Annotated in this window: 56 protein-coding genes and 1 tRNA gene (2 of these 57 cut by a window edge); 22 read left to right on the top strand and 35 right to left on the bottom strand. The window is 68.7% G+C overall.

The features are described from left to right. Positions 1–245 carry the beginning of an acetolactate synthase large subunit gene (locus tag G578_RS0106735; protein ID WP_245565572.1) on the bottom strand. 1,318 nt of this gene lie to the left of the window's left edge, so only the first 245 of its 1,563 coding nucleotides appear in the window; the start codon lies at positions 243–245; the stop codon falls past the left edge of the window. A gap of 406 nt (positions 246–651) precedes the next feature. Here G578_RS0106735 and G578_RS0106730 point away from each other — a divergent pair, with 406 nt between their 5' ends. Continuing rightward, positions 652–846 carry a hypothetical protein gene (locus tag G578_RS0106730; protein ID WP_028793582.1) on the top strand — a complete coding sequence of 65 codons (195 nt, stop codon included), beginning with the start codon at positions 652–654 and terminating at the stop codon, positions 844–846. A gap of 36 nt (positions 847–882) precedes the next feature. On the opposite strand, the gene G578_RS0106725 is transcribed toward G578_RS0106730, so the two are convergent. Next, entirely contained in the window at positions 883–1,950 is a 1,068-nt protein-coding gene (locus G578_RS0106725) for a zinc-binding metallopeptidase family protein (protein WP_028793581.1), read from the bottom strand. Between the two features lie 121 nt (positions 1,951–2,071). Between G578_RS0106725 and G578_RS0106720 the strand changes: the two genes are divergently transcribed. Further along, positions 2,072–3,136, top strand: coding sequence for a DmpA family aminopeptidase (locus tag G578_RS0106720; RefSeq protein WP_028793580.1), 1,065 nt, complete (start codon positions 2,072–2,074; stop codon positions 3,134–3,136). A gap of 67 nt (positions 3,137–3,203) precedes the next feature. Here G578_RS0106720 and G578_RS0106715 read toward each other — a convergent pair whose 3' ends face one another. The 6 genes from G578_RS0106715 to G578_RS0106690 all read right to left on the bottom strand — a co-directional run bounded on the left by G578_RS0106715 (position 3,204) and on the right by G578_RS0106690 (position 10,243). After that, on the bottom strand, positions 3,204–4,427 hold the full coding sequence (locus G578_RS0106715) for a CoA transferase (RefSeq protein WP_028793579.1): 1,224 nt from the start codon (positions 4,425–4,427) through the stop codon (positions 3,204–3,206). Positions 4,428–4,512: 85 nt separating this feature from the next. Beyond that, entirely contained in the window at positions 4,513–6,189 is a 1,677-nt protein-coding gene (locus tag G578_RS0106710; protein ID WP_169400829.1) for an ArnT family glycosyltransferase, read from the bottom strand. Further along, complete coding sequence (locus G578_RS0106705) at positions 6,189–6,956, bottom strand: glycosyltransferase family 2 protein (RefSeq protein ID WP_028793577.1); 768 nt, start codon at positions 6,954–6,956, stop codon at positions 6,189–6,191. The genes G578_RS0106710 and G578_RS0106705 overlap by 1 nt, the downstream gene beginning before the upstream one ends. Positions 6,957–7,034: 78 nt before the next feature. Then, a complete protein-coding gene (locus G578_RS0106700) occupies positions 7,035–8,066 on the bottom strand; it encodes a glycosyltransferase (RefSeq protein ID WP_028793576.1) in 1,032 nt (343 codons plus the stop codon). A gap of 36 nt (positions 8,067–8,102) precedes the next feature. Next, the gene (locus tag G578_RS0106695; protein WP_051244185.1) at positions 8,103–9,284 is read right to left on the bottom strand and encodes a YbfB/YjiJ family MFS transporter; all 1,182 of its coding nucleotides are present in this window, start codon (positions 9,282–9,284) and stop codon (positions 8,103–8,105) included. A 74-nt stretch (positions 9,285–9,358) separates the two neighbouring features. Next, the gene (locus G578_RS0106690; RefSeq protein WP_028793574.1) at positions 9,359–10,243 is read right to left on the bottom strand and encodes a LysR family transcriptional regulator; all 885 of its coding nucleotides are present in this window, start codon (positions 10,241–10,243) and stop codon (positions 9,359–9,361) included. 127 nt (positions 10,244–10,370) lie between these two features. Here G578_RS0106690 and G578_RS0106685 point away from each other — a divergent pair, with 127 nt between their 5' ends. Beyond that, a complete protein-coding gene (locus tag G578_RS0106685) occupies positions 10,371–10,562 on the top strand; it encodes a hypothetical protein (protein ID WP_028793573.1) in 192 nt (63 codons plus the stop codon). Positions 10,563–10,610: 48 nt separating this feature from the next. Here G578_RS0106685 and G578_RS0106680 read toward each other — a convergent pair whose 3' ends face one another. The 8 genes from G578_RS0106680 to rfbC all read right to left on the bottom strand — a co-directional run bounded on the left by G578_RS0106680 (position 10,611) and on the right by rfbC (position 18,835). Next, positions 10,611–11,531, bottom strand: coding sequence for a transglutaminase family protein (locus G578_RS0106680; protein ID WP_028793572.1), 921 nt, complete (start codon positions 11,529–11,531; stop codon positions 10,611–10,613). A 64-nt stretch (positions 11,532–11,595) separates the two neighbouring features. Continuing rightward, positions 11,596–12,549, bottom strand: a complete 954-nt coding sequence (locus tag G578_RS0106675) for an alpha-E domain-containing protein (RefSeq protein ID WP_028793571.1) — start codon at positions 12,547–12,549, stop codon at positions 11,596–11,598. 4 nt (positions 12,550–12,553) lie between these two features. Continuing rightward, complete coding sequence (locus G578_RS0106670) at positions 12,554–13,747, bottom strand: circularly permuted type 2 ATP-grasp protein (RefSeq protein WP_342664893.1); 1,194 nt, start codon at positions 13,745–13,747, stop codon at positions 12,554–12,556. Positions 13,748–14,079: 332 nt separating this feature from the next. Continuing rightward, positions 14,080–15,357, bottom strand: coding sequence for a M23 family metallopeptidase (locus tag G578_RS25110; protein WP_051244182.1), 1,278 nt, complete (start codon positions 15,355–15,357; stop codon positions 14,080–14,082). Between the two features lie 30 nt (positions 15,358–15,387). After that, positions 15,388–16,269: a glucose-1-phosphate thymidylyltransferase RfbA gene (rfbA, locus tag G578_RS0106660; protein WP_028793569.1), complete on the bottom strand. Its 882-nt coding sequence runs from the start codon at positions 16,267–16,269 to the stop codon at positions 15,388–15,390. Further along, a complete protein-coding gene (gene rfbD / locus G578_RS25105) occupies positions 16,266–17,171 on the bottom strand; it encodes a dTDP-4-dehydrorhamnose reductase (protein ID WP_038013768.1) in 906 nt (301 codons plus the stop codon). The genes rfbA and rfbD overlap by 4 nt, the downstream gene beginning before the upstream one ends. A 2-nt stretch (positions 17,172–17,173) precedes the next feature. Next, positions 17,174–18,256, bottom strand: coding sequence for a dTDP-glucose 4,6-dehydratase (rfbB, locus tag G578_RS0106650; RefSeq protein WP_028793568.1), 1,083 nt, complete (start codon positions 18,254–18,256; stop codon positions 17,174–17,176). 21 nt (positions 18,257–18,277) lie between these two features. Then, positions 18,278–18,835, bottom strand: a complete 558-nt coding sequence (rfbC, locus tag G578_RS0106645) for a dTDP-4-dehydrorhamnose 3,5-epimerase (protein ID WP_028793567.1) — start codon at positions 18,833–18,835, stop codon at positions 18,278–18,280. A gap of 342 nt (positions 18,836–19,177) precedes the next feature. On the opposite strand from rfbC, the gene G578_RS0106640 reads away from it, so the two are divergent. After that, on the top strand, positions 19,178–20,101 hold the full coding sequence (locus G578_RS0106640) for a glycosyltransferase family 2 protein (RefSeq protein WP_245565571.1): 924 nt from the start codon (positions 19,178–19,180) through the stop codon (positions 20,099–20,101). 7 nt (positions 20,102–20,108) lie between these two features. Here the strand turns inward: G578_RS0106640 and G578_RS0106635 are convergent, their stop codons facing one another. Then, positions 20,109–20,501 (bottom strand): VOC family protein, encoded by a 393-nt coding sequence (locus G578_RS0106635; protein WP_211228875.1) that lies wholly within the window; start codon positions 20,499–20,501, stop codon positions 20,109–20,111. 32 nt (positions 20,502–20,533) lie between these two features. Next, entirely contained in the window at positions 20,534–22,435 is a 1,902-nt protein-coding gene (locus tag G578_RS28235; RefSeq protein WP_051244178.1) for a glycosyltransferase, read from the bottom strand. A gap of 174 nt (positions 22,436–22,609) precedes the next feature. Between G578_RS28235 and G578_RS25095 the strand changes: the two genes are divergently transcribed. Next, a complete protein-coding gene (locus tag G578_RS25095; RefSeq protein ID WP_051244176.1) occupies positions 22,610–23,716 on the top strand; it encodes a succinylglutamate desuccinylase/aspartoacylase family protein in 1,107 nt (368 codons plus the stop codon). A 75-nt stretch (positions 23,717–23,791) separates the two neighbouring features. Here the strand turns inward: G578_RS25095 and speE are convergent, their stop codons facing one another. Together speE and speD are read right to left on the bottom strand one after the other, a co-directional pair. After that, positions 23,792–24,640, bottom strand: a complete 849-nt coding sequence (speE, locus tag G578_RS0106620) for a polyamine aminopropyltransferase (RefSeq protein WP_028793564.1) — start codon at positions 24,638–24,640, stop codon at positions 23,792–23,794. Further along, positions 24,637–25,143, bottom strand: coding sequence for an adenosylmethionine decarboxylase (gene speD, locus G578_RS0106615; protein ID WP_028793563.1), 507 nt, complete (start codon positions 25,141–25,143; stop codon positions 24,637–24,639). Before speD ends, speE begins: the two co-directional genes overlap by 4 nt. Before the next feature lie 456 nt (positions 25,144–25,599). Between speD and G578_RS0106610 the strand changes: the two genes are divergently transcribed. The 4 genes from G578_RS0106610 (at position 25,600) to G578_RS0106595 (ending at position 28,260) form a co-directional block, all read left to right on the top strand. Beyond that, entirely contained in the window at positions 25,600–26,241 is a 642-nt protein-coding gene (locus G578_RS0106610) for a LysE family translocator (protein ID WP_028793562.1), read from the top strand. Then, a complete protein-coding gene (locus G578_RS0106605; protein ID WP_028793561.1) occupies positions 26,238–26,915 on the top strand; it encodes a DUF2927 domain-containing protein in 678 nt (225 codons plus the stop codon). The genes G578_RS0106610 and G578_RS0106605 overlap by 4 nt, the downstream gene beginning before the upstream one ends. Positions 26,916–26,956: 41 nt before the next feature. After that, positions 26,957–27,532, top strand: coding sequence for a hypothetical protein (locus G578_RS0106600; RefSeq protein WP_028793560.1), 576 nt, complete (start codon positions 26,957–26,959; stop codon positions 27,530–27,532). Between the two features lie 143 nt (positions 27,533–27,675). Next, positions 27,676–28,260, top strand: coding sequence for a hypothetical protein (locus G578_RS0106595; RefSeq protein ID WP_028793559.1), 585 nt, complete (start codon positions 27,676–27,678; stop codon positions 28,258–28,260). Positions 28,261–28,264: 4 nt separating this feature from the next. On the opposite strand, the gene G578_RS0106590 is transcribed toward G578_RS0106595, so the two are convergent. The 7 genes from G578_RS0106590 to G578_RS0106560 form a co-directional block, all read right to left on the bottom strand. Further along, positions 28,265–28,663, bottom strand: a complete 399-nt coding sequence (locus G578_RS0106590; protein WP_028793558.1) for a RidA family protein — start codon at positions 28,661–28,663, stop codon at positions 28,265–28,267. 25 nt (positions 28,664–28,688) lie between these two features. Beyond that, entirely contained in the window at positions 28,689–29,735 is a 1,047-nt protein-coding gene (bmt, locus tag G578_RS0106585) for a betaine--homocysteine S-methyltransferase (protein WP_028793557.1), read from the bottom strand. 11 nt (positions 29,736–29,746) lie between these two features. Further along, positions 29,747–30,010 carry a DUF1289 domain-containing protein gene (locus G578_RS0106580; protein ID WP_051244173.1) on the bottom strand — a complete coding sequence of 88 codons (264 nt, stop codon included), beginning with the start codon at positions 30,008–30,010 and terminating at the stop codon, positions 29,747–29,749. A 127-nt stretch (positions 30,011–30,137) separates the two neighbouring features. Then, positions 30,138–30,707, bottom strand: a complete 570-nt coding sequence (locus G578_RS0106575) for a DJ-1/PfpI family protein (protein WP_028793555.1) — start codon at positions 30,705–30,707, stop codon at positions 30,138–30,140. A 213-nt stretch (positions 30,708–30,920) separates the two neighbouring features. Beyond that, on the bottom strand, positions 30,921–32,642 hold the full coding sequence (locus G578_RS0106570; protein ID WP_245565570.1) for an ABC transporter permease: 1,722 nt from the start codon (positions 32,640–32,642) through the stop codon (positions 30,921–30,923). Between the two features lie 144 nt (positions 32,643–32,786). Further along, the gene (locus G578_RS0106565; RefSeq protein ID WP_051244170.1) at positions 32,787–34,004 is read right to left on the bottom strand and encodes an ABC transporter substrate-binding protein; all 1,218 of its coding nucleotides are present in this window, start codon (positions 34,002–34,004) and stop codon (positions 32,787–32,789) included. A 168-nt stretch (positions 34,005–34,172) separates the two neighbouring features. Then, positions 34,173–34,247: transfer RNA gene (locus G578_RS0106560), tRNA-Gly, on the bottom strand. A gap of 148 nt (positions 34,248–34,395) precedes the next feature. On the opposite strand from G578_RS0106560, the gene G578_RS28230 reads away from it, so the two are divergent. The 5 genes from G578_RS28230 to G578_RS0106530 all read left to right on the top strand — a co-directional run bounded on the left by G578_RS28230 (position 34,396) and on the right by G578_RS0106530 (position 39,253). Further along, complete coding sequence (locus G578_RS28230; protein ID WP_051244167.1) at positions 34,396–35,616, top strand: calcium-binding protein; 1,221 nt, start codon at positions 34,396–34,398, stop codon at positions 35,614–35,616. A gap of 37 nt (positions 35,617–35,653) precedes the next feature. Further along, on the top strand, positions 35,654–36,268 hold the full coding sequence (locus G578_RS0106550) for an ATP-binding cassette domain-containing protein (RefSeq protein ID WP_245565569.1): 615 nt from the start codon (positions 35,654–35,656) through the stop codon (positions 36,266–36,268). A gap of 85 nt (positions 36,269–36,353) precedes the next feature. Continuing rightward, positions 36,354–36,746, top strand: a complete 393-nt coding sequence (gene apaG, locus G578_RS0106545; protein WP_028793551.1) for a Co2+/Mg2+ efflux protein ApaG — start codon at positions 36,354–36,356, stop codon at positions 36,744–36,746. Between the two features lie 199 nt (positions 36,747–36,945). Next, complete coding sequence (gene folE / locus G578_RS25085; RefSeq protein WP_038013759.1) at positions 36,946–37,578, top strand: GTP cyclohydrolase I FolE; 633 nt, start codon at positions 36,946–36,948, stop codon at positions 37,576–37,578. Positions 37,579–37,801: 223 nt separating this feature from the next. Continuing rightward, positions 37,802–39,253, top strand: a complete 1,452-nt coding sequence (locus tag G578_RS0106530; protein ID WP_245565568.1) for a TrkH family potassium uptake protein — start codon at positions 37,802–37,804, stop codon at positions 39,251–39,253. A gap of 83 nt (positions 39,254–39,336) precedes the next feature. Here G578_RS0106530 and G578_RS0106525 read toward each other — a convergent pair whose 3' ends face one another. Next, positions 39,337–41,145: an ABC transporter transmembrane domain-containing protein gene (locus G578_RS0106525; RefSeq protein ID WP_051244164.1), complete on the bottom strand. Its 1,809-nt coding sequence runs from the start codon at positions 41,143–41,145 to the stop codon at positions 39,337–39,339. Positions 41,146–41,214: 69 nt separating this feature from the next. Continuing rightward, positions 41,215–41,652 carry a manganese-binding transcriptional regulator MntR gene (gene mntR, locus G578_RS0106520; protein ID WP_028793548.1) on the bottom strand — a complete coding sequence of 146 codons (438 nt, stop codon included), beginning with the start codon at positions 41,650–41,652 and terminating at the stop codon, positions 41,215–41,217. Positions 41,653–41,815: 163 nt separating this feature from the next. On the opposite strand from mntR, the gene G578_RS0106515 reads away from it, so the two are divergent. The 7 genes from G578_RS0106515 to G578_RS0106485 all read left to right on the top strand — a co-directional run bounded on the left by G578_RS0106515 (position 41,816) and on the right by G578_RS0106485 (position 49,697). Continuing rightward, positions 41,816–42,778 (top strand): metal ABC transporter solute-binding protein, Zn/Mn family, encoded by a 963-nt coding sequence (locus G578_RS0106515; protein WP_245565567.1) that lies wholly within the window; start codon positions 41,816–41,818, stop codon positions 42,776–42,778. 16 nt (positions 42,779–42,794) lie between these two features. After that, positions 42,795–43,610, top strand: a complete 816-nt coding sequence (locus tag G578_RS0106510) for a metal ABC transporter ATP-binding protein (protein ID WP_028793546.1) — start codon at positions 42,795–42,797, stop codon at positions 43,608–43,610. A 196-nt stretch (positions 43,611–43,806) separates the two neighbouring features. Further along, positions 43,807–45,021 carry a metal ABC transporter permease gene (locus G578_RS0106505; RefSeq protein WP_028793545.1) on the top strand — a complete coding sequence of 405 codons (1,215 nt, stop codon included), beginning with the start codon at positions 43,807–43,809 and terminating at the stop codon, positions 45,019–45,021. Beyond that, the gene (locus tag G578_RS0106500) at positions 45,021–45,962 is read left to right on the top strand and encodes a metal ABC transporter permease (protein WP_038013754.1); all 942 of its coding nucleotides are present in this window, start codon (positions 45,021–45,023) and stop codon (positions 45,960–45,962) included. Before G578_RS0106505 ends, G578_RS0106500 begins: the two co-directional genes overlap by 1 nt. A gap of 77 nt (positions 45,963–46,039) precedes the next feature. Continuing rightward, entirely contained in the window at positions 46,040–47,218 is a 1,179-nt protein-coding gene (argE, locus tag G578_RS0106495) for an acetylornithine deacetylase (protein ID WP_051244161.1), read from the top strand. A 42-nt stretch (positions 47,219–47,260) separates the two neighbouring features. Beyond that, the gene (locus tag G578_RS0106490; RefSeq protein ID WP_028793542.1) at positions 47,261–49,252 is read left to right on the top strand and encodes a CocE/NonD family hydrolase; all 1,992 of its coding nucleotides are present in this window, start codon (positions 47,261–47,263) and stop codon (positions 49,250–49,252) included. 13 nt (positions 49,253–49,265) lie between these two features. Continuing rightward, positions 49,266–49,697 (top strand): GFA family protein, encoded by a 432-nt coding sequence (locus tag G578_RS0106485; protein WP_051244158.1) that lies wholly within the window; start codon positions 49,266–49,268, stop codon positions 49,695–49,697. On the opposite strand, the gene G578_RS0106480 is transcribed toward G578_RS0106485, so the two are convergent. The 4 genes from G578_RS0106480 to G578_RS0106465 form a co-directional block, all read right to left on the bottom strand. After that, the gene (locus G578_RS0106480) at positions 49,684–50,121 is read right to left on the bottom strand and encodes an acyl-CoA thioesterase (protein ID WP_028793540.1); all 438 of its coding nucleotides are present in this window, start codon (positions 50,119–50,121) and stop codon (positions 49,684–49,686) included. The genes G578_RS0106485 and G578_RS0106480 overlap by 14 nt on opposite strands. Further along, positions 50,118–50,921 carry an alpha/beta fold hydrolase gene (locus tag G578_RS0106475; RefSeq protein WP_028793539.1) on the bottom strand — a complete coding sequence of 268 codons (804 nt, stop codon included), beginning with the start codon at positions 50,919–50,921 and terminating at the stop codon, positions 50,118–50,120. Before G578_RS0106475 ends, G578_RS0106480 begins: the two co-directional genes overlap by 4 nt. Further along, entirely contained in the window at positions 50,918–52,261 is a 1,344-nt protein-coding gene (locus G578_RS25080) for an O-acetylhomoserine aminocarboxypropyltransferase (RefSeq protein ID WP_051244155.1), read from the bottom strand. Before G578_RS25080 ends, G578_RS0106475 begins: the two co-directional genes overlap by 4 nt. A gap of 302 nt (positions 52,262–52,563) precedes the next feature. Next, positions 52,564–52,749 carry a DUF1192 domain-containing protein gene (locus G578_RS0106465; protein ID WP_038013746.1) on the bottom strand — a complete coding sequence of 62 codons (186 nt, stop codon included), beginning with the start codon at positions 52,747–52,749 and terminating at the stop codon, positions 52,564–52,566. 141 nt (positions 52,750–52,890) lie between these two features. On the opposite strand from G578_RS0106465, the gene G578_RS0106460 reads away from it, so the two are divergent. Continuing rightward, entirely contained in the window at positions 52,891–53,457 is a 567-nt protein-coding gene (locus G578_RS0106460; protein WP_028793537.1) for a DUF1013 domain-containing protein, read from the top strand. Between the two features lie 192 nt (positions 53,458–53,649). On the opposite strand, the gene G578_RS0106455 is transcribed toward G578_RS0106460, so the two are convergent. Together G578_RS0106455 and G578_RS0106450 are read right to left on the bottom strand one after the other, a co-directional pair. Then, positions 53,650–54,369 (bottom strand): GNAT family N-acetyltransferase, encoded by a 720-nt coding sequence (locus G578_RS0106455; protein ID WP_028793536.1) that lies wholly within the window; start codon positions 54,367–54,369, stop codon positions 53,650–53,652. A 103-nt stretch (positions 54,370–54,472) separates the two neighbouring features. After that, on the bottom strand, positions 54,473–55,916 hold the 3' portion of the coding sequence (locus G578_RS0106450; RefSeq protein WP_028793535.1) for a bifunctional sugar phosphate isomerase/epimerase/4-hydroxyphenylpyruvate dioxygenase family protein. The gene runs 449 nt beyond the window's last position; 1,444 of the gene's 1,893 nt are visible here — the last part of the coding sequence; its start codon lies beyond the right edge, outside the window — the gene reads right to left on this strand; its stop codon occupies positions 54,473–54,475.

The raw sequence follows: 55,916 nt of genomic DNA, 5'->3' as shown, positions 1-55,916 counted from the left end.
CCGAGGCCCGGGCCCAGATGCAGCAGCGTCGAGGCGGGCTTGTCCGCCATGCGGGCATACCCGTCGGCCATGCCGGTCACCACGCCTTCGAACAGGCCGAGGACGCAGCGCATGCCCTCCACATGATCGAGGGCGGCGACGAAATGCATCTCCGAGGTGCCGGGGTTGGTGAAGCAGACTTCCACGCCGGATGCGACCAGCGTGCGGACCAGCGATTCCGCGCCGTTCATCTTGGGGCCGTTCATTGAGTTCCGTCCTCGACGGGTGGCGATAAAGAGGGGCGATCATGGCCGTCGAGACCGACCGGGGCAAGAGGTCGGACGCAGTGCCCGACAACAGTTTCGGGCGACACCGAAACTCGACCCTCCCGGCCCCCCGGCAAGGGCTTTGACGACCCTGTTTCGGGTCCGTCGGGCAATAAACTTTCGATCATCCAAATTGTCGCATAGTAAATTGTTAATCTCTCCCCATATCACGATGGCTGCACATCTGATTTCCGGGTCGCGTGGATCGCCGATCCGGAAGACTGCTTTCTCCTGACGCCAACCGGCGCCGGGTCGGTCTGCGTTCAGTTTCTCGCGTAGACCCGCCGAACCCGTTCGCAGCCGACGGTTCGACTCTTGCAGGACTTCAATACGAGAGGACCCCTCTATGAGTTCCGTTTCTGCCCCCAGCGACCAGCTCGATGCCCCCGTCGCCCCGCCGCCCCAGACCCGCTCGTGTCTGCGGTGTCAGGAGGAATTCCTGAGCGAATGGTCCGGCGAGCGCGTCTGCAAGCGCTGCAAGGGAACCGCCGCCTGGCGCGAAGGCGGCACGATCAGCTCCCATTCCAGCGCGGGTTTCTGAGGCTCCTTCCCACTGAGGCCCCATCCAACTGGAGCCCTATCCGACCGCGGCGTCCTCCCGGACCAGTCGGTGGATGAAGCGCAGCTTCTCGATCACATCGTTGGCCAGCACGAACGGGTACAGGTCCGGCTGGCCCATGCTGGCATTCAGGCTGTTCACCGCAGCCGTCAGCGGCACCCACGCGCCCACCAGAGCGTCGAAATCCGCCGTGCGATACGGGTCGAATTCGACCTCCATCGCCAGGATCGGGTCGGTGCCGGCGCGCGCGCGGATCGTCATGCCGAAGGCCTTCGCCGTCTCCAGCGTGTCGACGATGTGAAGGTAATGCGCCCAGCTTTCGGCGAAATCCTCCCAGGGATGGGCCGTGGCATAGGCGCTGATGAACCGGTTCGGCCAGTCGGCCGGCGGGCCGTTCTCGTAGTGCCGCTGCAGCGACTCGCCGTAATCGGCACGCTCGTCCCCGAACAGGGCGCGGCAGGGCTCCCGCCATTGCGTGCCGGCCACCAGGTCCGCCCAGTAGTAATGCCCGATCTCGTGGCGGAAATGCCCCAGCAGCGTGCGGTACGTCTCGGTCATCTCTGTGCGCATCTGCTCGCGCGCGACCGGATCGGCCTCGGCGAGATCGATGGTGACGACCCCGTTCGCGTGGCCGGTCGTGACCGGCTCGTCTGAATCCTCCGCCGCCAGGAAGTCGAAGGCGAGACCCTTGTCCGGATCATCGTCCTTGCTCTGCACCGGCAGGCCGAGCCGCAACAGGCTGTAGATCAGCCGGCGCTTCGCCGCCTCCAGCGGCCGCCAGAGCTCCAGGCGCTCCGGATGGCCCAGGTTCGGCACGGTCCGGTTCAGCCGGCAGGCGCGGCAGTACGCCTCGCCGTTCCCCGCCGGTACCATCCAGTTGCAGGCGCCATGCTCGGCATTGGCGCAGGCCCGGTACAGGTGGTCGGTGTCGCCGAGCGCCTGCCACAACCCCGCCTCCGGCGCCGGCTGCAGGGCGCTGAGCTGCGCCTGACCGGGCAGATACCCCAGGCTGTGGCCGCACCGCACGCAGGCGGTGTTCTCGAAATACAGAAGATGGCCGCAGTTCTGGCACTCGAAGAGTTTCATGGGTTTCTTTCTTGATCCGGGCCGCCCTCCGCATCGGCGCGGGCGGACATCATGCCTATGGCCGTTATATATGGGGGCGGAGCCGTGCCGGTTCCGCCCTACTCACGAAGAAAGCCGCCGCATGTCTCCGCATTCGACCTCCCTCCGCTCCCTCGGCATCCGCATCGGCGAGCTGGCGAGCGGTCCCGCCAACAGCATCGCCGACGTGCCGGGCGTCGCCGTCGGTCATGTGACGCTGTCCGACGGCGCGGCCCAGACGGGCGTGACCGCCGTCCGGTTCCACGACGGCAATCCCTTCCGCGACAAGCTGCCGGCCGCCGCCCATGTGCTGAACGGCTTCGGCAAGAGCATCGGCCTGGTCCAGGTGGAGGAGCTCGGCACTCTGGAGACGCCGGTGGTGCTGACCAACACCCTGTCGGTCGGAACCGCGGCGACCGCGCTGGTGCGCCACATGCTGGCGACCACCCCCGAGATCGGCGACACGACCGGCACCGTGAACCCCGTCGTCATGGAATGCAACGACGGCGCCTGGCTGAACGACATCCGCGGCCTGCACGTGCAGGAGAGCCATGTCCGCGCCGCCCTCGACGCGGCGGCGCCGGTGTTCGAGCAGGGCAATGTGGGTGCGGGGACGGGCATGAGCTGCTACGGCCTGGCCGGCGGGATCGGCAGCGCGTCGCGGGTCGTGCGGGTCAGCAGGCGCGACTACACGCTGGGCGTGCTCACCCTGTGCAACATGGGACGGCTGGCGGACCTGCGGATCGACGGCCGGGCGGTCGGGCCCGCCATCGCCGAACGGATCGCGGCGGAAACCGCGGACGCGGAGAAGGGCTCGATCATCGTCCTGATCGCCACCGACGCGCCGCTGGATGCCCGTCAGCTCCGCCGCGTCGCCACCCGGGCGGGAGCGGGCATCGTGCGCACCGGCTCCCATCTCGGCTCCGGCAGCGGCGATATCGCGCTCGCCGTCTCCACCGCCGAGCCGATCCCGCACGCGCCGAAAAACACCAAGGTCATGACCCGCAGCGTCCTGCACGAGGATGCGATCGACCGGGTCTTCCGCGCCACCATCGAGGCGAGCGAGGAGGCGATCCTGAGTGCCCTCCTCGCCGCCCGGCCGCGCGTGGGCAAGCAGGGCCGCACCCGGCGGGCGCTGAGCGAGTTCGCGGATCTGCTGGCGCTCTGATCCTCCAGCCCCGCCAGCACCATCCGTCATCCCGAACTTGTTTCGGGATGACGGTCAGGATTGTCCGTTAGGCCCCCTGCACCGGCCCCGCCACGATCCCGTCGTCGTGCAGCTTGCCGATGGCGCCGCTGTCGAGGCCGAGCGCCTCGGCCAGAACCTGGTCGGTGTGCTGGCCCAGCGCCGGCGCGGGGGCGACCGGGAGGCGCTCCAGGCTGCGGAAATCGATCGGCGAGCCGGGGGTGAGCACGTCGCCCACCTCCGGATGGGTGACCGTCTGGAACAGCGGGTTCTTCTCCGAGGCCCGCCAGTCGTCGGCCAGCATCTGCCCGACGGTCTGATACGGCCCCCAGGTCACGCCGGCCTCGGTCAGCGCGGCGCCGACCGCGTCCAGGGTGTGGGCGCCCGACCACTTCTCGATCAGCGCGAACAGCACCTTGCGCCATTCAAAGCGCTGGCCCTCGTCGGTGAAGTCGGCGCCCAGGGCGCTCTCCAGCCCGGCGACCGTCTGCTCGATCCCGGCGACCCGGCACAGGCCCTTCCACTGCTTGACGGTGATGGCGGAGATCATCACCCGGCGGCCGTCCGACGTGCCGAAATCGCGGCCGAAGGCACCGTAGAGGTCGTTGCCGATCGGGCCGCGGTCGACGCCGTTGCGCTGCACCTCGCCGATCTGGCCCATGTTGCCGACCATGGCCATGGCGACGTCGCTGAGCGCCACCTCGGCCCGGCCGCCCCTGCCGGTCCGCTTACGCCGGTCGACCGAGGCGACGATGGCCAGCGCCGCGTGCAGGCCGCAGCCCACATCCCAGGCCGGCAGCACGTTGTTCACCGGCGTTGTATCCGGCCCCGTGAGATGCGGATAACCGACGGCGCAGTTGATCGTGTAGTCGACGGCGGGGGAGCCGTCCGGGCTGCCCTTCACCGCGACGGAGATGGCATCGGCCCGCTTCTCCTCCAGCACCTCCTGGGACAGCCAGGGCAGGCCGGCGAAGTTGGTCAGCAGGATGCCGGCGTCGTCGCCCGGGCGGGTCGCCAGGGTCTGCACCAGCTCGCGGCCGCGCGGGTCGCGCAGGTTCACCGCCACAGACTTCTTGCCCTTGTTCAGACCGGCCCAGTACAGGCTGCGCCCGGTCTCCTTCGACAGCGGCCAGCGGTTGTAGTCGAGCCCGCCGCCGATCATGTCGACCCGGATCACCTCCGCTCCGAGCTGCGCCAGGGTCATGGCGGCGAGCGGGGCGGCGACGAAGGCGGATGCCTCGACGATGCTGAGGCGGTCGAGAAGGTCGTACACGGAAGCTCTCCGGATCGGGGACGGGACTGGACAGCGCCGACCTTACGGAACGACCGGCCGCACTGTCATTACCTCAACGGTCCGCCTACTGGGTGACGACCCGGTAGACCGTGATGTCGATCTCCCTGCCGCGGGAATAGTTCAGCCCGCTCACCTCCCCCATCGCCTCGACCTTGAGGCCGAGGGCATCCACGCCGGCCAGGAAATCGTCCCGCTGCCGGCGCTCGACCACGGCGACGGCGCAGATCGGGTTGGCGGCCAGGATGTCCAGTGCGCCGGTCGCATCACTGAGGCGGATATCGGTGCCGTGGACGAACACCATGCTCGGCTCGGAAAAGCCGGCGGTCACCAGCGGCCCGGTCTCGCAGCTCCCCGCCCGCGCGATCACCGGCTGCAGCGACCGGGCGATCCACAGGCGGTCGAGCGACGGCGCCACCACCGCGAAGGTCAGGCCATAGAAGACGCAGACGCCGACGGCGAGTTGGACCAGCCGCGCGAGCGACAGCTCCGCCAGGAATCGGATCATCAGGACCACGACCACGAGGCCCACGCCGGTGGCGGCGATGGTCGCCGGCGTGACGGTACCCGTCAGATGGATCTTGGCGGCGACCGGAACCGCGGCGACCGCGAGGCTCACCAGCACGGCGATCGCCCCCAGCACCCGCTGGGCGATCCGGCCCTTGCCCCCGGCGATCAGACCGGTCCCGCCGGCCAGGAACAGTCCGGCCAGCACGGCCATCGCCGGATAGGCGGGGAAGGTGTAGTGCGGCAGCTTGGTCGCCACCGCCTCGAACACCACGAAGGTCGGCACGATCCAGCAGATCAGGAACCGGATATCCGGCGAGATCCGGCGGGTCCAGGCCAGCATCGCGCCGCCCGCGGCCAGCGCGGTCCCGGGCCAGAACACCAGCAGGAAGAACAGGCTGTGATAGCCCGGCGGCGCGCCGTGGGAATCGTCGCCCCGGGCGACCTTGCCGAGCAGGGCATGACCGATGGCTTCCTGCAGGAAGCCGGGGCCGACCTTCAGGGTGATCGCGACCACCCAGGGCGCGACCACGGCGAGGGTCAGCGCCACACCCGGCAGCCAGTACAGCCGCCGCAGCAGCTCCCGATCGCGGTTCCACAGGCACCAGGCGGCGATGGTCGTGCCGACGACCAGGGTGATGATCGGTCCCTTGATCAGCAGCCCGATACCGTGGAACAGCCAGAACGCCGCCGGCGACCGCAGCCCGCCGCCGAAGAAGCCGTCGGGTCGGTCCGGGTGGGTGGCGATGCGGTGCAGGGCGATCTGCGCCGCCAGGATGGCCGCAACCAGCAGCGCATCGGTCTTCGCCGTGCGCGCCTCCACGCCGGTGATCAGCGCCAGCGCCATGACGATGCCGGCCGCGACACCCGCCGTCGCCCCGCCGAGCCGGGCAGCCAGCCAGGCCGTCATGGCGACGATGCCGATGGCGGCCAGCAGGGACGGCATGCGGTAGGTCCAGATCCCCGCCTGCGGCCCGCCGCCGAGGATCTGTGCACTGGCCGCCTGCAGCCAGTAGGTGCCGACCGGCTTCACATGGCGCGGCACGTCCTGGAAGCGGATATCGACCAGGTCGCCGCTTTCCAGCATCTGGCGCGAGGCCTGCGCGTAGCGAGCCTCGTCGCGGTCCATCGCCGGAATCTGGAAGATCCCCGGCATCAGCGCCGCCACCGCGATCACCAGGACCAGCAGCCATTGGCGAGGCGACAGGGCATTCGGTGCCTGGGGCACATCGGGCATCATGGCGCGCGATCCGCTTCCGCAACGGGATTGGCGCCGACCGTCGTGCGGCGCAGGAGCCAGACCACGCCCAGCAGGTCGACGATCCCGACCAGGGCGCGGCCGATATTGGTGTATTTCGACCGCCCCGCCATGCGCGGCCGGTCATCGACGGAGACATGCACGGTTTCAAAGCCGTAGCGCCTGGTCAGCGCCGGCATGTAGCGGTGCAGGCTGTCGAAATAGGGGAAGGCCAGGAACAGCGGGCGCGGCAGCACCTTCAGCCCGCAGGCCGTGTCGGGGCAGTCGTCGCGCAGCAGGAAGCGACGCACCCCATTGCCGATGCGCGAGGCGATCAGCCGCCGGATGCCGGCCGTACGCCGCCGCCGGATGCCGGCGACGAGCCCGACCCTGCCGACGCTCGTGGCGTCGATCTGCGCTGCCATGGCGACCACGTCGGCGGGGTCGTTCTCGCCGTCGCCGTCGATCGTCGCCATCCACAGCGAGGTCGCGGCCATCGCGCCGGTACGCAGGGCGGCACTCTTGCCGGAGCGCGCCTTGTGGCGGATCAGGGTGATGCGGGGATCCCTGGCGGCCAGATCGGCGACGATGCCGTCGGTGCCATCGCGGCTGCCGTCATCGACGACGACCACTTCCACCCGATAGGCGGCACCGACCTTGTCGAGGATCTCCTGCAGCAACGCTGCGATAGCGCCCGCCTCGTCGCAGACGGGAACGATGACGCTGAGCGCGGGCAGGGAGGAACTGGCTGGCTGGGTATCGGACATCGGCCGGGCGCAAGGACAGGTTACGGCGCCTCTCCTAGCAGATCCGCCGGGACAAGGCGATGACGAAGCCCCCGCGCCTCAGGCACCCACGCCGCGAAGTCGCTGGAACAGCGCCCTGTAATTGGCGACGCAGGCGGCCTGTGTGAAGTCCGCCGCGTGCCGCGCCGTGCCGGAGGCGACCAGCCGGTCGGCCAGCCCCGGTTCCTCCATCACCCGGCGCAGGGCGTCGCGCAGGGGAGCGGCCTCGCCTTTGGGGACAACCAGCCCGTCCTCGCCGTCGCGCACGAACTCCGCCGGCCCGTCCGCGTCGGTGGTCACCAGCGGTTTGCCATAGGCCCAGGCCTCCAGGGTCACCGTACCGAACGGCTCGTGGCGCGAGGGGAAGGCGACGATGTCGCAGCTCCGGAAGAACGCGCCGGTGTCGCGCCGCCAGCCAAGGAAATTGACCCGGTCGGCGATGCCGAGCTCGCCGGCCAGCGCCTTCAGCGCCGCCTCCTCCGGCCCGCTCCCGGCGATCCAGAGATGGACATTGGGAAGATCCACCGCCGCCTGCATCAGCACGTCGAAGCCCTTCACCTTGTGCAGGCGCGACGGTGTGAAGACCACGGTCGCCCCCTCCGGCACGCCCAGGGCGGCGCGGTCGGCGGCCGGGCTGTCGTCGCGCTCGGCGAAATTGGCGATCACGCTGCAGCGATCCGCCGGCCAGCCGTGGTGGATCACATGGCGGCGGATGCCCTCGGTGATGCAGGCCAGATGGTCGCAGTTGCGGAAATACTTCAGGTCATAGAAACCGCCCAGGCGGGCGACCTTGGCGTGGTCGCCGTCGGGCATGAACGAACTGGCCCGGCTCATGTAGGACAGCACCACCTCGGGCCGGAACTCGGCCACCACGCGGCGCAGGGCGGGTTTCGTTCGGAAGTCGAGCCAGGAACCGAAGGGCGCCTCGGACACCGGCACGGCGCCCGCCTCCAAGTCGGCCCGGCGCGGCGGGTTCGGACGGATCACCGCGCGCGACTCCTCCCCCGCCTCGGCAAGAGCCTTGGCCAGGGTGACGAAGAAGGTCTCGGCCCCGCCATTGGCGGCACCGGCGAGGATCGAGAGAATGCGCACGGGCTCGGTCCGCGTGGATGTTTGCGTCGGGCCGCACTATGGCGTCGGGCGCCGCACCCACACAAGGTCGATCGCCAGGGCCAGCGCCATCAGTCCGGCCGCCAGCGCGAAGATCAGCGGATAGGAGCCGACCCGGTCGTACAGGGCGGAGAAGCCGTAGGCCCCGGCCGCCTGTCCGACCGCGAAGGCCATGGTCGCCCGCCCCCAGGTGCCGAGCCGGGCGGAGGGGTCCTCAACCAGGTCATGCACCCGGCCGAGCACCAGCGGCACCACGCCCGGGATCGACGCACCACCGACCACGGCGGAGACGAACAGGCCGATCTCGCCGGCGCCGACCGCCAGAGCCACGACCGCCAGCCCCACGACCACGAGATAGAGGCGCAGCCCGGCGGCGAATCCGATCCGGTCGGCCAGGCGCCCGGCCAGGGTCGGCCCGCAGACGGCGCCGATGCCGAGCGCGATCCAGACCGCCGCTCCCAAAGCGAAGGAGCGCTCCAGCCCGCGCACCACGAAATCCACCAGCAGCACCATATGCGGCACCAGCCCGGCGGCGATCAGGCCGTAGACCGCCAGGAGCGCGATCACCGCGCCGCCCGTGGCGACCCGCGCGCCGCCGACCCGGCGCGGGGCGCCGCTCTGCGGCCACCAGCGCCAGACCAGGACGGTCAGCACCGCGCAGAGCCCGCCCAGCGCCAGCCAGGTCTGCGCCAATCCGACCTGCAGCAGCATCGGTACCAGGGTCCCGGAGACCGCGATGCCGAGGCCGACGCCGGTGAAGATCAGCCCGCCGGCGAGCCCGCGCCGTCCCTGGGGGACCCGGGCCAGCGCCGTCGGGGCGGCCACAACCATGAGGGCACCGCCGGCGATCCCGGCCACCAGACGCCACACGAAGACCCACAGGAAGCCAAGCGGCTCGGCACAGACCAGCAGGGAGACGGCCGATGCGGCCATCGACCAGCGCAGCACCGGCACCGCGCCGAACCGGCCCGACAGCCGGTTGCCCGCCATCGCTCCCGCCAGATAGCCCAGCAGGTTCGCCGCGCCGAGATACAGGGCCGCCGCCGGGGCGAACCAACCGGCGTCCACCACCGCCGGGATCAGCGGCGTATAGGCGAAGCGCGCCAGGCCGATGCCCACCAGCATGGCGGCGCATCCGGCCGCCACGGCCCGCCAGGGCATGCGTTCGCGCGTCTCGGTCAGGGTGATCGTCTCGCTCATGCCCGCACGCTAGGCGTCCGCCGATGTCACGAGAAGCGAATTGATCCGATAGCGGCGATCTGTTCTGGCGATACCTACTCGGCCGCGACCGACTGCGCAGGTCCGGCCGCGGTGGCGATCAGGGCGGTCAGGGCGCTGGAGGCATGGCCGTCCCGGCGGCGGATGAACAGGGTCTCGACCAGCCCGTCCTCCGGCGGCAGGCGATGCAGCTCGACCCGTCCCTCCGCCTCCGCGGCGGCGACGATGCCGCGCGGCATCAGGGTCACCCCGAGCCCGGCGGCCACGCTGCCGACGATGGCCTCGATGGTGCCGAACTCCAGCGTCCGCAGGCCGACGATGCCGCGTCTTGCCAGGATCTCCTCCAGCCGCTGGCGGTAGGAACAGCCGGCCCGCAGCACCACGATCCGCACCTCGCGCCGGGCCGACAGGGCTTCGATGGCGCCGAGGCCGGGCGGGGCCACCAGCACCAGCTCCTCGTGATAGACCGTCTGCACCTCCAGCTCCGGATGGGCGACGGGCCCGCACACGAAGCTGCCCTCCAGTTCGCCGGTCAGCACCCGCTCGATCAGTTCGGCCGTGGTGCCGGTGCGCAGGACGAGATCGACCTCGCCATGCGCCGCCACATAGGCGGCGAGCGGCCGCGACAGATGCAGGGCGGCGGTGGTCTCCAGCGAGCCGACCACCAGGGAGCCGAAGGGATGCCCATCGTCCTTCGCCGCCCGCCGCGCATCGGTCATCAGCACGGCGGCGCGGTGGGCGTAGGGCAGCAGCCGCTCGCCCGCCGGGGTCAGGGCCACGCCCCGGCTGTGCCGGTCGAACAGCCGCACGTCCAGGTCGCCCTCCAGGGCGCGGATACGGGCGGTCACATTGGACTGCACCGTCGCCAGTTCCTCGGCCGCCCGCTTCATGCCGCCGTGACGGGCCACCGCCTCGAAAACCTTCAGGTCCTGAACATCCATGCCGCGCTCCGACCGCCAGACAAGATCGACGAGCCGCGACTATATCAGAATCGGTGATACCAAAAACGGACGGCGGTCATACGAATCGGCTATCGTGATCGTCTCCTCCGCAGCAGGGAGCGCAGCCATGCGCCTGGACGACACGGTGACGGTCGAGTGCACGGATACCGACCAGAAGATGGAAGCCCGGGTCATCCGGATGCAGGGCGACCGGGTCGATGTGATGGTCTCCGGCCTGACCCTCTCCCTGAGACGAACCCGGCCGGGGATCTATGTCGGCAACCGCGGCGGCATGGAGTTCGTCCTGAAGACGAAGTAGAGCGGACCCGGACCACGATCAGACGCCTGGCTCTGATCGCGGTCGGCATTAGGCCGCGCTGCGTTCAAGCACGTTGCCGCGCAGCACGTCGACGCAGACATCCATTTTCACGAACGCTTCCGGCGGACCGAAATAGCTGCCCTGAAGCGGGATGGCCTGACTCGGATCGCGGGCGACGCCGACGCGGATCAGGTTCTCGCCGCCGATGATGCCGTTGGTCGGGTCGTATTCCACCCAGCCCGCGCCCGGCAGGTAGACCTGGACCCAGGCATGGGTCGCACCCGCACCCTGGATCGGCTGTTTGCCGCGGATCGGGTTCACCACGCCGCCGGCGGCTTCCACCGCCGGATCGAAGACGTAGCCGGTGACGAACCGGGCGGCGAGGCCGAGGGACCGCACCGCCTCCATCATCAGCAGGGCGAAGTCGCGGCAGGTTCCCCGCCTGCGCGCCAGGGTCTCCGACGGCGCCTGCACCCCCTCCGCCTCGCGCGGGCGATAGGCGAAGTCGGCGCGCACGCTCTGCGTCATCCGGCTCAGCAGCCCCAGCGTCTCGGTCCTGTCGCCGGTGAAGAACGACCGGGCCCAGGCCTCGATCGCCCCGTCGTCGGGATGGTGGCGCACGGTGGTCCGGCCGAGATCCTGCAGATCGTCCAGCGCATAGGCGAACGGCAGATACTGCGCGTGCTCGGCGATATCGAAGACGGGCGTGCGGGCGGCATAGTGCTCGACCACGATCACGCTCTCGAACAGCAGCCGCTCGGCCGGATCGTCGAAGCGGGCGACCGCCACGGAATTGGAGAACACGTCGTGCATCCAGCGCACGCTGGAGGCCGGCAGGATCTTCAGCCGGCTGTCGACCAGACGCATGTCATGGCTGTCGCGCGGTCGGAACAGCAGACGATGCTCCCCGAAGCGCACCGGCTCGCGGTACGCATACTCCGTGCGGTGAACGATGCTCAGGACCTGCATGGGGTCTGCCACGACATTGAACGGCCGTCACGTTAACGGGTAATCGTGAATAAACCGTTGTCGGTCATTCGGCCGCTTCGGCCACCCCGAAGAACCTGGATACCAGGGCACCGCTCAGCCCGAGCAGTCCGTCCTGGATGGCGTCGGCGAACTGGTGCAGCCAGGCCGGCTCGATCCGGTCGGTCGGCGTCTGACCGGAGATCTCCATGACCCGACCGAGGGTCTCCCGCACCTCGTCGCCGAGCTCGAGCCCATGCTCGCTCTCCAGACAGGCGAGGTCGTACTTGATGCGGTACAGGCAGAAGCAGATCGAGCGCGGGAACTCACTGTCCGACATCAGAAAGCGGGCCACGTCGCTGGTGCTCATGCTGCCGGGGCGGGTCCGGCGATAGGCCTGATAGCCGGCGGCGGAGCGCAGCAGGGCGTTCCACTGGCTGATGTCGATGGGCGAGCCCGGATCCTCCTCCACGCTCTGAAGCTGCCGGTACTTCACGTCGAGCAGGCGCGAGGTCTGGTCCGCGCGCTCCACATGCCGGCCGAGCTGGTAGAAGCGATAGGCCTGGTCCCGGTACAGGGTGCCTTCGGCGATACCGGTATGGGTCTGGCAGTTGGTCTTGATGAAGGCCGCCACCTTGGCCAGCCGCGCCAGGCCGATATCCCGGCGCCGCAGCTCATGCATCTCGCCGTAGAAGGTATTCAGGTGCGCCCACAGCTCGGTGGAGATCAGATGTCGGACGGTGCGGGCGTTCTCTCGCGCATAGCCGACCGAGTTCAGGGTCGAGGTCGGGCTCTTCGGGTCGATCAGATAGAAGTACAGGACGGCCGCCGCCGTCGCCTCCTTGTTGCGGCTGAAGAACAGCTCCTCATCGGCATTGATTCGGATCACCGCTTCCCAGTCGCCGGTCGCGCGCGGATCGCGGGCGAAGGAGCCGTGGGTGTCCAGCAGGCGGGCGAGGTTCTCGGCGCGCTCGATGTAGCGGCCGAGCCAGTACACGTTCTCTGCATAGCGTGACAGCATCGGCCTACTCCAGAACCCAGGTGTCTTTGGACCCGCCGCCCTGGGACGAGTTCACCACCAGCGAGCCCTTCTTCAGCGCCACGCGGGTCAGGCCGCCCGGCAGCACCCAGGTCGACTTGCCGGTCACGCAGAACGGCCGCAGATCCACATGGCGCGGCTCCACCCGGCCGCCGATCAGGGTCGGCGACACCGACAGCTCGACCATCGGCTGGGAGATGTAGTTCGCCGGATCCTTCTCGATCGCCTTGCGGGTCACCTCCAGCTCGCGCAGCGAGGCGCGCGGACCGATGACCACCCCATAGCCGCCGGCCTCGCCCACCGGCTTGGTCACCAGCTTGTCGAGATTGTCGAGCGTGTACTGCAGCCCGTCCTTCTCGCGGCACAGGTTGGTCGGCACGTTCGGCAGGATGGCGTCCTGGTCCAGGTAGTATTTGATCAGCCGCGGGATGTAGGCGTAGACGCCCTTGTCGTCGGCCACGCCGGTACCGACCGCGTTGGCGATCGTCACGTTGCCCTTGGCGTAGGCCCGCATCAGCCCGGGCACGCCGAGCATGCTGTCCTCGCGGAACACCTCCGGATCGAGGAACTCGTCGTTGATCCGGCGGTAGATCACGTGCACCGGCATCAGACCGCCGGTGGTGCGCATGTAGAGCTTGTCGTTCTCCACCACCATGTCCTGGCCGGTGACCAGCGGGATGCCCATCTCGCGGGCCAGGAAGACATGCTCGAAATAGGCGGAGTTGAACGGTCCGGGGGACAGCAGCACCACCTGCGGGTCGCTGACCCCCGCCGGGGCCGCCTCGCACAGGGCGCGGTGCAGGCGCAGACCGTAGTCCAGCACGGGCCGGACGTTCATGCCCTCGAACAGATGCGGCATGGTCCGCCGCATGAGCTGGCGGTTCTCGACCACATAGGACACGCCGGACGGGCTGCGGGCATTATCCTCCAGCACCACGAACTGCCCGTCGCCGCCGCGCACCACATCGACGCCGCAGACGTTCACGTAGCAGTTTTCCGGAACCTTGAGGCCGACCATCTCCGGCCGGTAGTTCGGGTTCTTGAAGACCAGATCGGCGGGCAGAATCCCGTCCTTGATGGCCTTCTGATCGCCGTAGATGTCGGCCAGCAGCAGATTCAGGGTCTGCACCCGCTGGATCGAGCCGCTCTCGATCGTCTCCCAGTCGGCCGGCGTCAGCACCCGGGGAATGAGGTCGAAGGGCAGGACCCGATCGACGGACGACCCTTCGTGGTAGAGCGTGAAGGTAATGCCGAGGTTGTAGAGTTCTCGATCGACCGCTTTGGAGAGACGAGTCAGTTCCTTCGGCGTCGTACCGTTCAGCCTCTTCAGCAGGCCGGCGAGGTCCTGCTGACGCTTGGCGTCTCCCTGGTACTCGCAGAAGAACCCGTCGGGATCATAGTCTTCAAGCAGTCGATGCCGCGCGCGGATGGCCGCCTCCCGTACATTAACGAAAACTCTCTTATAGCATTAACAAGCGGTCAGGGTCAGCGCAACGGGCTGCCGGTGACGCTTCAGTTGGTGGTCGCGACCGTTACCTTGACCGCGCGCTCGCCGGTCACCCGGCCGTCACGCCTGAGGACGACATCGCCGGTCCATTCGCCAAGCGGCAGGCCGTCGGGGAAACGCTCTGCCGAATTACGTAGCCCGATGGCGCGAAAAATCGACGCCTGGATCTTGTCGAAGGTGACCGTCTGGCTCGCGACGACCGTGCCGTCCGGTGCCGAAAGCGAGATATCCGCGGTATCCCCGGGCTCCACGCCCACCGCACGGAACCACACGACGATGGCTCCGGCCCGGGGCGATAGGCTGTCCAGATCGGCGTCGCCGGCCGCGGCCGTGTCGCTGTCGGGCACCCGGTCGAAGAACCCCGTGTCCAGGAGCGTGGGCGCCCTCAGCGCATGCAGGGAGGCCAGGGCCTGGTCATCCCAGAGCGGCTGCCGGCCGAGCCCGCAGGCCTCGCCCCCCTCGACGACGCCGCGGAACGGATCGACCACCTCGTCGCCACGGACCACAGACAGGTGGATGTGGGGAAACTGGGTCATGCCGGACAGACCGACCGCGCCGAGCGCATCGCCGGCGGCGACCTCCTGCCCCGGCCGCACGATCACGCTGCCCTTGCGCATGTGGCAGTACTGGGTCGCCCAGCCGTTGCCATGGTCGATGCGCACGCCGTTGCCGCATTCCTTGCCGGCCGCCTTGGCCTGCTCGATGCCCGCGCTGCCCAGGTCCTCCTCGCCGTCGCGGGTGCCGATCACCTTGCCGGCCGCGGCGGCGAGCACGGGGATGTCCTCGGCGATCCGGCTGTCGTTGGCGAGACCGATATCGGTCCCCTTGTGGCCGTCATAGGACATTTCCCCGCAGCGATAATCCTCGCGCCCGGGGCCTGGGTCGATGTCCACGTAGTTCACCACCCAGCAGTCCACCCCCGGCTGACAGGCGATCGGCAGGGACAGGGTGATGGGCCGCTCGCCCTCGACGGGCGGCACGGCAGGGGACGGCTGGGCGGCGGTTGACTCGGCGGCGGTTGGCTCGGCGGCGGACGATTCCGGCTGACGCGGTGGTGAAGCAGCGCTCGACGAAGACTCGCTCGACGGCGACGCGGCGGGTTCCGATGTGGCGGGCGCCGGTGCCGGCGCGGCCGACTGGTCCTGGTCCGTCGGCAGACGGCGTTCGACCGGGATGTCGACGCTCCAGTTGTGGCCTTCCGGCGACAGCACCAGCCAGAAGGCATAGGCGAAGGATGCAAGCGCGGCGCAGAAGATCAGGGCGAGTGCGGCACGAAAAATCAAAAGGCGGCCTCCGGATCCCCGCGCGCCGCGTCAGTGCCGCGCGCGAACCATGCGTTCCAGATATTCACCATACCCCGACTTCGCCAGAGGTGCGGCGAGTTTCAGGACCTGTTCGGCGTCGATATAGTCCATGTGGTAGGCGATCTCCTCCACACAGGCGATCTTCAGGCCCTGGCGTTCCTCCACCGTGCGCACGAACTCCGAAGCCTGCAGCAGGCTCGCATGGGTTCCGGTATCGAGCCAGGCATAGCCGCGGCCCATGCGCTCCACCCGCAGGGTTCCGTTGTCCAGATACACCTTGTTGACGTCGGTGATCTCCAGCTCGCCGCGGGGCGACGGCTGGATGGAGGCGGCGACGTCCAGCACGCTGTTGTCGTAGAAATACAGGCCCGTGACCGCCCAGTTGGAGGCGGGATCGGCCGGCTTCTCGACGATCGAGGTGGCGCGGCCGTCATCGTCGAAATCGACGACGCCGTAGCGCTCGGGATCGCTGACGTAATAGCCGAAGACGGTCGCTCCGCCCTGCTCCGACGCCTCCGCGCGGGCGCGCTGCAGGATCTCGGTCAGACCGTGGCCGTAGAAGATGTTGTCGCCCAGAACCAGGGCGACCGGGTCGTTGCCGACGAACTCCCGGCCGATGATGAACGCTTCGGCCAGGCCGTTCGGCTCCGGCTGGACGGCATAGGTGATCTCGATGCCCCACTTGGTGCCGTCGCCCATCAGGTGCTGGAAGGCCGGCTGGTCCTGCGGCGTGGTGATCACCAGGATCTCGCGGATGCCAGCGAGCATCAGCGTGGTCAGCGGGTAGTAGATCATCGGCTTGTCGTAGACCGGCAGCAGCTGCTTGCTGGCCACCATGGTCAACGGGTAGAGCCGGGTGCCGGACCCGCCCGCCAGAATGATCCCTTTCATCGAACCGTCTCCTCTGCCGCCATGCGGGCGGCGAAAACTTCATCCAGGGCCGCCTGCCAGGATCGGTGCGGCAGGGTCGGCAGCGCGCCGATCAGCGCGGAGGTGTCGAGCACCGAATAGGCCGGGCGCCGGGCCGGCGTCGGGTATTCCGAGGTCGGGATGGCATGCACCGTCGGACGGCGTCCCCAGAGCGGCTCCGCCCGATCGAAGATCGCCTCGGCGAAACCATGCCAGGTGGTCGCCCCGTCGGCGGTGTAGTGATAGGTCCCGGCGGCGACCGGCGCCCCGTCCATGCGCGCGCGGACCAGGGCCAGAAGGGCCGAGGCGATGTCGACCGCGCCCGTCGGCGTGCCGTGCTGATCGTCGACCACCCGCAACTCGTCGCGGTCCTTGCCGACCCGCAGCATGGTGTTCATGAAATTGCCGCCCCGGGCCGCATAGACCCAGGCGGTGCGCAGGATGACGTGATCCTCCAGCGCATGGCGGATCGCGGTCTCGCCGGCCTCCTTGGAGACGCCGTAGACGCCCAGCGGCGACACGGGATCCTCCGGGCGGTAGGGCCGCGTGCCTGCGCCGTCGAAGACGTAGTCGGTGGACACGTGGATCAACCCGATGCGCCGCTCCGCACAGGCCGCCGCCAGGGCGGCCGGGCCGTCGCGGTTGATGGTGAAGGCCAGGTCGGGCTCCTGCTCGGCCTTGTCGACGGCGGTATAGGCGGCGGGATTGATCACGAGATCCGGACGCACGGCATCAAGCGCGCCGTCGATCCGCCCCGGCTGGGCCAGATCCAGACGGTCGCGGCCGACGCCGACGATCTCGACCCCCTCGGCGGCCTTGCCGCCGGCCAGCCGGACGAGCGCGCCGCCGACCTGACCGGTCACTCCGGTAACCAGAACCCGCATGCTCAGCCCGTCTTTCCGGTGGTTCCGGTGCCGACCCGGGCCAGCACGTTGCGGTCCAGCAGCGGCTGCCACCAGACTGCGTTCTCCAGATACCAGGTCACCGTCTTCTCGATGCCGCTCTCGAAGGTCTCGCGCGGGGTCCAGCCGAGGTCGCGCTCGATCTTGGCGGCGTCGATGGCGTAGCGGAAGTCGTGGCCCGGCCGGTCGGTGACGAAGGTGATCAGCTCGCGCCGGGACCTGCCGCCGGCAAGCGGCGGGGCATGCCGGTCCAGCAGGTCGCAGATCGTCTGCACCACGGCCAGGTTCGACATCTCGTTATGGCCGCCGATGTTGTAGCTCTCGCCGGCGGCCCCCTTGGACAGCACGGTCCACAGCGCGCGGGCGTGATCTTCCACGAACAGCCAGTCGCGCACGTTCTGACCATCGCCGTAGACCGGCAGCTCTTCGCCGCGCAGGCCCTTGATGATCATCAGCGGGATCAGCTTCTCGGGGAAATGGAACGGGCCGTAGTTGTTCGAGCAGTTCGAGAGGACGACCGGCAGCCCGTAGGTCTCGCCCCAGGCGCGCACCAGATGATCCGACGACGCCTTCGACGCCGAATAGGGCGAGCGCGGGTCGTAGGCCGTCTCCTCGGTGAACATGCCCTCGTCACCCAACGAGCCGAACACCTCGTCGGTGGAGATGTGGTGGAAGCGGAAGGCCGCCTTGCGGTCGTCGTCCAGGCCGCCGAAATGCTGGCGCGCGGCCTGCAGCAGACGGAACGTGCCGATGATGTTGGTCTGGATGAACGCCTCGGGCCCGTCGATCGAGCGGTCCACATGGGATTCCGCCGCCAGATGCATCACCGCGTCGGGATCGTGGGTCTCGAATACCCGCTTCAGCGCGGCCGAGTCGGTGATGTCCACCTGTTCGAAGGCGTAGCGGTTGCTGTCCTCGATCTCCGCCAGGGCGGTGCCGCTGGCCGCGTAGGTCAGCTTGTCGACATTGACCACCCGGACATCTGTCTCGGCGATCAGCAGCCGGATCACCGCCGAACCGATGAAACCGGCGCCGCCGGTGACCAGAACCGTTTTCGGTGTCGCCATGACCGTCTCCAACGCCGATTTTCAGATCGCGAAATAGGCGGGCAGATCGGCCAGCCCGGGATGCTTGGTGTCCTTGTCCGACAGGGTCGGCGTCACATCGCCCAGCGGCCAGTCGATGCCGATATCCGGATCGTCCCAGGCCAGCCCCTTGTCATGGTCCGGCGCATAGGGAGCCGTAACCTTGTAGATCACCTCGGTATCCGGCTCCAGGGTGACGAATCCATGGGCGAAGCCGACCGGCACCAGAATCTGGTTCCAGGCCTCCGCCGAGATCTCGGCCCCCACCCACTTGCCGTAGGTCGGCGACCCCTTTCGGATATCGACGGCCACGTCGAAGATCCGGCCCTTCACCACCCGCACCAGCTTGTCCTGGGCGAAGGGCGGCGTCTGGAAGTGCAGACCGCGCAGCACGCCCACCGGCTGGGACATGGAGTGATTGTCCTGGATGAACTCCAGATCCAGTCCGTGCTCGGCCAGGGTGGCCTTGTTGTACGTCTCGGAGAAGAAACCGCGGGCGTCGCCGAACCGCTTCGGCGTCAGGATCTTTACGTCCGAAATTGCCAGCGATTCTACCTGCACGTTGTATCCTCCGGATGCGCTAGCCGGCCCGGGCCTGAATTGGTTTGGAGGGCGGGCGAGAAACCGCGGCGGGTGATAGCATGGTGCAAGTGACGTCTACAACTCCGCTGGCTGCCGCGTTTCTCCGGAGCGCGGCAATATGCTAGTGTTCACGATAGGAGTCTTTTGACACGATTGTATGCTACCGAACTCCTGATAAGAGGAGGTCGGACGGAATTTATTGGTCGGATAAACGATCGGGACCTGATGAGCCTGACGACAGAACCTTTTGACCGGCGGGTTGTTCCCTTGCACCCCAGGGCGGTCAGCGCCTGTCCTTCGATGGAGGCTCCTCGGGAGCCGGTGCGCGCCCACGCCTGTACGGTGGTCGTCGTCTCGTATCGGACCGGCGCGGTTCTGCTGGACAGCGTCCAGGCCGCGTTACAGCAGGACGGCGTGCAATCGGTCATTCTGGTCGACAACGGCAACTCCGCGGACACCAGGACGGCGGTCGATGCCCTCGCCGCCGAGGACAACCGGCTGATCGTCATCCGGGGCCAGGGCAATGTCGGATTTTCCCGCGGCTGCAATCTCGGGGTGCGCTACGCCAAGACCGCCTATGTACTGCTGCTGAACCCGGACTGCGTCCTGCGCCCGGGCGTGGTGAACCGGGTGTTCGCCGTCTTCGACGACGCGCCCCAGGCGGCCATGGCGACCGTGCGGGTCGAGAATCCCGACGGCACCGAGCAGCGCGGCGGCCGGCGTAACCTGATGACGCCCTGGACCTGCCTTGTGGAGCTGTTCCGGCTCGACCGGCTGATGCCGAATCACCCGCATTTCCAGCGGTTGAACCTCAACGAAGCCGAGCCGCTCGACAAGGTCACCGCCGTCCAGTGCATCTCCGGCGCCTTCATGATGATCCCGACGGAGACCTATAACGCGCTCGGCGGCATGGACGAGGACTACTTCCTGCATGTCGAGGACGTCGACCTGTGCATGCGGGTGGCCAAGTCCGGGCGCGAGATCCTCTACGTCCCCGACGCCGCCGTCACCCATGTGAAGGGCACCAGCCGGGTCTCGCCCTTCACCATCGAATGGCACAAGTCGGTCAGCGCCACGAAGTATTTCCGCAAGCATTTCCGGCCGCAGTATCCGGATCTGATCCTGCGGATCATCAGCGTCGCGATCTTCGCCCGGCTTGCCGTCCGGGCGGTGCCGATCACCCTTGCCTGGATCGGAGAGCGGCTCAGCAGCGGTCTCGGGAGCCGGCCCAAGCCGCGGGATTGAACGGATCTCAGGCGGCGTTGATCTGGAACGACACGCCGAACCGATCCTCCACGAATGCGAAGCGTCTGGAGAATCCGTAGTCATCGGCCGGCATCATCTGTCGCCCGCCGTCGCTGAGGGCCGTCGCCAACCGATCGACCTCCGCCGCCTCATCGCACTCGATCCACAGGGAGAAGGACGGTGTGAAGGTGAAGTCATGCACCGGCGGGCTGTCATTGGCGATGATCTCCTGAGCGCCGATCCGCAAGCGGGCGAACCGCACGGTACCCACAGGGCCCGGCTCACCCTCGCCGAACCGTTCGATCGACGCGATCTCGGTCTCCGGCAGGGTCTGGACATAGAAGCGCAGGGCTTCCTCGCATCGGCCTTGAAACATCAGGAAGGGTGTCGCTCGAATCATCATCCTGTCTCCCTTTTAGATCGCGGAGATGCTCATCCCCGCCAGCCCTCCATGAACCCGCCGAAGATAGCCCGGAGTTTCGCGGCCTTGTCCGTCTCGTAGATGACGGCCTTCCAGACATCGTACAGCGCCGCGGCCACGTCCCAGGCGACCCAGGCGGGCGCCTCGGCGACGAACCGCCGCCAGACCCGCACCCGGTTGCGGTGGATCAGCCGGCGCCGCCAGGCGGAATGGGTGTTCAGCGCCACCTTGCGTCCCAGCACCTCGGTCTCGTGGAACTCCCCCAGGCGGTGGATGAGCACCGCGTCGCCGATGCCGACGATCTCGAACCCGGCCCGGCGCAGGCGCAAGCTGAACTCGATATCCACGTAGTCGATGAAGAACGGCCCGGCCATCGGCCCGACCACATCCAGCACGTCGCGGCGGATCAGGCTGCCCGAGGCGATGGCGAAGACGCCGTCGCGCACCACCGCCCCCGGCACCATCCGGCCCCGCCGCAAGTCCCAGCCGGTGCCGCTGGACAGCAGATAGGGCTTCAGCGTGCCCTCGGCGTCGCTGAGCCGCGGCGACAACAGGCCGACCTGCTTCCGGTCCGCCATCGACCGCCAGCCGGCGAGCAGCCGCGCCACCATGTCCGGGGCCGGCACGCTGTCGTCGTCCAGCAGCAGGATCCAGTCGACCCCGGCCGACCGGGCGATCTCCAGCCCCTGGTTCTGTGCCCCCGCCAGACCCCGGTTTTCGGCATTCTCGATCAGGGTGAGCGTCGAGGCGGCATTCGCCCGGGCGCGCAGATGCCGACGCACCTCCTCGGAACTCGCGTTGTCCACAAGCACGACCCGCGCGCATTGGGCCAGGGCGGCGTCCAGAACATCGTCCAGCCGGGTGTCCGGTTCATGGCTGACGATCACCGCGACGACCGCCGGACTGTCCCAGTCGTCCCGCGGAAGCCGGTCCGGCAGGTCCGCGATCGGCCGGGCATCGACCCCACGCCGCAGAAAGCGCAGCGGCGACCAGGTCATGGCGCCGAGCGCGCGCGCTTGCGCCGTCTGCGAGACCGCCGCGCGCTCCCGCATCGTCTCGGGAAAGGCCCGGACCGCCTCCAGCAGCGCCCTGGCCCGGGCGCCGGCACCGCCGCGCAGAACGCCAGCCAGCACCCCGGCCAGCGCCAGACCGGCCATGACCGGTGCGAAGACCAGCCCCGCCAGCGCCGGCATCCCCCGCAGATAGGTCCAGACCCGGTTCCGGGTGGCGTGGCGCAGCACGAAATCCGACGAGGTCGAACCCGACCCCACATGGCGCACGATGGCCCAGGGCGTGATCACCGACCGCCACCCGGCCCGTCTGAGCCGCAGGGCCAGATCCACATCCTCGTAGTAGCAGAAGAACCGCTCGCAGAAGCCGCCGGCCGTCTCGAACGCGTCGCGCCGGTACAGGGCGGCGGCCGCGCAGGGGCCGAAGACTTCGCTCTCGGCGACCGGAACCGCCAGCCCGCCCTTGCCGCCGCGCCAGGCCGCTCCCCAGGGGGCATAGGGATCGCCCATCCCGTCGAGCCGGTCCGGATCCTCGTGGCTGACCTGGACCGAGGCGACGCTGGCGGCATCGGGATGGCGCTCGGCGGCGGCGATCAGCGCATCGAGCCACCCCGGCTCGGCGAAGGCGTCGGGGTTGAGGGCGACCAGATAGCGGCCCCGTGCCGACCGGGCCGCCAGGTTGTTGCCGGCGGCGAAGCCGACATTCTCGGGCGCGCGGACGAGGGTCAGCCAGTCGTAGTGGGGGATCGCCTCCACCGCGCCGTCCGTCGACGCGTTGTCGACCAGGATCACCTCGAAATCGCGCCGGGTCTGGCGGTCCAGCGCCTCCAGGCACCGCCCGAGATCCGGGCCGGACTGGTAGGCGACGATGAGGATGGAGGCAACGGGAGATGCTGCGGGCACGGGTCTCGATCGATCTCTGCAGAATCGGAGCCCCACCCTAGCACGCCGGAGGGACCTTGCGAGCGTCCTCGGGCTTGACAGCCCGACGGTCGGACGGGCCAATGCGACACCTTTGAACGAGCCGATCCGTAGGACGTAATGACCCGCATCGTTTCGCGTTTTCCTCTTCCTCCCATGAGCCTGGGCACCGAGCGCTATCTCACCGTCCACAGCTACGGCGATCCGGACGCCACGCCGAAGGTCTACATCCAGGCCGCGACCCATGCCGGCGAACTGGCGGGGTCCCTCGCCCTGCACCACCTGATCCGGCGCCTCGACGCGGCCGAGCACGAGCTGCTCGGCCACATCATGCTGGTGCCCATCGCCAATCCGATCGGCCAGTCGCAGGTGATGCGCGGGACCATGTCCGGGCGCTTCGCCGAGGTCGACGGCTCGAACTTCAACCGCGGCTTCCCCGACATCGCCGCCGAGGTCGCCAATGCGGTGCGCGGCCGGTTGACCGAGGATCCGGCGTCGAACGTGGTGCTGGTCCGCGAGGTGATCGCCGACATCCTGGCCGAACAGGCCAGCATGGCGGAGACCGAGATCGACTATCTGCGGATCACCCTGATGCGGCTCGGCTGCGACGCCGACCTGGCGCTCGACCTGCACTGCGAGGAGGAAGGGCTCGTCCATCTCTACCTCGACACCATGCACTGGCCCCAGGCGAGCGACCTGTCGCGCCTGCTGGGCAGCGAGGTCACCCTGCTCACCAATCCGACCGGGGCGATGTCCTATGACGAGGCGCTGACCACGCCGTGGCGCCAGCTCGACGAGGAGTTGGGGGCCGCGGGGATGCGCGCCGGCTGCCTGTGCTCGACGGTGGAGCTGCGCGGCGCGGGCGATGTGGGCGATGCGCTCGCCGAGGAGGATGCCGATCGGCTGTACCGCACCCTGCAGCGCTACGGGATCATCGCCGGCGGGGAGGACCTGGAGATCGACACCAAGACCCCCGTGCGCGCCGTCCCGGTGGAAGGCATGGAGCGGGTCCAGGCGCCGACCCCGGGCATCATCAGCTTCCGGGTCCAGCTCGGCGCCGAAGTCACGGAGGGTCAGCCGATCGCCGACCTGATCGACCCGACCGCCGACGACCCGGCCGAAGGCCGCACCGAGCTGTTCGCCGAGAGCGACGGCATCGTCTATGCCCGCCGCATCCAGCGCTTCGCCCATACCGGCGCCACGGTGGCGAAGATCGCCAGCAACCGGCCGGTCACGGTGACGTCCAGCCACCTGACGGATTGAACGCTCCAAACGAAAAAGCCCGCTCCGGACGGACCGGAGCGGGCTTTGAAATTCGGGTAGGCCTATAAAGTCCGCTTACTTCAGCAGGTCCAGGATGAACCGCGGCAGAGCAAAACTGCCCTGGTGCACCGCCGGGGTGTAGTAGCGGGTGGCGATCTCCGCCGTGGCGAAGCGCTCTTCCAGGACCGACAGCTCGGTCTTGCGCTTGGCCTTGTCGTCGGTCGCCCAGCCGAAGGCCATGAAGCCGCCCTGGTAGGTCGGCACCGGGGCGACGAAGAACCAGACATCGGCGAAGCTCTTGCCGAGACGGTTCCAGGAATTGGTCACCTCGGAGCCCTGCAGGGCCGGCACGCCGTTCTGCGTCACCACGATGCCGCCCTCGGTCAGGCAGCGCTTGCAGTTGGCGTAGAACTCGGCGGTGAACAGGACCTCGCCCGGACCGATCGGGTCGGTGCTGTCGACGATGATCACGTCGAACCGGTCACCGGTCTCGGCCACATAGGCGGCCCCGTCGGTGATCACCAGGTCGAAGCGCGGGTCGTCGAACGCGCCGGCGCTGAGCGACGGCAGGTGCTCGACGCTCATGTCCACGACGGCCCGGTCGATCTCGACCATCGTCAGATGCTCGACCTCGGGGTGCTTGAGCACCTCGCGGGCCATGCCGCCGTCGCCGCCGCCGATGATCAGCACGCGCTTGGCGTTGCCATGCGCCGTCAGCGGCACATGGGTCAGCATCTCGTGATAGACGAATTCATCGCCCTCGGTGGTCTGCACGACACCGTCGAGAGTGAGCACCCGACCGAACTTCTCGTTCTCGAAGATGATCAGGTCCTGGTGCTCGGTCTTCTCGCGATAGAGCACGCGATCCATGCGGAGGCGCTGCGCCAGCCAGGGGTGCAGCGTCTCCGTGAACCATTCCGTCATACCACCATGCCCCGCCGGTGATCGCCGACATTGACCCGCTCCGGATCGAACGCCGCCTTGAGCACGTCGATCGCCTTGTGCGGCTGCGCGTCGCCGCACATGAACACGTCGAACGCCGCGTAGTCGCATTCCGGCCAGGTGTGGACGGAGATGTGGGACTCGGCGAGCACGGCCACGCCCGACACGCCGCCATTCGGCGAGAAGTGGTGCAGGTGGATGTGCAGCAGGGTCGCACCGGCCTCGGTCACGCACTTCTTCAGCGCGGTCTCGATATGCTCGATGTCGTCGAGCCGGGACGCGCCCCAGAGGTCGATGATCAGATGGGTGCCGGCGAAGGTCAGACCATCACGTTTGACGAAGTGGTCAAAACGTTCGTCCGAACTACTGAAACCCGTGGAGGGAAGCCGGATAACATTGTCGTCGCTGTGACGACGGGCGGATTCGTCCTGGAATTCGCTCGGCTGAGTGGCCGAGTCCATCCCCAATTTGGCGGTGAGTTCCATGTCTCACTCCTCCTAACCAGAAGATTGACCCAGCTACCCTTAGACCCTCCACCCCCATGGACCACGAAGAGCCCTACGGGACGAGCGGAATGGGCAGACAAGAAAACCCACCCCACAGGGGGCGGGCATCACGAGTTTTCGCCGGTTTGGACCCCACCCTCAGCCGAGGGCATGGCGATTATCGTGCAGGCAGTGCGTCGAGTTCACCTCCGTAGGGGCTACGCCCCTTGACGCTGAACACTTGGGTCTCTGGTCTCCACCATCGCCCCAAAAGAAAAGGCCCGGATCCGTGGAGCGCAGGCCCCGCCGTTTCCCGGCCGTTTCTGAGGCGGAAGATGGAGAGTAATTGCTGGCGGGTCAAGGGGATTCGTATGGTTTTTCACGGCATGACGGGCTTGACCCCTGCGCATGGCTCGGGGCTAGCTTTCAGGGAATAATTTCGCTGGGGAGACGTCCATGCCCATCGACCTGTGGCTTGCCTTCGTCACCGCCTCGCTGGCGATTCTTCTGCTGCCCGGGCCTACGACGATGCTGCTCGTCGGCTATGCCCTGGGCGACGGCCGGCGCGCCGCCTTCGGCGCCGTCGGCGGCGTTCTGGCCGGCGATCTCGCCGCCCTCGCCGTTTCCGCGGTCGGCCTCGGCGCGATCCTGGCCAGCTCCGCCCTGGTGTTCACGGTGATGAAGTTCGCCGGCGCCGCCTATCTGATCTGGCTCGGCATCAGGATGTGGCGGGCGCCGGTCGACCCGCAGGCGGTCGACGCGGCCGAGGCCGAAGCCGTCGCCGCCAACCGGACCAAGAGCCGCCGCCGGGCGCTCCACGGCTTCATCGTCACCGCCCTGAATCCGAAGCTGATCGCCTTCTTCATCGCCTTCCTGCCGCAGTTCATGACCCCGCATGCCCCGGTGCTGCCGCAGCTCCTGGTGCTGGCGCCGACCTTTCTGGGTGTGTCGGTTCTCACCAACAGCCTCTATGTCCTGGCCGCCGGCGCGGCGCGCGACCGGCTGCGCTCGCCCCGGGCGTTGACCGCGATCAACCGGATCGGGGCGGGATGCCTGATCGGCGCCGGCGTGCTGACGGCGGCGGTGAGGCGCGCGTGAGGGCATCCGCCGCCCTGCTCCTGGCCACGGTCCTGCTGGGCGCCTGCCAGTCGGCCGAGGTTCGCGACGACCGCTTCGTGCGGTTCTTCGACGAGCTGACCTTCGGCAGCGGGGCGGACGGTGCGGGCGACAAGCGCGCGGTGGTCAGGCGATGGGAAGGCCCGCTAGTCTGGTCGGCAGCGGGGTCCGAACCCTTCCAGGAAGCCGTCGCAGCCCGGATGGCGGCGATCGCCGCCATCGCCGGTCGGGACGCGGACCGGGTCGGCGAAGACGGCGATATCCGGATCACCCAGGACCCGGTCGGGATGACCTATCCGGTGCAGGACAACCTCACCTCCTGCTTCGCGCGGGTGGTCTACGGCGGCGACCAGATCATCCGGGTCCGTATCCGCATTGCGGAGGAGACCCCCGAGCGTGTCGTGCGCTGCATCGACCACGAGATGATGCATGGCCTGGGATTCCTGTCCCACTCCGCGGCGATCGCCTCGGTGATGAGCCCGCTGCACACCCAGGAACGGCTCAGCCGCTGGGACATCATGGCGATCCGCGCCCTGATGTCGGAGCGGCTGGCCGCGGGCACGTCGCGGGAGACGGCGCTGGCCGAAGTCGCGCGCCTGCTGCCCGATCTGCGAGCCTTCGCCGACACGCAGGCCGGCGGCCTGCGGGCCGATTGACCCCGTAACCGATTGACCCCGCAACCGATGGAGAGACTCCGATGAGACCGCTTCTCGCCGCCTTCCTTCTCGGTCTCCTGGCCCTGCCCGCCGGACCGGCCGGCGCAGCGGAGGATGCCGGTCTGGACTGGCAATCCGTTCAGGCCGAGGAGTCGAAGATCGTCATCGATCTGCCCGACGCGAAGGGAGGTGGCATCTTCCTGCGGGCCATGAACGACAGCTTCAGCAGCACCTTCCACGTGGCCCGCTACAAGACCGACAAGTTCAGGCTGGACCGGGCGATGCTGGTCTATCTGGAGCTGCAGCCCGGCTACCATTTCCGCTCCGCCCGCTCGACCGACCGGGTCCTGAAGTGGAGGGTGCTGCAGAGCGCGGACATCGATCTCGGCCAGAAGCTGCAGATCGTGACCGAGCGCGGGGCACTGGACGTCCAGCGGTTCCGGCTGGAGGACAGGGTGGAATGCGCCGCCCTGGCGCAGACCTGGGGCGGATCCGCCTCCGAGACCACCTCCGCCGGCACCGAGCAGATCCTCGGCTACATGTGCGAGGAGCCGGACGTCGCCGTGACCCGGGAGCGGATCGAGCGGGTCGCCCAGGCCATCATTGTCCGCGACTGATCGGCTACGCGGGACCGTGGCATTCCTGCCATGGCTTGCATGCCGTGGCCCGAGGCGTTAAGGCCGGGGGGAGCCTGGGGGCGGGTATGCGAACGGCGCCGGACGACCGACGGCGCCGTCACGGAACTCTTGAGAGAGGAAGTATGCTCGATACCCTGAGACGTCTGTCCTTCGCCGCCGCCCTGGCGGTCATCGCCGGCGCGGCCCTGTCCGCCTCCCCGGCCGAGGCCCAATGGGCCAAGGTGGGCAGCGGCGAGACCAAGGTCCGCCTGACCCATCCCATCGTGGACAATACCCAGGCCACCTACACCACCCGGCAGCAGGGCGGCACCCCGGCGACCCAGCACGCCGCCATGTACCAGTCCAAGGAGACCCGCCTGGCCCGCGCCCTCGTGGTCTACGAGGAAATCAGCAGCGGCGACCGGCTGCACAGCCCGGCCGACCCGGAGCAGATCGGCAACCTGATCGCCCAGACCCGCTCCGCCAAACCGGAGTTCAGCGAGCCCTTCGACGTGCTCTCGGGCGCCCGGCAGTTCACGGTGCGCCGGTTCTCCAGCGGAGCGGATCTGTGCTTCGCCTTCACCCGGGCCTGGGATCAGGGCAAGACCGAGATCGTCGAGGCCGGCAATCGGGCGACCTGGGGCTTCGCCTGCGCCAACCCGAACGACGCGGTGGCGAACGACACGATCGCCGACGTGCTCTCCGGGCTGACCATCAACGACGGCTGAGCGGTCAGTCCGGCCGCCGGACCACGAAGTCGATCTCCACCAGCGCGCCGCGCGCCAGGCCCGTCACCCCGATACAGGTGCGGGCCGGGCGGCGGTCCTCCGCGAAATAGGTCGCATAGACCGCGTTCATGGCGGCGTAGTCGCGCTCGAACTCGGTGATGAAGACCCGGGACTGCACCACATGCTCGAAGCCCAGGCCGAGCCCGGCGAGCACCCGCTTCAGGTTCTCCATGGTCTTGACCGTCTGCGCCTCGACGCCCTCGGGCAGCGGCGTGGCATCGTCGTCCGGGTCGGTGGCGAGCTGTCCGGTGACCAGCACCCAGCCGTCCACCTCCACCGCGTGGCTGTAGGGGGCGACGGGAGCCGGCGCACCCGCCAGCATGTGAAAGATCGGTGCGCTCATTCTCCCCTCCCCAAATCCGGTGTCCTCAGCCGGCGCGCCGGCGGCGGCCGCGGCGGCGTCCGCCCTCCTCGTCGATCCCGTCCGGCGTATGGTCCGACAGGCGGCCGCCCTTGGACCAGGGAGCCCCGAGTTCCTCGGTGATCCGCTCGAGGCTCGGCCGCTCGCCCGGCGTGTAGCCCTTGAGCGCCTCGGCGATGGCCCGCACATGCTCCGGCTTGGAGCCGCAGCAGCCGCCGACGATCCTGGCGCCGGCATCGCGCACGATCCGGGCATAGACCCCCATGGCCTCCGGGGTGCCGTCATAGACGATGGCGCCGTCGACATATTGCGGGATGCCGCAGTTCCCCTTGGCGACGACGACCGCCTGCGGATCGGCCTCGGTCAGGCCGAGGATCGTCTGCGCCAGTTCCGCCGGCCCGACGCCGCAATTGGCGCCGATGGCGCTCGGCACGACCGCAAGGGTCGGGGCAAGGGCGGCGAAATCCGCCGGGGTCAGACCCATCATGGTCCGCGCGTTGGTGTCGAAGGTCATGGTGGCGACGATGGGCAGGCCGACCCGGGCGGCCCCGGCGACGGCCGCCGCCATCTCCTCGGCGGCCGAGATCGTCTCGATCCAGAGAATATCGGCCCCGCCTTCCGCCAGACCCTCGGCCTGGGCGGCGAAGGCGGCTTCGCCGGTCGCCGGCGTCAGCGCGCCCAGCGGCTCGAACAGCTCACCGGTCGGTCCCATGGAGCCGGCGACCAGACAGGTCTTGCCGGTCTCCGCTTTCCAGCGGTCGACCGCCGTGCGGCAGACCCGGGCGGCGGCGGCGTTGAGTTCCCTCACCCGGTCCTGGGCGCCGTGCAGCTTCAGGCGGTGGGCGGTGCCGCCGAAACTGTTGGTCAGCACGATGTCGGAGCCGGCCTCCAGAAAGCCGCGATGGACGGCGGCGACCTTCTCCGGCGCCTCCACGTTCCACAGCTCGGGCGAGTTGCCGGTCTCCAGTCCCAGGGCGAACAGGTTGGTGCCCATGGCCCCATCGGCGATCAGGTGGCCACGCTCGGCCAGCAGGTCCAGCAACGCGTTCGACACTCGGGTGTCCCCTATTCGGTGGAGCCCGCCAGGCGGCGGCGCTTGGTCAGGCGGCGGCGGTTCTCGCCGGCTTCGGTCTGGCGCTGACGCAGGGCCTCGATCACCTCCAGGCGCCGGGCGTCGTCGTAGCGCGACCAGTGTGCGATCTCCTCCATCGAGCGGTGGCAGCCCAGGCAGAACCGGGTCTCGCGATCGATCGAACAGACGCCGACGCAGGGACTGGGAATGGTGGCGGCCGGTCGCGGCGGGGCGGACGGGGGCGTTTCACTGGTCATGACGGCACTCTATCGGCTGTTCGATGCGGTGCAAAAACGAAAGCGACGCCGATGCATCCACGGGCGTCGCTTCCAGACTGTTTATGCGCCGCCGGAGATCCGGCGGGCGGGCTCGGGCAACGCCGGATCAGGCGGCCTTCGCGTCCTCGCTCTCGTAGGCGGCGACGACGGCGACGAACGCATCCATCGCATCGCGCACACCCTCAACGCCATTGGCGGTGACAAGGGCGCCTTCGACCACGAACTTGGTCTCTTCCCAGCTCGCGCCGGCAGCCTCGAGCTCAGCGCGGACCTCGTCGCTGGACGTCACGGTGCGGCCCTTCACGGTCTCGGTCTGCGCCAGCAGCTTGCCGGCGTCGCCGACGACGGCGACCGGCATCGACGCGCGCATGAACGCCTTCAGAACGCGCTGGCTGTGGGGATCCTCGGCCATCTTGTCGACGGCGCGCATGCCACCCGGAATAACCAGACCGTCATAGTCGACCGCCAGCGTTTCGGTCAGATCGACATCGACGGGGAAGAAGTGGCCCCAGGAGCCCTCGTACCAGCCGTTGACCAGGCCGTTGGCGCGCGACACCACCTTGGTGGTCGCGCCGGCTTCGATCAGCTTCTTCTGAGGCTCGGTGAACTCGATCTCGTCAAATCCGTTGGCGAGCATAATAGCAATGGTACGTCCGGCGAGCGGCTTATCTGCCATGCGGTCCTCCTCTTTGATGATAACGTGTCAGCCCACCCGGCACCGGTGCAAGCAGAGGCGCTCGGCAGACAAGACGCGCAGGCGCCCGAAAAGGTCGGACTGCCTATGGCGCGCTGACGATGTGGAAACTTGAACGCGTCACTTAGCGCCCCCCGGCGAATTTTTCAAGGGCGGCTTACTGCGACATTGTGCGACGCAGCAGTAACAGATTCGTTAACGCGGTCGCGAAAACCGCCGCGCCGCTAGGCCAGCCAAGGAAAACCCGGCAAGCGGCAGGGCGATCTGCAGGAGCCCGTAGGTCGCAATAACCCGGCGGTCGCCGGACGAGGCCCGCGCCACCGCTTCGGTCGTGAGTGTCTCGATTCGCCCGGCTCCGGCGAACAGGGTGGGCAGATACAGCGCGACGGAGACCGCCGCACCGATCGCCGCCGCGGTCGCAACCGGCCGGGCCAGCATCGGCAGGGTCACCGAAAACAGGACGGCGGTCGGGCTGCGGCCGAGGCTGCGCGCGACGGCGATGTAGCGGGCGTCGAACCGGCGCCAGGCCCCGGCCAGCGACAGGAAGACATAGGGCAGGACGAAGACCAGGTGGCTCCACACCACGGCGAGCCAGCCGCCATCCAGGTGCCCGAGGATCAGCAGCACCTGCACCCCGAACAGGAAGGCGACCTGGGGGACGATCAGCGGCGTGTAGAGCAGCCAGTCCACCGGCCGCCCCGGCCGGGCGCCGAGCCGGGTCTCCCGCTCCAGGCAGGCAACGACGAGCGCGAGGGCGAGGGCGGTGGCCGCCAGGGCGACCGTGACCGTCGCGCCGGCGGCCGACAGCAGGTCGGCGCCGCCCCGCATCCAGCCCTGAACGGATACGGCCGCCGGCAGGGCATCCGGAAACCGCCAGGGCCCGGCCACCGACCAGACGGCCAGGGACAGCAGGGACAGCGCGGCCATGGCACCCGCCGCCCCCATCGCGGTGACGGTCAGCGCCCGCCACGCGCCCTCGCCCCGCCCGCGACCGCCGGCACGGATCCAGGGCCGGCCGAGGGCGATGACAAGCCGTTCGGCGGCGACCCACAGGGCGATCGCGGCCAACGCGATCCCGGCCTGCAGCACCGCCCCGGCCGACCCGACGAAGCGCCGGGTCAGGTCCGGATCGCCCATCCATTGCACCACCCGCACCGCCAGGGGGGCCGGCGTGGTCGGGCCGAGCAGGATCGCCATGTCGACCGTGGACGTGGCGAAGGCCAGCACCGCGAAGATCGGCAGCCGCAGCCGGGGATAGACCTGGGGCAGGACCGCCTTCAGCCAGCCGGTCATCGGCCGGTACCCGAGGCTCCGGGTGGTGGCCAGGATGCGCCGCGCCGGCAGGCTGTCCAGGCCGGCCAGCAGCATGACGAACAGGAACGGCGTCTCCTTCAGCATCAGGCCGAGGGCGAGGGACAGGCCGTGCGGATCCTGGACGATCAGCAGGTCCGGCGGCCGCTCCCAGCCGGTCGCCCAGGGCGACAGCAGACGCGCCGCCCAGCCGCTCGGCGCCATCAGGAACGCCAGACCGATCGCCAGGGTCACGTGCGGCACCGACAGCAGCGGCGAGATCAGCCGGGAGGCGGCCCGGAACATCCGGGTGTCCTGGGCCGCCGCGGTGAACCCCACCGTCAGGCAGAAGGCGGCGGCGGTCGACCCGAGGCCGACGGACAGGGACAGCCAGGCACTGGTCCACAGACCGCGTTCGGCGCGCAGCGCCCTGAACGTGTCGAGGGAGACGGTATCGCCGCCGAGCACCGGCAGCCATCCCAGCGCCGGCAGCACGGTCCCCACCAGCCCGGCCGCCACCGGCCCGATCATCACCAGCACGGCCAGGACCGGCGCGAGGCGGATCATCGGCGGGGCCTGGAACCGGAACCAGGGACAGTCTTTCTCATCGCCAGCCTCCTCGATCACTCCCCGGCCCTGTGCCGGGGCGAGCGGTTGGGCTGAGACGGGCGTTCCGGACCCTTCGCCCGGCAGTCGAAGCGACCTCACGCCTTGCCTCGGCATAAGGCCGAGGAGTGTTGAAAAGGACGGAAGACTCGGCGACGTTCACCCCTACCGCCCCGCGACGTAGCGGCGCTCCCATTCCGCCTCCAGCCAGGCGACCCAGCTCGGATGGGGTTCGGGGAGCACCGGGCCGAGTTCCTCAGGCGACAGGGTGGCCACTCCCAGCGGCAGGGCGGCAAAGGCCTTCCGGTCGACCGCCGGCAGACCCGCCACGTCCAGCACGGTGAAATCGCCCCAGACCCGCGGGTCCTGCTTGCGGATCTGTGCCTCCGCCGACATCAGGAAATCCGCCACCACCATGGCACCCTCCTTCGCCGCCGCGTTGAACGGGATGGCGAGGAAATGCGTGTTGCCGATGGTGCCGCCGTCGAAGACGTAGGTGCGCACCGTGTCCGGCAGTTCGCCCGCCTCGATCGCCGCACTGGCCCGCGCCGGGTTGAAGTCGAAGGCGAAACTGATCTCGCCGTCGCCCAGCAACCGCCGCAGGGCGCCGGCGTCCTTGGGAAAGGACCGGCCGTCGCGCCACAGATGCGGGTGCAGGGTGTCCAGATAGGCCCAGAGGGGGGCCGTCACCGAGCGGGCCGCCGCCTCGTCCAGAGGGTCGGCCAGCACCGCCGGCGTCGCCACCCGCATCGCCAGAAGCTGTTTCAGGAAGGTGGTGCCGAGAAAATCCGGCGGCTGGGGATAGGTGAAGCGGCCCGGATTGGCCTGGACCCAGTCCAGCAGGGCCGCCGCCGTGCGGGGCGGAGCGTCCACATAAGCGGTGTCGACCATCATCGTGAACTGGGCCATGCCCCAGGGCGCTTCCAGCCCGTCGGTCGGCACCGAGAAATCGGTCACGGTGGTCGGCTTGCCGGCCACGTCCACCAGCGCGAAGTTCGGCGCCGTCGCCACCCACGGCCCGTGCAGCAGGCCGTTGGCCTTCATCGCCGCGAAGTTCTCGCCGTTGATCCAGACCAGGTCGATCGACCCGCCGCTGTCGCGCCCGGCGGTCTTTTCCGCCAGGACCCGGCTGACCGCGTCGCCGGTATCGGACAGCTTCACCTGCACCAGATCGATGCCGTAGAGCGCCTTCACGCGCTCGCCGGCCCAGACGATATAGGCGTTGATCCGCGCGTCGCCGCCCCAGGCGTTGAAGTGGACCGTCTGTCCCTCCGCCGCGGCGACGATCTCGCCCCAGGGTCGGGTTTCCGCCGACTGGCCGCGGCCGGCCGGCAGGGCCAGCGCGAACAGGAGCAGGACGAAGGCAGTGCGCCAGAGGATCATGACCGGCTCCCGTCACAGGGCGAGCGAAGAGGCATACGACCCGGCGATCCTAACCGCGGCGGGCGTCCAGACGCAGATCACATCTGGAACAGGTCGGTTTCAGCGAGAGCGTTGCATCCGCGCAACACATGGCCTTGACGGAGGTTCCGGCGGCCCGAGAGGGGCATATGGAGCGGGTGATGGGAATCGAACCCACGACATACAGCTTGGGAAGCTGTCGTTCTACCACTGAACTACACCCGCGCCGGGACGCAGAACATGCGCCAAGACGCGATCCGGCGCAAGGACCTTCACCTCGATTGATGACAATGCAAGACACCTATGATAACCGGTTGTTCTGAAAGACTATTGGCTCGGCAAAAAGCCGTTATCTCACAGAACTGGGAAAGCCATGGCTACGGTGAATACTTCGGTTAGCGGTCTGAGCGGCATCGCCGACGGCAGCGGTACAGACATCCTCAACATCACCTCCGGAACTCTGGTCAGCGCGACGCTGAACAACGTCGTCGGCTATTCGACCATCGCGATCACCTCGAACGCCGCCCACGCGATTTCCCTTCCCGCGACGGTCCTGTCCAATACCAGCGGCACGGTGACCCTCACGGTCACCAGCACGATCGGCGTTTCCTTCACCGCGGCCGAGTTCACCGGTACGCAGCTCAAGGCCAACGTCACCCTGTCGGAAGCCGCGGACACGGCCACCGGCGGCCCGGACGACGACACGCTGACCGGGGGCAACGGCAACGACAGCCTGGCCGGGGGCGCGGGCAACGGCGACGACGTCATCCTCGGCGGCAACGGGCTCGACACCCTGGTGGGCGGCGACGGCAACGACAGCCTGTCCGGCGGCGCCGACAACGACATCATCTACGGCAATATCGGCGACGATCTGCTGCTGGGCGGGGCGGCCAACGACTCGGTCTTCGGCGGCCGCGGCGCCGACACGATCAGCGGCGGGGCCGGCAACGACACCCTGATGGGCAATGCCGGCGCCGACACCCTGAACGGCGGCGACGGTGTCGACTACCTCTACGGCAATACCGGCATCGACGTGCTCTTCGGCAACAGCGGCGCGGATGTGCTGTTCGGCGGCCAGGACGGGGATTCGATCCATGGCGGCGAGGACAACGACGTGCTCTACGGCAATGTCGGCGCCGACTCCCTCGACGGCGACAACGGTGCCGATACCGCGTTCGGCGGCCGGGACGCCGACGTGCTGAGCGGCGGCGCCGGGGCCGACGTGCTGTACGGCAACGTCGCCGACGACGGGATCTGGGGTAATGCCGATGCCGACAGCCTGTACGGCGGTCAGGGCAACGACACCCTGTCCGGCGGGGCCGGCGCGGATTTTCTGGCCGGCAATCTGGGCAACGACGTGATGGCCGGCGGCTCGGGCGCCGACACCTTCGGCCTCGTCGGCGGCTCGGGCGCCGACACGATCAGCGACTTCTCCTTCGCCGACGGCGACAAGCTGGCGATCGCCTCGAGCGTGACCTACACCACCGCCGACGCCTCCGGCGGCGCGCTCGTCACCCTGTCGAGCGGCGCCACCGTCACCCTGACCGGGGTCGCCGCGGCGTCGATCACCAGCGACTGGTTCACGATTGGCTGAGCCGGGGGCGAAAGCCGGCGCGCTCCGACTGGAGGGCGTGTCGCTGTCGATCGGCGGCCGGCCGCTCTTCGCCCCCCTCACCCTCACCGTTCCCCCGGGCGACGTCACCGCCGTGATGGGACCGAGCGGGTCGGGCAAGTCCTCCCTGCTGTCGCTGATCGCCGGGCTGCTCGACCCGGCGCTCACCGCCTCCGGCACGGTGCGGATCGGCCAGGAGCCGATCCTGGACCTGCCGCCGGAAGCCCGCGGCATCGGCCTGCTGTTCCAGGACGACCTGCTGTTTCCCCACCTGTCGGTGCGCGACAACCTGCTGTTCGGCGTGCCCCCCGGCCTGCCGGCGGCCGAGCGCCGCTCTCTGGTCCGCGAGGCGCTGGAGGAGGCGGAACTCGCCGGCTTCGAGGACCGGGATCCGGCGACCCTGTCCGGCGGACAGCGCACCCGGGTGGCGCTGATGCGCACGCTGCTGTCGCGCCCGCGCGCGCTGCTGCTCGACGAGCCGTTCAGCCGGCTGGACCATGCCCTGCGCGACCGCATCCGGCGCTTCGTATTCGACCATGCGACCCGCCGCGGCCTTCCGGTCCTGCTGGTCACCCACGATCCGGACGATGCCGACGCGGCGGGCGGAACCCGCATCGACCTGGCCGCCGTCTGACATCGCTGCCCCGGATTGTACCGGCGATGTTGCGTTTTGCCCCCGCATGACGGCACCTTAGGCCGCTTGCGAGAGGAGGCGGGCGATGTACAGCGAAACCACGCGCGAGATCCAGGTGACCGTGACCCCGGTCTATCTCGACGGACAGTCCAGTCCGTCGGATAACCACTACGTCTGGGCCTATCAGGTGCGGATCGAGAATACCGGACGGGAGACCGTGCGGCTGCGGACCCGGCACTGGCGGATCACCGACGCCGCCGGCCATACCCAGGAGGTCCGGGGACCGGGCGTCGTCGGCGAGCAGCCCCTGCTCGGGCCGGGCGAGCATTTCGAGTATACCAGCGGCTGTCCGCTCTCCACCCCGTCGGGACTGATGGTCGGCAGCTACGCCATGGAGGACGCGGACGGCGCCCTGTTCGACGTGGCGATTCCGGCCTTCTCCCTCGACAGCCCGCACGACACCCACCGGCCCAACTGAACCGCCTCCGGGATCGCAGTCGATCACGCATGCTTTATCAGGGCGGCCGAAGGTTGCTTTGATCCAAGTGGAAGCTACGTCGTATAACTCTCGAACCGTGCGTCGAAAGGCGACATTCGGCTACTGGCTCTGTCCTCGAAGTCCTGCCGTGGGAGGCAGGGCAAGGGGATACCCCCTCCCGAAGCAAAGGACCCCCCGCATGACCCCCTATGACCAAGCCCTCGCAGACAGCGAGGCCGGAACGGTCACGCCCGCCCACCCCCGCCCGACGCGTGAGCAGGCGGAGCGCGCCGTGCGCACGCTGATCGAATTCGTCGGCGAGAACCCGGACCGCGAAGGCCTTCAGGACACCCCGAAACGGGTGGTGAAGTCCTACGAGGAGCTGTTCTCCGGCTACCTCTACGATCCGGCCGAGATTCTGGCCCGGACCTTCGAGGAGGTGGAGGAGTACGACGAGATCGTGCTGCTGCGCGATGTGCGCTTCGAATCCTTCTGCGAGCACCACATGCTGCCGATCATCGGCACCGCCCATGTGGCCTACTTCCCGAACGACCGTGTCGTCGGCATCTCCAAGCTCGCCCGGGTGATCGACGCCTATGCCAGGCGCATGCAGATCCAGGAGCGGCTGACCGCCCAGATCGCCCAGGCGATCGAGACGGTGCTGGAGCCGCGCGGCGTGGCGGTGGTGATCGAGTCAGAACACCACTGCATGAGCACGCGCGGCGTTCACAAGCACGGTGTGAGCATGGTCACCACCCGGATGCTCGGCTGCTTCAAGGAAGACCCCGACCGTCGGCGCGAATTCTACCAGCTCATCGGCAAGAGCTCCTGACCGGGCCGGCGACCCGCGTGCATTTCGACGACCCGGACGGGCATGCGCTGGAATACATCGTCATGCTGCCGCACGCGCCGCGTCCCGACCTTCCGATCATGCCGCTGTCCCGATGGCGCGCGCCGGAGGGCTAGGCTGATCCGTCGGTTCCCGCCCCGGTGGACAGCCCGGCGGGGATGGCCGATCATCCCGCCGGTCTGACCACCCTTCCGGCAGGAACCGCGTGATCGATTTTGGACCGGTCTTTTTCATCGTCGGCTTGCTGCTGACGTTCCTGGCGGTCGCCATGTGCGTGCCGGCTGCGGTGGATCTGGCGACGGAGCACCCGGACTGGCAGGTGTTCCTCGGCGCCGCCGGAATCACCCTGTTCATCGGCGTGTCCATGATGCTGGCCACCCGCACGGTGCGGGGGGCGAAGCTCGGCCTGCGCCAGGCCTTCGTGCTGACCACGATGAGCTGGGTTTCCATCGCCGCCTTCGGCTCCCTGCCCTTCGCCTTTTCCGAACTCGACATGTCCGCGGCCGACGCGTTCTTCGAGTCGATGTCCGGGGTGACAACCACCGGCGCGACGGTGATCGACAACCTCGATGCCGCGCCCCCGGGTATCCTGCTCTGGCGCGCCCTGCTTCAGTGGCTCGGCGGCATCGGTATCATCGTCATGGCCCTGGCCGTGCTGCCGATGCTGAGCGTCGGCGGCATGCAGCTCTTCGTGACCGAGGCGTTCGACGCGCCGGACAAGGTGCTGCCCCGCGCGGCCCAGCTGGCCGGCGGCATCGGCAGCCTGTATCTCGGCCTCACCTTCGTCTGCGCGGTGGCGTTGTGGCTCGCCGGGATGGACGGCTTCGACGCGGTCGCCCACGCGATGACCACCATCGCCACCGGCGGGTATTCGACCAAGGACGCGTCGGTCGGCTATTTCAACACCCCGGCGATCGACTGGATCATCATCGTCGGCATGATCGTCGGCAGCCTGCCCTTCGTGCACTACCTGCGCATCGCCCGCGGCGACACCCGCAGCATCCTGCGCGACAGCCAGGTGCGCTGGTTCCTCAGCATCGTGGTGATCTGCGTGGCGCTGGTCACGCTCTGGATCCTGACGCAGATCGGCCTCGGCAGCCAAGACGCCCTGCGCTATGCCGCCTTCAACGTCATCTCCGTGATCACCGGCACCGGCTACGCCACCACGGATTTCGGCGCCTGGGGCGGGTTCGTGACGACCATGATGCTGATCCTGATGTTCGTCGGCGGCTGCGCCGGCTCGACGACCTGCGGCATCAAGATCTTCCGCTTCCAGGTGCTCTACGCCACCGCCAAGGTCCAGTTGGCCCGGCTGCTGCGACCGCACGGCGTGTTCATCCCCTACTACAACCGCAAGCCCATTCCGGAAGCCGTCTCCGAGGCGGTGATGGGGTTCTTCTTCCTCTACATCCTGTGCTTCGGTCTGGTCGCCATGGCGCTGGCGGCCATGGGGCTGGACTTCATCACCGCCATGTCAGGCTCGGCCACCGCGATCAGCAACGTCGGCCCGGGGCTCGGTCCGATCATCGGCCCGGCGGGCAATTTCGACCCGCTGCCCGACGCGGCCAAATGGCTGCTGTGCTTCGCCATGCTGCTGGGGCGGCTGGAGCTGTTCACCGTGCTGGTGCTGATCACCCCGACCTTCTGGCGGAAGTAGCTTCCCCCACCCCTTCCCGGCCCTGGGCCTACAGGTCAGCCTGCACTGCGGTGCGGAGGGGTCCCGTCACCGCACGATCTGCTCTAGGTGGAGGAGGAGCCGAACTGCAGCTCCGCCAGCCGGCGGTAGAGCGGGCTGGAGCGCATCAGTTCCGCATGCGGGCCGTCGGCGACCAGCCGTCCCGTCTCGATCACGCAGATCCGGTCGGCCTCGACCACCGTGGCCAGGCGGTGGGCGATCACCAGGGTCGTGCGGCCCTGCATCAGCCGGTCGAGCGCGTTCTGCACGAGCCGCTCGTTCTCGGCATCCAGCGCGCTGGTCGCCTCGTCCAGCAGCAGGATTGCCGGGTCCCGCAGCAGGGCGCGGGCGATGGAGATGCGCTGGCGCTCGCCACCGGACAGGCGCACGCCCTTCTCGCCCAGGAAGCTGTCATAGCCATCCGGCAGGGTGGTGATGAAGTCGTGGGCGGCGGCGTCGCGGGCGGCGGCGATCACCTCGGCGTCGGTGGCGTCGGGCCGGCCGTAGCGGATGTTCTCCATCGCGCTGGCGGCGAACACGACCGGATCCTGGGAGACCAGGGCGATGCGGCGGCGCAGATCCGTCGGCTCGGCGGTGCGGGCATCCACGCCGTCGATCACCACCCGCCCCTGGGCCGGGTCGTAGAACCGCAGCAGAAGCTGGAACACCGTCGTCTTGCCGGCCCCGGACGGGCCGACCAGCGCCACGGTCTCCCCCGGGGAGACCGTGAGGGAGAAATCGTTGAGCGCGGAGGTCTCAGGCCGCGAAGGATAACGGAACACCACATGCTCGAACGCCACCCGTCCTTCCGCCGGCGACGGCAGGGCGACCGGGTGTTCGGGCGCCCGGATCTCCGGCTCCGCCTCCAGCAGCTCGACCAGCCGTTCGGTCGCGCCGGCGGCGCGCAGCAGCTCGCCATAGACCTCGGAGATGATGCCGACCGAGAAGGCGACGGTGACGCCGTAGAACACGAAGGCGGTCAGCTCGCCCGCCGACATGCGGCCGGCCATGACATCGTTGCCGCCGACCCAGAGCACGAAGCCGACCGACGCGAAGACCAGCAGGATCACCGTGGAGGACAGCAGGCCACGCAGGTGGATGCGCCGGATGGCGGTGGCGAAGGCGTTGGTCACCTCGCGGCCGAAGCGCTGCCGGTCCTCCGCTTCGTGGGTGAAGGCCTGTACGGTACGGATCGCGCCGAGGCTCTCCTCGGCATAGGCGCCGATATCGGCGACCCGGTCCTGGGACTCCCGCCCCAGCCGGCGCACCCGCCGTCCGATCACCAGGATCGGCACCACGATCACCGGCACCACCAGCATCAGCAGGCCGGCCAGCTTGGCATTGGTGATGAACAGCATGATCAGCCCGCCGATCAGGGCCAGCAGGTTGCGCAGCGCCATTGACGCGCTGGAGCCGATGATCGACTGCAGCAGGGTGGTGTCGGTGGTCAGCCGCGACAGTACCTCGCCGGTACGGGTGACCTCGAAGAAGCCCGGATGCAGGGCGATCACCCGGCGGAAGATCGCGTTGCGCAGGTCGGCGACGATCCGCTCGCCCAGCCAGGAGACCAGATAGAAGCGGGAATAGGTGCCGATCGACAGGACCACCGCGAGACCGATCAGCGCCACCAGCGCCTGATCGAGTTGCCCCGGATCGCCGCTGGCGAAGCCCCGATCGACCAGAATGCGCAGACCCTGTCCCACGGCCAGCATCGCCGCCGCGGTGGTAACCAGGGCGACCACCGCCAGCGCCACCCGGCCGCGATACGGCGCGACGAAGCCCACGATCCGCTTCAGTACGGCGAGGTCGCGGCCCTTCGGCCGGTCCTCCGGATGGGATGTGCGGGCAGTGCTGGAGCCGGTGCTGTCGCTCACGGGTGACCTTGCAGGTTCGACGGAGGGTTCCCGCAAGATGGGGCGTCGGCCCGGGCGATCAAAGCAAAACTAGTCGCCCTGCTTCTCCACGAAGGCCCGGAACACCGACAGGGTCGCCTCGCTCACATGGTGCTCGATGCCCTCGGCATCGGCCTCGGCCACGTCGCGGTCGACGCCGATCGCCATGAGGAAGTCGCAGACCAGCCGGTGGCGCTCCTTGCACATCTCGGCCAGCGCCCGGCCGTCATCGGTCAGGAAGATCGCGCGGTACGGCTTGCTGGTGACGTAGCCGTCGCGCTCCAGCCGCTTGACCGTGTTGTTCACCGTCGCCGGGGTCACACCGAAGCGCTCGGCCAGAGCCACCGCCCGCGCCTCGCCGTCCTGATCGATCAGGTCGGCGATCATCTCCACGTAGTCCTCGGTGACCTCGCGGGCATGCTCGTCGCGCAGACGCTTGAAGGTCTGCGCATGGTCCTCGATCGACCGGAAGCTGTCTTCGTCCGCCATTCCATCCTCGGCGCCAAATCCGGACCGGACAGTACGACGGGAACGATCCGCTGGCAATTTAGGCTTGACTAACATTTGGAGGCACCCCAACTATTCTTGGACACTGCTGCAATCCCTGTCGGATCGGAGCGTTACCCGTCTCATGGTCACTCGGCGCAACCTGTTGAAAAGCCTGCCTGCTTCGGCCTTCGCTCTTGCGATGGCCGGCGGTATCGCCTGGCCGCGGGTCGCGTCGGCGGCCCCGGCGGTCACGGTGGTGGCCACGACCTCGATGATCGCCGACGCGGCCCGCCAGATCGGCGGCGAGCGAGTCGCCGTCAGGGCGCTGATGGGACCGGGCGTCGACCCCCACGCGTATCGCCAGACCCGAAGCGACATCGCCGCCATGCTGCGCGCCGACGCGGTGCTGTGGCACGGCCTGTATCTGGAGGCGCAGCTCGAGGAGTTCCTGCTGGATCTGGCCGGACACAAGCGGGTCTTCGCCGTGGGCGAAGCGGTGCCCCGGGACCGGCTGATCGCCCATAGCGACTACGAGAACCGCTTCGACCCGCATGTCTGGATGGACCCGTCCCTGTGGCGGCCGGTGGTGCTGGCCGTGCGCGACGCGCTGAGCGAAATCGACCCGGACGGCTCGGCGATCTATGCCGCCGGCGCCGACCGTCATCTGGCGGAGGTGGATGCCCTCAACGCCTATGCCGCCGCCCGCCTCGCCACCGTCCCGACCGAGCAGCGCGTGCTGGTCACCGCCCATGACGCCTTCAGCTATTTCGGCCGCGCCTTCGACTTCGAGGTGATGGGGATCCAGGGGATCTCCACCGAGTCCGAGGCCGGGCTGCGCCGCATCGAGGAGCTGGTGGACGCGCTGGTCACCCGCGGCATCACCGCCGTCTTCGTGGAGAGCTCCGTCTCGGCGCGCAACGTGCAGGCCTTGATCGAAGGCGCCGCCGCCCGCGGCCATAAGGTGCGCATCGGCGGCGAGCTGTTCTCCGACGCCATGGGGTCGTCCGGCACCTACGAGGGCACCTATATCGGCATGATCGACCACAACGTCACCGGCATCACCCGGGCACTGGGCGGCCACGCCCCGGCCCAGGGCATGCAGGGACGGCTCGTGACCGGATCCTAGGGCAGCGAGGGAAGCGATGAGCCTGGACAGCCATATCGAATTGGTAAGCGACGGCGGATACGCCGTGGAGACGGGCGGCGACGCCTGCCCGCTGGAGGTGCGCGGCCTCACCGTCGCCTATGGCGAGAAGCCGGCGGTGTTCTCCGTGGACGCCCGCTTCCCGTCGGCCAGCATGACCGCCATCGTCGGCCCGAACGGCGCCGGCAAGTCGACCTTCCTGAAGGGCGCGCTCGGCATCGTCCCGCGTCTCGCCGGCGAGGTCCGGTTCTACGGCCAGCCGCTGAAGGAGGCGCGCCGCGACGTCGCCTATGTACCCCAGCGCGCCTCGGTCGACTGGGACTTCCCGGCCCGGGTGATCGACGTGGTGATGATGGGTCTGTACCGGGAGGTCGGCCTGTTCCGTTTCGCCGGATCGCGGCACCGTACCCGCGCCATGGACTGCCTGGAGCGGGTCGGCATGCAGGACTTCGCCGACCGGCAGATCGGCCAGCTCTCCGGCGGTCAGCAGCAGCGTGTCTTCCTCGCCCGCGCGCTCGCCCAGGATGCAGAGCTCTACCTGCTGGACGAGCCCTTCGCCGGGGTCGACGCCGCCACCGAGCACGCCATCGTCTCGGTGCTGAAAGGGCTGAAGGCGGCGGGCAAGACGGTGGTCTGCGTGCATCACGACCTGTCCACGGTGACCGCCTATTTCGACCGGGCGATGCTGATCAACATGCGCAAGCAGGCGGAGGGTCCGATCGCCGAGGCGTTCACGCCGGAGACCCTGCAGGCGACCTATGGCGGCCGCCTCGCCGAAAGCCAGATCGCCGAACTGCGACTGGGTTCGTGCTGAGGCGCGAAGGCCGGGAAACGCCGATGGTTGCCGCTCCCATCCCCTTTGATCCCTCCCCGGCCCCGCGCCGGGGCCCTCGTCCTGGATCGCACGGGCGTTCCCGCGTGCTCTCTGCGGCCTGTTCCGCGCTCACCCAAAGGCCCCGGCACAGGGCCGGGGCGTGTGAAGGTGGAGGTGCCGTGAGGAGGAGCGCCGGATGACCACCCTTGAGCTCTTCCTGCGCGCGCTGACCCTGCAGGCCGGGTACAACTCGGCCCTGGTCGCCGTCGGCGCCGGGCTGCTCGGCATCGCCGGCGGCGGGGCCGGAGCCTTCGTGTTCCTGCGCAAGCGCGCGCTGGTGTCCGACGCCGTCACCCACGCCACCCTTCCCGGCGTCGCCATCGCCTTCATCGTGATGGTGCTGCTCGGCGGCGACGGGCGCTGGCTGCCGGGGCTGATCCTGGGCTCCGCCGCCTCGGCCGCAATCGGCCTGATGGGGGTGGAGTGGATCACCGCCCGCACCCGCCTGGGCGAGGACGCCGCGATCGGCGCCATTCTGTCCGTCTTCTTCGGCCTCGGCATCGTGCTGCTGACCGTGATCCAGACCATGGAGGGCGGCAAGCAGGCCGGGCTCGACACCTTCCTGCTCGGCTCCACCGCCGGCATGCTGATCGGCGAGGCGGTGCTGATCGCCGCCGCCGGCGCGGTGGCCGTCGGTCTGGTGGCGATCCTGCGCCGGCCGATGACCCTGGTCGCCTTCGACCCGGACTACGCCGCCACGCTCGGCATCAACGTGCGCCGCACCGACCTGGCGATGATGGGCCTGGCCCTGGTGGTCACGGTCATCGGTCTCAAGGTGGTCGGTCTGATCCTGATCGTCGCCCTGCTGATCATCCCACCGGTCGCCGCCCGGTTCTGGACCGAGCGGGTCGACCGGCTGATCCTGATCGCGGCCGGAATCGGTGGCGTCTCGGGCTTCACCGGCGCCGCCCTTTCCGCCGCCGCGCGCGACATGCCGACCGGGCCGATCATCGTGCTGGTCGCCTTCGCCCTGTTCGCGCTGTCGCTCGCGTTCTCGCCCCGCCGCGGCGTGCTGGCATCGGCGATCCGGCACCGGCGGTTCCAGCATCGGGTGCATCTGCGCCAGGGGCTGCTGGCCATGGCCCGGGGCGAGGCGATCTACGACCGGCTGACCCTGCGCATCCTGCGCCGACGCGGCCTGATGCGGGGTGACGGGGTGATGACGCGCACGGGCCGCGGGGCCGCCGGCCGCGCCCAGCTCGACGAGACCCGCTGGGCCACCGCCCGGCGCCTGCGGGCCGACGATCCGGTGCTGGAGCGCTATGACGGCCTGACCCCGATCGACCAGGTACTGACCCCCGACCAGGTCGCCCATCTGGACAGCCTGCTGCCCAAGCCGGAGGCCACCTGATGGACGCGGATTGGGGTGTGGAATTCCTCCAGCTCAGCCTGGCTCCGATCCTCATCGGCACGCTGGCCGCCATCGCCTGCGCGCTGCCGGGCAATTTCCTGCTGCTGCGCCGCCAGGCGCTGATCGGCGACGCGATCAGCCATGTCGCCCTGCCCGGCATCGTCGTCGCCTTCCTGGTCACCGGCACCATCGCCGCCTGGCCGATGATGGTCGGCGCCGCCGGCGCCGCCGTGGTCGCGGTCGGCCTGATCGAGCTGATCAAGCGGCTGGGTAAGGTGGAGCCGGGGGCCGCCATGGGCGTGGTCTTCACCACCCTGTTCGCCGCCGGCGTGCTGCTGCTGGAGCAGTCGGATACCAGCGGCGTGCATATCGACGTGGAGCATGCGCTGTACGGCAACCTGGAGAGCCTGATCTGGTTCGACGCGACCGGCTGGTCCTCGCTGCTGGATATCGGCGCACTCGCCGGCCTGCCGCCGCAACTATTCCGGCTGGCCATCGTGCTGGCGGTGATCGTCGGGTTCATGGCGGCGTTCTGGAAAGAGCTGGCGATCTCCACCTTCGATCCCGGCTTCGCCCAGGCAGTCGGCATCCGCACCGGCGCCGTCGGCTTCGCCCTGGTTGTGGCGGCCGCGATCGCCGCCGTCGCCGCCTTCGACGCGGTGGGCTCGATCATCGTCATCGCCATGTTCGTCTGCCCGCCGGCGACGGCCCGCCTGATGACCGACCGGCTCGGCCGGCAGGTCGCCTGGAGCGTGCTGTTCGCCACCACCGCCGCCATCGCCGGCTATGTCTTCGCCGGCTACGGCCCGCTCTGGTTCGGCTCGCCCTACGCGGTCAGCGCCGCCGGCATGATCGCCACCGTCTCCGGCGTGCAGCTCGGTCTCGCCTGCCTGCTCGGCCCGCGCCGCCGACGCACCGGGCAGGCCGCAGCGCCCCAGTAAGGCCCGGAGGCTTAAAGGGGTCGCCCTGACGACGGCATCGCGTATATCTGTGGGACCACTCACCACAAGGACCCCGCATGCCTTCCTCATCCGAGCGTCTAGACCGCGCCATCGCCATGACCGAACGCCTGATCGCGTTCGACACCACTTCCCGGAACTCCAACCTGGCGCTGATCGAGGACGTGAAGGCCTATCTGGCGGATCACGGCATCGCCGCGCGCCTGACCTACGACCATGACGGCGCCAAGGCAAACCTGTGGTGCACCATCGGACCGCAGGAGCGCGGAGGCATCGTGCTGTCCGGCCATACCGACGTCGTACCCGTGGACGGCCAGGACTGGACCTCCGACCCGTTCACCCTGACCCGCAAGGGCGACAGGCTCTACGGTCGCGGCGCCTGCGACATGAAGGGATTCATCGCCATCGCCCTGTCGCTCGCCCCGGAGATGGCAGCCGCCGACCTGAAGGTGCCGATCCATTTCGCCTTCTCCTTCGACGAGGAGGTCGGCTGCTTCGGCGTGCAGCACATCATCGCCGACGTGGTCGCCAACCTGCCGCTGCCACGCGCCGTCATCGTCGGCGAGCCGACCGGGATGAAACTGATCGGCGGCAACAAGGGCACGCGGATCTACAGGACCCGGGTGACCGGCGTGCCGGGCCATTCCAGCGATCCGCGCAACGGCGCCAACGCCATCATCGCAGCCAGCCGGATGATCGCCTTCATCGACGATCTCGGCCAGGAGATCGCCGCCGGCCCGCACGAGGAGACCGAGTTCGACCCGCCGCACACCACGATGAGCGTCGGCGTGATCGGGGGCGGCACCGCCCACAACATCATCCCGGAAATCTGCGACATCACCTGGGGTATGCGGGTGCTGCCCTCGGACGATGCCGATGTCTACGAGGAGCGGATCCGTACCTATTGCCGCGACGAGTTGGAGCCGGCGATGAAGGCGGTCGCCCCCCATTGCGGTTTCGAGCACCATAAGGTCGTCGATGTGATCGGGCTGCAGCCGGACGAGCATTCCGCCGCCGAGACCCTGGTGCGCCAGCTCACCGGGCTGAACCAGTCCAGCGTCGTCTCCTTCGGCACCGAGGCCGGCGCGTTCCAGCAGGCCGGGATGCCGGCGGTGATCTTCGGCCCGGGCAGCATCGACGTCGCCCACAAGGCCGACGAATACATTCCCATCGACCAGATGGCGCAGTGCGTCGACTTCATGGTCGACCTGATCGAGTGGGCCCAAACGGCCGACTGAAACGACGGCCGACTGAGACCGCAGAGTGAGAGGGGAGACCCGATGACGGAGCGCGCGTTCGAGGTTCACGAGAACGAGTGGATCGTCCTGAAGGACGGCACCCGCGTGGCCGCCCGGATATGGCTGCCCGACGGGACCGAGGCCGATCCGGTCCCCGCTGTTCTGGAAGTCCTGCCCTACCGCAAGCGCAACGGCACCGCACCGCGCGACGAGTCCACCTATCCGGTCTTCGCCGCCGCCGGGATCGCAGGGGTGCGCGTCGATATCCGGGGATCGGGCGAGTCCGAAGGGGTGATCGACGGCGAATACACCGAGCGAGAGCTCTCCGACGCCTGCGAGGTGATCGACTGGATCGCCGCCCAGCCCTGGTCGAACGGCAGCGTCGGGATGATGGGCATCTCCTGGGGCGGCTTCAACTGCCTGCAGGTGGCCGCGCTGAAGCCGCCAGCGCTGAAGGCGGTGATCTCCATCGCCTCCTCGGTCGACCGCTACAACGACGACATCCACTACAAGGACGGCTGCCACCTCTCGGCCCAGCTCTCCTGGGCGGCGACCATGCTGGCCTACCAGTCGCGCTCGCCCGACCCGGAGATCGTCGGCGAGGACTGGCGGGCGATGTGGCTGGAGCGGCTGGAGGGCGAGCCGTTCATGCTGGAGGAGTGGCTGTCGCACCAGCGCCGCGACGCGTTCTGGAAGCACGGCTCCATCGGCGAGGATTTCGCCGGCTTCCCGGTCCCCACCCTGATGATCGCCGGTTGGGCCGACGGCTACCGCACCACCCCGTTCAAGGCGGTGGAGGGGATGCCGGACAGGGCCAAGGCGCTGGTCGGGCCGTGGATCCACAAGTATCCGCATTTCGCCTGGCCGAAGCCGCGCGCCGATTTCCACGGCGAGGCGATCCGCTGGTGGAACCGCTGGCTGCGGGACGAGCCGAACGGCGCGGAGGCGGTACCGCAGATGCGGGCCTTCATCCTCGACGGCCCGAAGCCGGCGCGCTGGCGCGACCGCGATCCGGGTTTCTGGATCGCCAAGCAAGACTGGTCGACACCCGAGACACGGGTGCTCGGCATCGGTGCCGACGGCCGCCTGAGCGACACGCCCGCCGCCGACGCGCCTGCGCTGACCCTGCGCTCGCCCCTCGACACCGGCACGGCCGCGGGCGAGTGGTTCACGCTGAAGCCGGATGCCGAGATGGCCGGCGACCAGCGCGGCGACGACATGGGCTCGCTGGTGTTCGATACGGCGGTGCTGGAAGAGGAGATCGTGCTGCTTGGCCGGGCGGCGGTCTCCGTCACCCTGTCGAGCGACGCGCCGCTGGCCAATCTCTGCGCCCGGCTGGTGGATCTGCATCCCGACGGCACGGCGACCCGGATCGCCTTCGGCGTCCTGAACCTCGCCCATCGCGGCGGCAACGAGCACCCGGAGCCGCTGACGCCGGACAAGGCGACCGGGATCACCCTGACCCTGGACGCCTGCGGCTATCGCCTGGCGCCGGGGCACCGGCTGCGGCTTGCCCTGTCGACCGCCTACTGGCCGACGATCCTGCCGCCGCCCTATGACGCGACCCTGACCCTGGAGCCGGCGTCCCTGCGCCTCGCCCTGCCGCTGCTGGGCGCGCACGACCGGATCGAGCTGGCGGAACCGGAGACCGAGGATCCGCTGCCGCGCTATGAGGCCCTGGCACCGGGCCATGCGGAGCGGGAAGTCCGGCGCAACCTGACGACAGGGGCGACCGAGTACCGGATCTCAGAGGATACCGGCCTGACCCGCCATCCCGAGAATGGGCTGGTGACCGGCGAGACCCGGGACGAGGTCTGGTCGATCCGCGACGGCGACCCGCTATCCGCCGCCGGCCGGGTCGAGCGCGTCTGCATAACCCGCCGCGACGATCTGGAGGCGAAGACAGTCAGCACCTGCGCCCTGTCCTGCACGGCGGAGGACTGGAGGGTCGAGGCCCGGGTGGAGGCCTTCGAGAACGGCGAGCGGATCTTCGACAAGACCTTCGCCCAGACCATCCCGCGCGACATGATGTGAGACCGAAACGACGATGAGTTCGGACGCACCCGCTTCAGCCCCGGCGACACGCACCGCATCCTGCGCCTGCGGGTCGCTGTCGGTTGCCTGTGCCGGCGAACCGGCGCTGGTCGCGCTCTGTCACTGCCTGGAATGCCAGAAGCGCACCGGCGGTCCGTTCGGTGTGGCCGCGTTCTATCCCGAGGCCGCGGTCGCCACCGCCGGCGCCACGACCACGTACCGCCGGACCGGCGACAGCGGCGAGGACATCACCTTTCACTTTTGCCCGACCTGCGGGTCGAGCGTGTTCTGGTACCCAATGATCAAGCCGGGCATGGTCGCCATTGCCGTCGGGGCCTTCGCCGACCCGGCATTTCCGGCGCCGGCAAAGCAGGTCTATACCGGCCACCGGCATGCCTGGGTGGATCTGGAAATCGGATCGGCGCCCGAGCCTACCCCGCCTTGATCGCTTCCATCGCCGCGCGGGCCCGCTCCGGGATCGGGGCGGATTTGTTGGTGGCGCGGTCGACATAGACATGGACGAAATGCCCGAACGCGCAGATCGCCTCCTGGCCCTTCTTGAACAGCCCGACCTCGTAGGTCACCGACGAGGTGCCGATCCGCGCCACGCGGATGCCGGCCTCCACCACGTCGGGGAAGGCGATCGGCCGCTTGTAGGCGCAGCGCGTCTCCACCACGAACCCGACCGTCTCGCCGTTCAGATAGTCGAGGCCGCCGTTCTCGATCAGGTACTGGTTCACCACCGTGTCGAAATACGAGTAGTACTCGACATTGTTCACGTGCCCGTAGACGTCGTTGTCCATCCAGCGGGTCGGGATCTCCAGGAAATGCCGGTAGTCGGCCCGGGTGAGTTCCGGCTCGCCGCTCATGCCGCGATCCCTTTGAGAAAGTCGCGCAGGGCGTCGAGGGTCTCGTCCGGCCGCTCGATCGACATCATATGACCCGTCGCCGGCAGCACCGCGAGCCGGGCGTCGGCAAAGGAACCGGCCAGCGCCTTCGCCCCCTTCAGCGGGGTCATGCGGTCGTCGTCGCCGGCGACGATCAGCACCGGGCAGGCCACCTTGCCGGCCGCCTCGACGGCACCCGCATAGCCGTTGGAGGCCTTCAGGTCGATGCCGAGCGGCCCCTTCAGGCCGCGCTCCAGCGTCCGCAACCCGGCCCCCGGCATCCACGCGCCCGGCGCGCGGTTGCCGCCGATCTGCGCCGGACGACCGAAACCCCAGCCGATCATCGCCTCCACGGCGCCGTGCTCGCCCTTGTCGGCGGCGCCCTGCAGGGCCGGGTTCACCGGCATCGCCGCCGCCGCCCCGAGCATCATCAGCGCCAGCGCGTCCTCGCCCGCCCGGGATGCCGCCTCCAGCGCGATCAGCGCGCCCAGCGAATGACCGGCGACGGCGAACTTCGTCGCCCCCGCCGCCGATACCGCCTTGCGCACCCAGGCGGCCATCGCCGGCACATCCTCCAGGGCCGGGCCGGCGCTGCCGCCATGGCCCGGCAGGTCGAGGGCCAGCACCGACCAGCCGTGATGGGCGAAGTAGCGGGTCTGCAGGGTCCAGACCGTGTGGTCCATCCCGGCGCCATGGACGAAGACCAGGGCGGGGCGTGCGGGATCGAACGGGCGTCCGCCGGTCGCGGCGAAGGCCTCGATCCCCTCGACAGTCAGCTTCATGCGCCGGCGGCTCCAGCGAGTTTGACGGGGGTTTTCGGTTGGGTGGCGCGGGCGGCCGCGCGCAGGGCCTGCTTCAGGTCGTCGACGATGTCCTTGGGATCCTCAAGGCCGACCGACAGACGCACCAGATCCTCGCTCAGGCCCGCGGCCTTCATGGTCTCGGCGTCGAGCTGCTGGTGGGTGGTGCTGGCCGGATGCAGGACCAGGGACTTGGCGTCGCCCACATTGGCCAGATGCGACCACAGGCGCAGGGATTCGATGAACACCCGTCCCGCCTCGCGTCCGCCCTTGATGCCGAAGGCGATCATCGAGCCCGCCCCCTTGGGCAGCAGTTTCGCCGCCACCGCGTGGTCGGGATGATCCTCCAGCTCCGGATAGGCCACCCACTCGACCTCCTCCGCCCCCTTCAGGAAGGCGACGACGGCACGGGCATTGGCCACGTGCCGGTCCATGCGCAGCGGCAGGGTCTCGATGCCCTGCAGGATGTGGAAGGCGTTGGCCGGGCTCAGGCAGGCGCCGAAATCGCGCAGGCCCTCGGCCCGGGCGCGCATCAGCAGCGCCTGGGGCCCGTATTCTTCGGCGAAGTTCAGGCCGTGATAGCCGGCATAGGGCTCGGTCAGGGTCGGGAACTTGCCGGACGCCTGCCAGTCGAAGGTGCCGCCGTCGACCAGCACCCCACCCAGGGCCACGCCGTGGCCGCCGAGCCACTTGGTGGCCGAGTGCATCACCAGATCGGCGCCATGGTCGATCGGCCGGCACAGATGCGGCGTGGCGAAGGTGCTGTCGACCATCAGCGGCACGCCCGCGTCATGGGCGATCTGCGCCATCGCGGCGATGTCCATCACCTCCAGCCCCGGATTGCCGATGGTCTCGCCGAAGATCAGCCGGGTCTCCGGCCGGATCGCCTTACGGAAGCCGTCTAGGTCGCGGGGATGGACCTTGGTGGTCTCGATCCCGAAGCGCGGCAGGGTGTGGCTGAACAGGTTGTGGCTGCCGCCGTACAGGGCGGAAGAGGAGACGATATGTCCGCCCTGGCCCATCAGGGTGCTGATCGCCAGGAACAGGGCCGCGTGGCCGCTCGCCGTCGCCACCGCGCCGACACCGCCCTCCAGCGCCGCCACCCGCTCCTCCAGCACCGCCACGGTGGGGTTGGAGATACGCGAATAGATGTGACCGGCGCGCTCCAGGTTGAACAGCGACGCGGCGTGGTCGACGTCTTTGAAGACGTAGGAGGTTGTCTGGTAGATCGGCACCGCGCGGGCGCCTGTCGTCGGGTCCGGCTGCTGCCCGGCATGCAGGCTCAGCGTGTCGAATCCGAAAACGTTACCGTCGGAACTCATCGCATTAGTCCCCGATTTGGAATTTTTCCATATCCGACATGGTCGGTAGTGGTGATTGCCGTGTCGAGGCAGTCTAGCCGAAGGAGACGGTTGGCGTCCTGCTCGAGTGTCCCGAAATGGGTGTCGCGGGATCCAGATACGGTTACGGGGCCGCGCATGCGCGGCCCCGCCCGATTTCTACGCTGTGAGCTCCCTGCCCAACTTGTTCGTCCCAGACGCTAGCGAGGGGGGGTCCGTCCGTCAAGCACGATGATGTGGTGGAACTCACATCACCCAAAGTTGTCCTGCATTCGACATCCGGGTCACGATTTGAACAGCGCGTTGGCCGCGTCGGCGACACCCTTTTTCCGGTCGATCGTTTCCTGAGCGCGAATAATCTCCGCCTGCATTGCCTGGATGTAATCTTCCAAGTCTTCAATATTCCAGGTGGACAGGTCCCGAGGCTTCTTCGGACGCTTACCCGGCTCCAGCTCCTCCAGATCAACCATTGCCACCTCCTTTAAGCGAACAGCGTCACAATGCGTTTGCTTGTCACGCGGCGGTCTCTATATAACGTCCCAAATCCGCAACAACTAATTCCATGCAGCCTGCTCACGCGGGAAGAACCCGACGGCAAGGGAGAGACTATCATGACGCAGCCGCTGATGCCCAAGGCGACCGCCGTCTGGCTCATCGACAACACCGCCCTGACCTTCGAGCAGATCGCCGCCTTCTGCGAGTTGCACGCCCTGGAGGTTCAGGCGATTGCCGACGGCGAGGTAAGCGCCGGGATCCAGGGATTCGACCCGGTGCTGAACGGCCAGCTCACGCGCACCGAGATCGAACGGTGTGAGAAGGACCCCAAGACCCGTCTGATGATGGCCAAGTCGACGCTGCCGAAGCCGGTCGAGCGCACCAAGGGCCCGAAATACGTGCCGGTCGCCAAGCGCGGCGACAAGCCGGACGCCATCGCCTGGCTCCTGAAGCACCACGAGGAGCTGAAGGATTCGCAGATCGCCAAGCTGGTCGGCACCACCAAGGACACGATCAACAAGGTCCGCGAGCGCACCCACTGGAACTCGCAGAACATCCAGGCGCGCCATCCGGTGTTCCTGGGCCTGTGCACCCAGCGCGACCTCGACGCCGCCATCGAGAAGGCCGGCGGCACCAAGGTCCCGCCGGAGCAGCAGCTCGAGTCGATCAGCGAACTGCCGTAACGGCGGCACGCGCCGTTGAGAGGTTTGGATCCCGGGCCGGCTTGCGCTGCCCGGGATTTTTTTGGTCGGTAGGACCGATTGGCCGGCGCTCAGGCCCGGATTGGGTCCGCGATGATGAAAGGGTATTGTTCGTCATCCCGGGAGATCCCGGACTTGATCCGGGGATTCGCCGGGATGACGGGGTTATTTTGATTACCCCCGCCGCTCCGCGATCATCGACGCCAGCGAGCGCTTCTGCCGGCCGTCCCCATCGAAATTCGCCGGCTCCAGCCAGGCCTGGAACCCTGCCCTGATGCCCGGCCATTCGCTGTCGAGGATCGAGAACCAGGCGGTGTCGCGGTTGCGGCCCTTGTACATCACCGCCTGGCGGAACAGCCCCTCATAGGTGAAGCCGAGCCGGGCCGCCGCCGCCTTCGACGGCGCGTTGAGGGTGTCGCATTTCCACTCATAGCGCCGGTATCCCAACTCGTCGAACACCCGGGCCATCATCAGATACATCGCCTCGGTCGAGCCCGTGCTGCGCTGCATCAGCGGCGAGAAGGTGATGAAGCCGACCTCAATCACCCCGTTGCCCGGATCGATCCGCAGATAGGTGCAGAAACCCACCGCCCTGCCGGATGCCAGATCGATCACCGTGAAGAACAGCGGGTCCTCGCTCTTGGCGTTAGCGGCGAGCGCCGCATCGAACGCGGCACGCTCCGCATAGGGACCGACCGGCAGATAGGTCCACATCCGCCCGCTCTCGTCGGCAGCGAAGGCCGCCCACAGATCGTCGCCATGCTTCGCCGGGTCGAGCGGTTCCAGCCGTACGGTGCCGCCCTCCATGGGGGTGCGCGGCGGGCGCTCACAGGGCGTCCAGTCGCCAACGGCCCAGCCGATCGGCTGACCCAGGTTGTTGATGCGGGTGGTCATGGGGACGCTCCGGCGGGTGGCTTGAACCTTCTCCATGCGCCTGATCGCCACGCCGGCGTAGATCCAACGCCGAACCGCCCGACGGTCCAACCGCCTGCCGTTCCTATTCCCTGGGCATTCCCTTCGGGCGCACGAGCCGCTGCTGGGCGGCGGTCCGGAACGGCGCATTGGCGGCGCCGTAGCCGCGATAGCCGCCGCGGCGCTCGACCACCTCGAAGAAGAAGCCGTCGCCATAGAGCCGGCTGTAGAGCTGGAAGAATTCGCCATGCTCGTCGCGGTCGTAGAGGATGTTATGGGCGCGCAGGGTGGCGACAAACGCCGGATCCAGCCCGAACCGCGCCTCCACGTCGCCGTAGTAGTTCGCCGGGATCTCCAGCGCGGTGAACCCGTTGCCCGCCAGCGCCTCGGCGGTGGCCAGGAGATCCTCGGTCTGGAAGGCGATGTGCTGCACCGAGGAGCCGAAGCTCTCCGACACGAAACGGCCGGCCAGGGTCCGCTTGTTCTCCGCCCCGTTCAGGGTGAGGCGCAATGCTGCGTCCGGGCTCTCGATCGCCTGACTGCGCACCACCCCGGCCGGGTCGATCACATCGACCATGGGCATCTTCGCGGTGTCGAAGATCGCCGTGTAGAACAGCGTCCAGGTCAGCATCTCCTCGTAGTTCATGGTCTGGGCCAGATGGTCGATGCGGGTCAGGCCGGCCCCGGCGGCGTCCGCGTCGTCGGCCACCGGCTTGAACTCGATCTCCCAGACCCGGGAGAGTTCGGTCTTGTCGTCGATGAAATGCATCACCCCGCCGCCGACGCCGCGGATGGCCGGGATCTTCAGCTCACCCGGCCCGGTCGGCTGCTCGAACAGGTCGGCCAGCAGGGCGCGCGCCCGGGCCACGGTGGCCGTGGCGTCCTCCACCTTCAGGCCGATATCGCAGACCGAGGTGCCATGCATCAGGTAGGCGGAATGGGCGAAACCCTCCTTCTCGGTGTTGATCACCAGGTTGATGCCGCCCTGGCGCCAGACCTCCACGTCCTTGGCGACATGGCGGCCGGCGCGGGAGAAGCCGAGGCTGCGGAACAGGCCGGTCAGTTCGCCCGCCTCGCGCTCGTCGGCGGTGAACTCGACGAACTCGATCCCCGACACCGAAATCGGCGCGGGCATCGCCGGCGGCGTGAGCGCGATTTCCGGCTCGCTGCGGGCGACCGCGTCCATCAGGTTCAGCAGCGAGCGGCGGCCGTCGATCGAGATCGACTTGGGCGAGCCGCCGCGGAACTGGTCGTTGAAGATCTCCAGCGACAGCACGCCGTCATAGCCGGTGGCGGCCACCGCCCGCATGAAGCCGGTCACGTCCAGGTCGCCCTGCCCCGGCATGGTGCGGAAATGCCGGCTCCAATACAGCAGGTCCATGTCGATCAGCGGTGCGTCGGCGAGCTGGACGATGAAGATCTTGTCCTTCGGGATCGACCGGATGGTGTCCACGTCGGTCTTGCGCGCCAGGGTGTGGAAGCTGTCCAGGATCAGCCCGACGCTCGGATGATCGGCCCGGCGCACGATC

The sequence above is a fragment of the Thalassobaculum salexigens DSM 19539 genome, from assembly GCF_000423805.1.
Classification (GTDB): domain Bacteria; phylum Pseudomonadota; class Alphaproteobacteria; order Thalassobaculales; family Thalassobaculaceae; genus Thalassobaculum; species Thalassobaculum litoreum.
The sequence above is the reverse complement of the archived record's forward strand: the minus strand, read 5'-3'. Positions and strand labels throughout refer to the sequence as shown.

What these genes read in the sequence shown, in the direction of transcription:
- G578_RS0106725 (WP_028793581.1), bottom strand. Translation starts at nt 1,950, where the DNA reads ATGAAACTCTTCGAGTGCCAGAACTGCGGCCATCTTCTGTATTTCGAG.
- G578_RS0106485 (WP_051244158.1), top strand. Translation starts at nt 49,266, where the DNA reads ATGAGTTCGGACGCACCCGCTTCAGCCCCGGCGACACGCACCGCATCC.
- G578_RS0106455 (WP_028793536.1), bottom strand. Translation starts at nt 54,369, where the DNA reads ATGACCACCCGCATCAACAACCTGGGTCAGCCGATCGGCTGGGCCGTT.
- rfbD (WP_038013768.1), bottom strand. Translation starts at nt 17,171, where the DNA reads ATGCGGGTTCTGGTTACCGGAGTGACCGGTCAGGTCGGCGGCGCGCTC.
- mntR (WP_028793548.1), bottom strand. Translation starts at nt 41,652, where the DNA reads ATGGCGGACGAAGACAGCTTCCGGTCGATCGAGGACCATGCGCAGACC.
- G578_RS0106635 (WP_211228875.1), bottom strand. Translation starts at nt 20,501, where the DNA reads ATGATTCGAGCGACACCCTTCCTGATGTTTCAAGGCCGATGCGAGGAA.
- apaG (WP_028793551.1), top strand. Translation starts at nt 36,354, where the DNA reads ATGTACAGCGAAACCACGCGCGAGATCCAGGTGACCGTGACCCCGGTC.
- G578_RS0106575 (WP_028793555.1), bottom strand. Translation starts at nt 30,707, where the DNA reads ATGGCAGATAAGCCGCTCGCCGGACGTACCATTGCTATTATGCTCGCC.
- G578_RS0106730 (WP_028793582.1), top strand. Translation starts at nt 652, where the DNA reads ATGAGTTCCGTTTCTGCCCCCAGCGACCAGCTCGATGCCCCCGTCGCC.
- G578_RS0106490 (WP_028793542.1), top strand. Translation starts at nt 47,261, where the DNA reads ATGACGGAGCGCGCGTTCGAGGTTCACGAGAACGAGTGGATCGTCCTG.
- G578_RS0106720 (WP_028793580.1), top strand. Translation starts at nt 2,072, where the DNA reads ATGTCTCCGCATTCGACCTCCCTCCGCTCCCTCGGCATCCGCATCGGC.
- G578_RS0106580 (WP_051244173.1), bottom strand. Translation starts at nt 30,010, where the DNA reads ATGACCAGTGAAACGCCCCCGTCCGCCCCGCCGCGACCGGCCGCCACC.
- G578_RS0106475 (WP_028793539.1), bottom strand. Translation starts at nt 50,921, where the DNA reads ATGAAGCTGACTGTCGAGGGGATCGAGGCCTTCGCCGCGACCGGCGGA.
- G578_RS0106465 (WP_038013746.1), bottom strand. Translation starts at nt 52,749, where the DNA reads ATGGTTGATCTGGAGGAGCTGGAGCCGGGTAAGCGTCCGAAGAAGCCT.
- G578_RS0106680 (WP_028793572.1), bottom strand. Translation starts at nt 11,531, where the DNA reads ATGCAGGTCCTGAGCATCGTTCACCGCACGGAGTATGCGTACCGCGAG.
- speE (WP_028793564.1), bottom strand. Translation starts at nt 24,640, where the DNA reads ATGACGGAATGGTTCACGGAGACGCTGCACCCCTGGCTGGCGCAGCGC.
- G578_RS25080 (WP_051244155.1), bottom strand. Translation starts at nt 52,261, where the DNA reads ATGAGTTCCGACGGTAACGTTTTCGGATTCGACACGCTGAGCCTGCAT.
- G578_RS0106600 (WP_028793560.1), top strand. Translation starts at nt 26,957, where the DNA reads ATGAGACCGCTTCTCGCCGCCTTCCTTCTCGGTCTCCTGGCCCTGCCC.
- G578_RS25095 (WP_051244176.1), top strand. Translation starts at nt 22,610, where the DNA reads ATGAGCCTGGGCACCGAGCGCTATCTCACCGTCCACAGCTACGGCGAT.
- G578_RS0106695 (WP_051244185.1), bottom strand. Translation starts at nt 9,284, where the DNA reads ATGAGCGAGACGATCACCCTGACCGAGACGCGCGAACGCATGCCCTGG.
- rfbA (WP_028793569.1), bottom strand. Translation starts at nt 16,269, where the DNA reads ATGAAAGGGATCATTCTGGCGGGCGGGTCCGGCACCCGGCTCTACCCG.
- G578_RS0106510 (WP_028793546.1), top strand. Translation starts at nt 42,795, where the DNA reads ATGAGCCTGGACAGCCATATCGAATTGGTAAGCGACGGCGGATACGCC.
- G578_RS0106690 (WP_028793574.1), bottom strand. Translation starts at nt 10,243, where the DNA reads ATGGATGTTCAGGACCTGAAGGTTTTCGAGGCGGTGGCCCGTCACGGC.
- G578_RS0106685 (WP_028793573.1), top strand. Translation starts at nt 10,371, where the DNA reads ATGCGCCTGGACGACACGGTGACGGTCGAGTGCACGGATACCGACCAG.
- G578_RS0106565 (WP_051244170.1), bottom strand. Translation starts at nt 34,004, where the DNA reads ATGATCCTCTGGCGCACTGCCTTCGTCCTGCTCCTGTTCGCGCTGGCC.
- G578_RS0106460 (WP_028793537.1), top strand. Translation starts at nt 52,891, where the DNA reads ATGACGCAGCCGCTGATGCCCAAGGCGACCGCCGTCTGGCTCATCGAC.
- argE (WP_051244161.1), top strand. Translation starts at nt 46,040, where the DNA reads ATGCCTTCCTCATCCGAGCGTCTAGACCGCGCCATCGCCATGACCGAA.
- rfbB (WP_028793568.1), bottom strand. Translation starts at nt 18,256, where the DNA reads ATGGCGACACCGAAAACGGTTCTGGTCACCGGCGGCGCCGGTTTCATC.
- G578_RS0106610 (WP_028793562.1), top strand. Translation starts at nt 25,600, where the DNA reads ATGCCCATCGACCTGTGGCTTGCCTTCGTCACCGCCTCGCTGGCGATT.
- G578_RS0106705 (WP_028793577.1), bottom strand. Translation starts at nt 6,956, where the DNA reads ATGTCCGATACCCAGCCAGCCAGTTCCTCCCTGCCCGCGCTCAGCGTC.
- G578_RS0106480 (WP_028793540.1), bottom strand. Translation starts at nt 50,121, where the DNA reads ATGAGCGGCGAGCCGGAACTCACCCGGGCCGACTACCGGCATTTCCTG.
- G578_RS28230 (WP_051244167.1), top strand. Translation starts at nt 34,396, where the DNA reads ATGGCTACGGTGAATACTTCGGTTAGCGGTCTGAGCGGCATCGCCGAC.
- speD (WP_028793563.1), bottom strand. Translation starts at nt 25,143, where the DNA reads ATGGAACTCACCGCCAAATTGGGGATGGACTCGGCCACTCAGCCGAGC.
- G578_RS0106595 (WP_028793559.1), top strand. Translation starts at nt 27,676, where the DNA reads ATGCTCGATACCCTGAGACGTCTGTCCTTCGCCGCCGCCCTGGCGGTC.
- G578_RS0106590 (WP_028793558.1), bottom strand. Translation starts at nt 28,663, where the DNA reads ATGAGCGCACCGATCTTTCACATGCTGGCGGGTGCGCCGGCTCCCGTC.
- G578_RS0106710 (WP_169400829.1), bottom strand. Translation starts at nt 6,189, where the DNA reads ATGCCCGATGTGCCCCAGGCACCGAATGCCCTGTCGCCTCGCCAATGG.
- folE (WP_038013759.1), top strand. Translation starts at nt 36,946, where the DNA reads ATGACCCCCTATGACCAAGCCCTCGCAGACAGCGAGGCCGGAACGGTC.
- G578_RS0106675 (WP_028793571.1), bottom strand. Translation starts at nt 12,549, where the DNA reads ATGCTGTCACGCTATGCAGAGAACGTGTACTGGCTCGGCCGCTACATC.
- G578_RS0106505 (WP_028793545.1), top strand. Translation starts at nt 43,807, where the DNA reads ATGACCACCCTTGAGCTCTTCCTGCGCGCGCTGACCCTGCAGGCCGGG.
- G578_RS0106500 (WP_038013754.1), top strand. Translation starts at nt 45,021, where the DNA reads ATGGACGCGGATTGGGGTGTGGAATTCCTCCAGCTCAGCCTGGCTCCG.